The 57671-nt window shown below is 56.0% G+C and carries 44 protein-coding genes (1 of these 44 running past the window's edge); 28 read left to right on the top strand and 16 right to left on the bottom strand.

The genetic code is table 11. The features are described 5' to 3' along the window. The 8 genes from AC1DUO_RS10850 to AC1DUO_RS10885 form a co-directional block, all read left to right on the top strand. Positions 1-275 (top strand): enolase C-terminal domain-like protein (locus AC1DUO_RS10850; RefSeq protein WP_477987302.1); only part of this gene is annotated, 275 nt, incomplete at its 5' end. Between the two features lie 30 nt (positions 276-305). Then, on the top strand, positions 306-2174 hold the full coding sequence (locus AC1DUO_RS10855; RefSeq protein ID WP_015690022.1) for an ABC transporter ATP-binding protein: 1869 nt from the start codon (positions 306-308) through the stop codon (positions 2172-2174). Positions 2175-2210: 36 nt separating this feature from the next. Next, positions 2211-3755 carry a glutathione ABC transporter substrate-binding protein gene (locus AC1DUO_RS10860; protein ID WP_477987304.1) on the top strand — a complete coding sequence of 515 codons (1545 nt, stop codon included), beginning with the start codon at positions 2211-2213 and terminating at the stop codon, positions 3753-3755. A 143-nt stretch (positions 3756-3898) separates the two neighbouring features. Next, complete coding sequence (locus tag AC1DUO_RS10865) at positions 3899-4819, top strand: ABC transporter permease subunit (protein WP_013575734.1); 921 nt, start codon at positions 3899-3901, stop codon at positions 4817-4819. A 9-nt stretch (positions 4820-4828) separates the two neighbouring features. Then, positions 4829-5740 (top strand): ABC transporter permease subunit, encoded by a 912-nt coding sequence (locus tag AC1DUO_RS10870; protein ID WP_013575733.1) that lies wholly within the window; start codon positions 4829-4831, stop codon positions 5738-5740. A gap of 30 nt (positions 5741-5770) precedes the next feature. Then, the gene (locus tag AC1DUO_RS10875; RefSeq protein ID WP_119261709.1) at positions 5771-6835 is read left to right on the top strand and encodes a DmpA family aminopeptidase; all 1065 of its coding nucleotides are present in this window, start codon (positions 5771-5773) and stop codon (positions 6833-6835) included. Between the two features lie 90 nt (positions 6836-6925). Beyond that, positions 6926-7747, top strand: a complete 822-nt coding sequence (locus AC1DUO_RS10880; protein WP_013575731.1) for a M55 family metallopeptidase — start codon at positions 6926-6928, stop codon at positions 7745-7747. 7 nt (positions 7748-7754) lie between these two features. Beyond that, positions 7755-8654, top strand: coding sequence for a LysR family transcriptional regulator (locus AC1DUO_RS10885; RefSeq protein WP_013575730.1), 900 nt, complete (start codon positions 7755-7757; stop codon positions 8652-8654). Positions 8655-9260: 606 nt separating this feature from the next. On the opposite strand, the gene AC1DUO_RS10890 is transcribed toward AC1DUO_RS10885, so the two are convergent. After that, positions 9261-10034, bottom strand: a complete 774-nt coding sequence (locus tag AC1DUO_RS10890; protein WP_112152613.1) for a GntR family transcriptional regulator — start codon at positions 10032-10034, stop codon at positions 9261-9263. Positions 10035-10111: 77 nt separating this feature from the next. Between AC1DUO_RS10890 and AC1DUO_RS10895 the strand changes: the two genes are divergently transcribed. The 7 genes from AC1DUO_RS10895 to AC1DUO_RS10925 are packed head-to-tail and all read left to right on the top strand — an operon-like array spanning position 10112 to position 18817. Next, the gene (locus tag AC1DUO_RS10895; RefSeq protein ID WP_013575728.1) at positions 10112-11428 is read left to right on the top strand and encodes a M20 family metallopeptidase; all 1317 of its coding nucleotides are present in this window, start codon (positions 10112-10114) and stop codon (positions 11426-11428) included. A 2-nt stretch (positions 11429-11430) separates the two neighbouring features. Beyond that, complete coding sequence (locus tag AC1DUO_RS10900; RefSeq protein ID WP_013575727.1) at positions 11431-13026, top strand: ABC transporter substrate-binding protein; 1596 nt, start codon at positions 11431-11433, stop codon at positions 13024-13026. Between the two features lie 15 nt (positions 13027-13041). Beyond that, positions 13042-13989 (top strand): ABC transporter permease, encoded by a 948-nt coding sequence (locus tag AC1DUO_RS10905; RefSeq protein ID WP_013575726.1) that lies wholly within the window; start codon positions 13042-13044, stop codon positions 13987-13989. Continuing rightward, positions 13982-14809 carry an ABC transporter permease gene (locus AC1DUO_RS10910; RefSeq protein ID WP_013575725.1) on the top strand — a complete coding sequence of 276 codons (828 nt, stop codon included), beginning with the start codon at positions 13982-13984 and terminating at the stop codon, positions 14807-14809. The genes AC1DUO_RS10905 and AC1DUO_RS10910 overlap by 8 nt, the downstream gene beginning before the upstream one ends. Further along, positions 14809-16443 carry a dipeptide ABC transporter ATP-binding protein gene (locus AC1DUO_RS10915; RefSeq protein ID WP_015690014.1) on the top strand — a complete coding sequence of 545 codons (1635 nt, stop codon included), beginning with the start codon at positions 14809-14811 and terminating at the stop codon, positions 16441-16443. Before AC1DUO_RS10910 ends, AC1DUO_RS10915 begins: the two co-directional genes overlap by 1 nt. A gap of 17 nt (positions 16444-16460) precedes the next feature. After that, a complete protein-coding gene (locus tag AC1DUO_RS10920; RefSeq protein WP_013575723.1) occupies positions 16461-17684 on the top strand; it encodes a M20 family metallopeptidase in 1224 nt (407 codons plus the stop codon). Between the two features lie 17 nt (positions 17685-17701). Beyond that, positions 17702-18817 carry a M24 family metallopeptidase gene (locus AC1DUO_RS10925; protein ID WP_015690013.1) on the top strand — a complete coding sequence of 372 codons (1116 nt, stop codon included), beginning with the start codon at positions 17702-17704 and terminating at the stop codon, positions 18815-18817. 585 nt (positions 18818-19402) lie between these two features. On the opposite strand, the gene AC1DUO_RS10930 is transcribed toward AC1DUO_RS10925, so the two are convergent. The 15 genes from AC1DUO_RS10930 to AC1DUO_RS11000 form a co-directional block, all read right to left on the bottom strand. After that, positions 19403-20491, bottom strand: a complete 1089-nt coding sequence (locus tag AC1DUO_RS10930; RefSeq protein WP_477987308.1) for an iron-containing alcohol dehydrogenase family protein — start codon at positions 20489-20491, stop codon at positions 19403-19405. Between the two features lie 64 nt (positions 20492-20555). Then, on the bottom strand, positions 20556-21410 hold the full coding sequence (locus AC1DUO_RS10935) for a MurR/RpiR family transcriptional regulator (protein WP_013575720.1): 855 nt from the start codon (positions 21408-21410) through the stop codon (positions 20556-20558). Positions 21411-21412: 2 nt separating this feature from the next. Further along, positions 21413-22732 (bottom strand): MFS transporter, encoded by a 1320-nt coding sequence (locus tag AC1DUO_RS10940; protein ID WP_119262241.1) that lies wholly within the window; start codon positions 22730-22732, stop codon positions 21413-21415. Between the two features lie 192 nt (positions 22733-22924). Continuing rightward, complete coding sequence (locus AC1DUO_RS10945; RefSeq protein ID WP_013575718.1) at positions 22925-23263, bottom strand: hypothetical protein; 339 nt, start codon at positions 23261-23263, stop codon at positions 22925-22927. Between the two features lie 105 nt (positions 23264-23368). Beyond that, a complete protein-coding gene (gene fhuF, locus AC1DUO_RS10950; RefSeq protein ID WP_015690010.1) occupies positions 23369-24133 on the bottom strand; it encodes a siderophore-iron reductase FhuF in 765 nt (254 codons plus the stop codon). 132 nt (positions 24134-24265) lie between these two features. Next, a complete protein-coding gene (locus AC1DUO_RS10955) occupies positions 24266-25180 on the bottom strand; it encodes a dihydrodipicolinate synthase family protein (RefSeq protein WP_013575716.1) in 915 nt (304 codons plus the stop codon). Positions 25181-25483: 303 nt separating this feature from the next. Then, positions 25484-27091, bottom strand: coding sequence for a gamma-glutamyltransferase family protein (locus AC1DUO_RS10960; protein WP_015690009.1), 1608 nt, complete (start codon positions 27089-27091; stop codon positions 25484-25486). A 29-nt stretch (positions 27092-27120) separates the two neighbouring features. Then, on the bottom strand, positions 27121-27996 hold the full coding sequence (locus tag AC1DUO_RS10965; RefSeq protein WP_013575714.1) for an ABC transporter permease: 876 nt from the start codon (positions 27994-27996) through the stop codon (positions 27121-27123). 1 nt (position 27997) lies between these two features. After that, on the bottom strand, positions 27998-28942 hold the full coding sequence (locus AC1DUO_RS10970; protein ID WP_119261705.1) for an ABC transporter permease: 945 nt from the start codon (positions 28940-28942) through the stop codon (positions 27998-28000). Between the two features lie 17 nt (positions 28943-28959). After that, positions 28960-30477 carry an ABC transporter substrate-binding protein gene (locus AC1DUO_RS10975; RefSeq protein ID WP_013575712.1) on the bottom strand — a complete coding sequence of 506 codons (1518 nt, stop codon included), beginning with the start codon at positions 30475-30477 and terminating at the stop codon, positions 28960-28962. Further along, complete coding sequence (locus tag AC1DUO_RS10980) at positions 30474-31589, bottom strand: ABC transporter ATP-binding protein (RefSeq protein ID WP_013575711.1); 1116 nt, start codon at positions 31587-31589, stop codon at positions 30474-30476. Before AC1DUO_RS10980 ends, AC1DUO_RS10975 begins: the two co-directional genes overlap by 4 nt. Continuing rightward, positions 31586-32608, bottom strand: a complete 1023-nt coding sequence (locus AC1DUO_RS10985; protein ID WP_013575710.1) for an ABC transporter ATP-binding protein — start codon at positions 32606-32608, stop codon at positions 31586-31588. The genes AC1DUO_RS10980 and AC1DUO_RS10985 overlap by 4 nt, the downstream gene beginning before the upstream one ends. Then, on the bottom strand, positions 32601-33335 hold the full coding sequence (locus AC1DUO_RS10990; protein ID WP_013575709.1) for a FadR/GntR family transcriptional regulator: 735 nt from the start codon (positions 33333-33335) through the stop codon (positions 32601-32603). Before AC1DUO_RS10990 ends, AC1DUO_RS10985 begins: the two co-directional genes overlap by 8 nt. Positions 33336-33989: 654 nt before the next feature. Further along, positions 33990-36074 carry a putative bifunctional diguanylate cyclase/phosphodiesterase gene (locus AC1DUO_RS10995; RefSeq protein ID WP_013575708.1) on the bottom strand — a complete coding sequence of 695 codons (2085 nt, stop codon included), beginning with the start codon at positions 36072-36074 and terminating at the stop codon, positions 33990-33992. Positions 36075-36498: 424 nt separating this feature from the next. Continuing rightward, positions 36499-37527 (bottom strand): LacI family DNA-binding transcriptional regulator, encoded by a 1029-nt coding sequence (locus AC1DUO_RS11000; protein WP_013575707.1) that lies wholly within the window; start codon positions 37525-37527, stop codon positions 36499-36501. 289 nt (positions 37528-37816) lie between these two features. Here AC1DUO_RS11000 and ascF point away from each other — a divergent pair, with 289 nt between their 5' ends. The 13 genes from ascF to AC1DUO_RS11065 form a co-directional block, all read left to right on the top strand. Next, a complete protein-coding gene (ascF, locus tag AC1DUO_RS11005; RefSeq protein ID WP_119261704.1) occupies positions 37817-39289 on the top strand; it encodes a PTS cellobiose/arbutin/salicin transporter subunit IIBC in 1473 nt (490 codons plus the stop codon). A 20-nt stretch (positions 39290-39309) separates the two neighbouring features. Next, positions 39310-40740, top strand: coding sequence for a 6-phospho-beta-glucosidase (locus AC1DUO_RS11010; protein ID WP_126124188.1), 1431 nt, complete (start codon positions 39310-39312; stop codon positions 40738-40740). Positions 40741-41110: 370 nt separating this feature from the next. Continuing rightward, positions 41111-42199 (top strand): glycoside hydrolase 5 family protein, encoded by a 1089-nt coding sequence (locus AC1DUO_RS11015; protein ID WP_112198693.1) that lies wholly within the window; start codon positions 41111-41113, stop codon positions 42197-42199. Positions 42200-42495: 296 nt separating this feature from the next. Beyond that, on the top strand, positions 42496-43410 hold the full coding sequence (locus AC1DUO_RS11020; protein WP_013575703.1) for a helix-turn-helix transcriptional regulator: 915 nt from the start codon (positions 42496-42498) through the stop codon (positions 43408-43410). A 24-nt stretch (positions 43411-43434) separates the two neighbouring features. Further along, positions 43435-44529: a hypothetical protein gene (locus AC1DUO_RS11025; RefSeq protein WP_013575702.1), complete on the top strand. Its 1095-nt coding sequence runs from the start codon at positions 43435-43437 to the stop codon at positions 44527-44529. Between the two features lie 67 nt (positions 44530-44596). Next, complete coding sequence (locus AC1DUO_RS11030; protein ID WP_119261702.1) at positions 44597-46168, top strand: cobalamin adenosyltransferase; 1572 nt, start codon at positions 44597-44599, stop codon at positions 46166-46168. Next, positions 46165-46431, top strand: a complete 267-nt coding sequence (locus tag AC1DUO_RS11035) for a YkgJ family cysteine cluster protein (RefSeq protein WP_013575700.1) — start codon at positions 46165-46167, stop codon at positions 46429-46431. The genes AC1DUO_RS11030 and AC1DUO_RS11035 overlap by 4 nt, the downstream gene beginning before the upstream one ends. 100 nt (positions 46432-46531) lie before the next feature. Continuing rightward, on the top strand, positions 46532-47749 hold the full coding sequence (locus AC1DUO_RS11040; RefSeq protein WP_013575699.1) for a nitrate regulatory protein: 1218 nt from the start codon (positions 46532-46534) through the stop codon (positions 47747-47749). 281 nt (positions 47750-48030) lie between these two features. Continuing rightward, positions 48031-49293, top strand: a complete 1263-nt coding sequence (locus AC1DUO_RS11045) for a CmpA/NrtA family ABC transporter substrate-binding protein (RefSeq protein ID WP_112152399.1) — start codon at positions 48031-48033, stop codon at positions 49291-49293. Between the two features lie 12 nt (positions 49294-49305). After that, a complete protein-coding gene (gene ntrB, locus AC1DUO_RS11050; RefSeq protein WP_112152400.1) occupies positions 49306-50220 on the top strand; it encodes a nitrate ABC transporter permease in 915 nt (304 codons plus the stop codon). A 9-nt stretch (positions 50221-50229) separates the two neighbouring features. Then, positions 50230-51027 (top strand): ABC transporter ATP-binding protein, encoded by a 798-nt coding sequence (locus tag AC1DUO_RS11055; RefSeq protein ID WP_119261701.1) that lies wholly within the window; start codon positions 50230-50232, stop codon positions 51025-51027. Positions 51028-51049: 22 nt separating this feature from the next. Further along, positions 51050-55225: a nitrite reductase large subunit NirB gene (gene nirB / locus AC1DUO_RS11060; RefSeq protein ID WP_477987351.1), complete on the top strand. Its 4176-nt coding sequence runs from the start codon at positions 51050-51052 to the stop codon at positions 55223-55225. Next, on the top strand, positions 55222-57671 hold the 5' portion of the coding sequence (locus AC1DUO_RS11065; protein WP_119261700.1) for a nitrate reductase. Its footprint extends 223 nt past the window's final position; 2450 of the gene's 2673 nt are visible here — the first part of the coding sequence; its start codon is at positions 55222-55224; its stop codon lies off the right edge, out of view. The genes nirB and AC1DUO_RS11065 overlap by 4 nt, the downstream gene beginning before the upstream one ends.

The following is a 57671-nucleotide window of genomic DNA, read 5'->3' on the forward strand; positions in this document are numbered from 1 at the left end:
GTGCGGATATTGCAGGGCTGCGCGACCGTTACGAGATGATCAATATCAAGCTCGACAAATGTGGTGGCCTGACAGAAGCGCTGGCCATGACCGATGTGGCTCGGCAGTTCAATCTGCGCATTATGGTCGGTTGCATGCTGGGCTCATCCATTGCGATGGAGGCGGCGCTGCCGGTAGCGGTGCAGGCGGAACGTGTCGATCTTGATGGCCCGATCTGGCTGGCGCAGGACGCTGAACCGGCATTGCGCTATGAAAACGGTGAAGTCTGGCTTTAACAGTTCAACTTATAAAGGAGGCGTTTATTGATGACAGTGCCCATTTTGCAGATTAACGATTTGTCGGTGACATTTTCCGGCCGGCAAGGCAAAACGCAGGCGCTGAAAGGCGTTTCCTTCTCTATTAATAAAGGTGAAGTGGTGGCGGTGGTGGGCGAAAGCGGATCCGGTAAGTCCGTCACTTCACTGAGTGTCATGGGTTTGCTGCCGGATTCGGCGCACGTCGATGCGGGAAGTATCGAATTTTTTGGCCGTAACGGCAAACGTCATACCCTGACGTCGCTGTCGGCAGAATCGCGCCGCAAACTGCGCGGCCAGGAAATGTCGATGATTTTTCAGGAGCCGATGACCTCGCTCAATCCGGTGCTGCGTGTAGGCGATCAGCTTACCGAAGGGCTGCTGGATCACGGCATGGCGAATAAAGCCACGGCGCTGAACAAAGCCCGCGAGCTGCTGAAACAGGTTCGTATTCCTGACGTTGAACGTATCCTTAAATGTTACCCGCATGAACTTTCCGGCGGCATGCGTCAGCGCGTGATGATTGCGCAGGCGCTGGCCTGCGATCCGGCGCTGCTGATTGCCGACGAACCCACGACGGCGCTGGATGTCACGGTACAGGCGCGTATCCTGCAAATTCTGCGCGACCTGCAACAGGGCACCGATATGTCGGTTCTGTTTATCACCCATGACATGGGCGTGGTGGCGGAAATTGCCGATCGGGTGGTGGTGATGTATCAGGGCCAGGTGGTGGAGCAGGGCAGTGTGACGGAAATTTTCGCCAACGCACAGCATCCTTATACCCGCGCCTTGCTGGCCGCCGTACCGAAACTGGGCGACATGCAGGGGCTGAAATGGCCGCGCCGCTTCCCGCTGTTAAGAGATAAAACTGGCCAAAATATTTCGCCAGAAAAGCAATCGGTTGCAGGTGATCATCCTCACATTTCAGCGGGTGATGGCGATCAGAAAACCGCCAACTACGATGCGCCGCCGTTGCTCGATGTGCGCGGATTGCGTGTCTGTTACCCGATCCGCTCCGGCGTGTTGTCACGCGTGACCAAAGAAGTTCACGCCGTGGAACAAATCGACTTCTCTATCTGGCCGGGCGAAACGCTGGCACTGGTAGGCGAGAGCGGTTGCGGCAAATCCACTACCGGTCGCGCGATTTTGCGGCTGGTGGGCAGCGAATCCGAAAGCATTCACCTCGAAGGTAAAGAAATTACCCTGATGCGCGACACCCCGTTTCAGGCTGTCCGTCGTCAGATCCAGATGGTGTTTCAGGATCCCTACGCCTCGCTCAATCCGCGTCTGACCGTCGGGTTTTCCATTGCCGAACCTTTATTACTGCATGGCCTGAAAAAGTCTCTGGCTGATGCCACGCCGGTGGTCAATCAGCTGCTGAAAAGTGTCGGACTTGAACCTTTCCATGCGCGGCGCTATCCGCACGAATTCTCCGGCGGGCAACGTCAGCGTATTGCCATCGCGCGTGCCATGGCATTGCAGCCACAGGTGATTATTGCCGACGAGGCCGTGTCTGCGCTGGATGTATCGATTCAGGCGCAGGTGGTCAATCTGATGATGGATCTTCAGCGTGATACCGGTGTTGCCTGGCTGTTTATTTCACATGACATGGCGGTGGTGGAGCGGATCGCCAACCGGGTGGCGGTGATGTACAGCGGACAGATTGTCGAGATTGGCCCGCGTGATGCCGTGTTTAGCAACCCTAAACACCCATATACCCAACGCCTGCTCAGTTCGGTACCGGTGGCGGATCCGACGCAACGTGTTTTACGCAATTTTGATGATGTGGAAGTGAAATCGCCGGTGCATCCGGCGGGTGTACAGATAGAAAAACTCAAATATTCCCGCGTCAGTGAACATCACTGGGTTGCACAGGGATAACTCAACATTCTTTTTTGGGACACACAGGAGAACACCATGCATTCGACCTTAGTGCGTAAAAGCCTGCTTGCCGCCGGACTGGCGCTTTGTTTTGCGGCGTCGGCTCAGGCCAAAGATCTGCGTATTTCCATGTATGCCGACGTGACCGGTTTTGACCCGCACGACACCACAGATACGCTGAGCTATTCCATTCAGAGCGGTATTTTTGAACGCCTGTTCCAGTTCGACAGCAAAATGGCCGTTGTGCCGGTGCTGGCGACGGATTACACCAGTAACAGCGATGCGACCGAATTCACCGTTAATCTTCGCCACGATGTGACTTTCCAGGACGGCACGCCGTTCAATGCTGATGCGGTAAAAGCCAACCTGGATCGGCTGGCCAATCCGGCCAATCATCTGAAACGTAACTCGCTGTTCAGCATGATCAAATCCGTTGATGTGGTCAGTCCGTATCAGGTAAAAATCACCCTCAACAAACCGTTTGGCGCGATGATCAACACCCTGGCGCACCCGTCGGCGGTGATGCACAGCCCGGCTTCGTTAAAGCAATACCCGAACGAACAGGATCTGAGTGTGCATCCGGTCGGCACCGGTCCGTTTAAGTTTGTGGAATGGCAGCAGGGTAAAGACGTCAAACTGGTGAAATACGACAACTACTGGCAGAAAGGCTGGCCGAAAGTAGATTCCGTCACGCTTTACCCAACGCCGGAAGATTCCACGCAGGTGGCGAAACTGAAGTCCGGCGGCGTGGACGCGGTGTATCCGCTGCCGTCCGATCTGGTGGATACCGTGAAGAGCGATCCGAAGCTGGATATTGCGCAGGATCCGGGCATCTATCTGTATTACATCGCCTTCAATACGCAGAAAAAAGAGTTCTCTGACGTGCGTGTCCGTCAGGCGATTAACTACGCTATCGACCGTAATCTGTGGCTGAAAGTCGGTTTCGCCGGTCTGGGTTCGCCGTCCACCTCGCCGCTGCCGAAAAACGTTCAGTTCTAKCAGAAACAAACCACGCCGGATTACAGCTATAACATCGCTAAAGCCAAAGCGCTGATGAAAGAAGCCGGTTACGAGAAGGGCTTCGACGTTGAAATGTGGAGCTCGAACAAAACCGACCGTATCCGCAGTGCGCAGTTCCTGAAACAACAACTTTCACTGATCGGCGTGCGCGTGAAACTGGTGCCGATGGATTCCGGTTCGCTTAACCAGCGTCTGTGGAGCACACCGAAACCGGCGGATGCCAAAGTGGAAATGTACTACGGCGCATGGTCGGCCTCTACCGGCGATGCAGACTGGGCGTTGCGTCCGCTGTTTGCCACCGAATCCTGGATCCCTTCTGCCTATAACGTCTCTTATTACAGCAACAAGCAGGTTGATGCGGCGATCACCGCCGGTCTGCAAACGGCTGATGTGGAAAAACGTAAAGCCGCCTATGCCGATGCGCAAAAACTGCTGTGGGCAGATGCGCCGGTGGCCTATCTCGGCGTGCCGGACAACCTGGTCGGTAAGAGCAAAGACCTTTCCGGCGTCTACATGCTGGCCGACGGCTCACTGATTTTTAATCAGGCACAGTTTAAGTAATTTTTTTTGCTCCTCCCCCTGCGAAGGGGGAGGCTGGGAGGGGGTTTAGCAGGCAACTTCAGATTCAGAGTTGCCATTAATACCCCACCCCAACCCTCCCCTTCGCAGGGGAGGGAGTTTACGGAATTCAGGGAATCACTTTTATGCTGACCTATTTTATCCGCCGGATACTGGAAATGATCCCCGTTTTACTGGTGGTGTCATTACTGGTTTTCGGCTTTATCAAGCTGCTGCCGGGTGACCCTGCGCGTATTTACGCCGGTCAGGATGCGCCGGTTGAGGCGGTTGAGTCAGCACGGCAACTGCTTGGTCTGAATGATCCGCTGCCTGCGCAGTACTGGCACTGGCTGGACGGCATGATTCACGGCGATCTGGGCACCACTTACCGCACGCGTCAGCCGGTGTTAAGTGTGATTGAAAGCGGGTTTATGCCGACATTGCTGCTGGCGCTGGCGGGCTTTGCCTGGTCAGTGGTGCTGGGGCTGGTGATTGGCGTGGTGTCTGCGCTCAAACGTGGAAAATGGCAGGACTGGACGCTGATGAGCATGGCGGTCGGCGGCATTTCCATGCCGCCATTCTGGCTCGGATTGTTGCTTATCCAGTTTGTCGCCATGCCGTTCGGGATATTTGCCGTCAGCGGATTTAATCAGCCCGCTGACATTATCTTACCGGCGATCACTCTGGGTTCCTCGGTGGCGGCAGTCATGGCGCGTTTCACCCGCTCAGCATTTCTCGATGTGGCGCAGGAAGATTATGTGCGCACCGCCAACGCCAAAGGATTACGCGCGCGTCTGGTGACGTGGAAACACATCATGCGTAATGCGCTGATCCCGATTATCACCATGCTTGGCCTGCAATTTGGCTTCCTGCTCGGTGGCTCGATCATTGTCGAAAGCGTGTTCAGCTGGCCGGGGCTGGGCTGGTTACTGATCGAATCCATCAAAACGCAGGATCAGCCGGTGATTCAGGCACTGGTCATGCTGTTCGTGTTTGAATTTATTCTGATAAACCTGCTGGTTGATCTGCTGTACGCGGTGGTCAATCCTGCTATCCGTCTGCGTTAGGAGCTGCTCATGACCGATCCTGTCTCTCCTCCGGGAGAAATCCAAGCGGCTGCGGTAGCCTCGCAAAACGATGATATCCGCTCGCCGTGGTACGACTTTTTTCACACCTTTATCCGTCATCCGATGGCGCTGGTCTCCGGCGGATTTATCCTGCTGCTGGTGCTTGTTGCGGTGTTCGCGCCGTGGCTGGCACCTTTTGACCCGATGACACCAGACTGGATGGCACTCGGTGTCGGTCCGACGCCGGAACACTGGTTCGGCACCGACGACTTAGGTCGCGATGTCCTCAGCCGCATCATTTATGGTGCGCGTATCTCCCTTTATGTCGGTATTTTTTCGGTCACGCTCGGCATGATTGCCGGTGTGTTACTCGGGCTGCTGGCCGGATATTACGGCCGCTGGCTGGATATGCTGATCATGCGCGGTTCCGACGTGCTGTTCGCTTTTCCGGGCATGTTGCTGGCCATTGCAGTCGTGGCTATTCTCGGTCCGGGGCTGAACAACGTGATCATCGCGGTCGCGGTATTCAGCGTGCCGGTGTTTGCCCGCATCGTGCGCGCTGCTACGTTATCGATTAAACAAAGCGCCTATGTCGAAGCAGTTCGCTGCGTCGGCGCGCCGGACAGGGTGGTGATTTTGCGTCATATCCTGCCGGGCACGCTCTCAAACGTCATCGTCTATTTCACCATGCGTATTGGCACCAGTATCCTGACCGCAGCCAGCCTGAGTTTTATCGGTCTGGGGCCGGAACCGGATGTGCCGGAGTGGGGCAATATTCTGGCGATGAGCCGTAATATGATGATGGCGGGCAAATGGAACGTCAGCGTGTTCCCGGGGCTGGCGATATTCCTCACGGTTCTGGCATTTAATCTGCTCGGCGACGCGCTGCGTGACACGCTGGATCCTAAACTGAAAAAGTAATAGTCACCGAACAGCTGAAACGGAAAACTGATGCATCCGCAACAACATGAAGATGAATTTCAGCAGCAGGCGTTGTCCGCCTTGCTGCAACGCTGGCGCAGGTCGCGCCAGATTTTCCGCCCGCGCTTCCCGTGCGGTGCCACCAATTCACTGACTGATGTGACCGGCGTGACTGTCGGACACAGCACGCTGGCCGCCGGAGATGTGCAGACCGGCGTCACCGCCATCGTGCCGCCCGGCGACGATCTGTATGAAAAGCCGTTGCCCTGTGGCGTGGCGGTGTTAAACGGTTTCGGCAAACCGATGGGGCTGATTCAGGTGATGGAGTTGGGCGAGCTGCAAACGCCGGTACTGCTCAGCAATACCTTCGCCACCGGCACGTTATTTAATGCGCTGGTGAAACGCAGCTGTCAGCAATTTCCGCAGATTGGCCGTCCTGATGCCACCATCAATCCGGTTATCCTCGAGTGCAATGATTTCTATCTTAATGATATTCAGGCGATGGCAGTGAGTGAAGACGACGCGCTGACCGCACTCGACAGCGCGACAAAAACCTTCGCCCGTGGCAGCGTGGGTGCCGGACGTGGCATGAGCAGCTTTGGCTTAAAAGGCGGGATCGGCACCGCCTCGCGCTGGTGCGAAACGCTAAACGCGACATTAGGCGTACTGGTGCTGGCGAACTTCGGCAAACTCTCTGAGCTGACGCTTGACGGCGTGCGTGCCGGCGAAGCCATCGCCCAAATCCTGCCGCAACTGGCGCCGCAGGTGGACGCCGGTTCGGTGATTATTGTGATGGCCTGCGATTGCTATCTTGACAGCCGCCAGCTCGGACGCATTGCCAAACGCGCCGGTGCCGGGTTAGGGCGTCTGGGCAGTTACTGGGGGCATGGCTCAGGGGATATCGCGCTGGCATTTTCGACGAAACGTGACGGTGTCACATTACCGGATGCCGAACTTGAGCCTTTACTGGCACTGGCGGCAGACGCCACAGAACACGCTATTATTGATGCCTTACTGAGTGCTGAAACCGTTTGCGGATTCGACGGACATTACCGGCCGGGGTTGAGTGAAGTATTAGATAATCTGGCGAACTAGCCTGGCTCCTTCCCCTCTCACGAGGGGAAGGCTGGGATGGGGTGTGGGTTTAGCCTCCGTCTGGTAACCAAACCAAAAAGGGAACGACTGATGAAAGTGTTTATCTCTGCGGACATTGAAGGTATTGCGGGTGTCATGCGTCCTGAGCAGTGCAGCCCGGGGAATTCAGATTACGAGGCCGCCCGTGCACTGATGGAAGGCGAAGTTAACGCCGCCATCGACGGCGCTTTTGCTGGTGGCGCGATGGAAGTGACGGTGGCTGACAGCCACGCGATGATGCAAAACCTGCGCGCCGATAAAATCGACCCGCGAGCCAGGCTGGTACAGGGTAAACCGCGTGGTTTATCGATGGTCGAAGGGCTGCAACAACAGCAATACGACGGCCTGATGTTTGTCGGCTATCACACTGCCGCAGGCGAAAACGGTGTACTGGCGCACACCATCAATGGCCGCGCTTTTTACCGCGTTAAACTCAACGGCAACGTGGTCGGCGAAAGCGACTTATACGCCGCTGCCGGTGCGGAACTCAACGTGCCGTTATGGCTGGTGACCGGCGACGATCACCTCGAAACCTGGATCCGCCGCTATTACCCTGAATCGCAATATGTCTGCGTCAAACGGGCGATTTCCGCCAATGCCGCCGAATCCGACAGCCCGTCGATTGCCTGTGCCAAAATCCGTAAACAGGCGACCATTGCCGTCAGCAAACCTGCGCCGCTCACTGCCGGAAGATTCAGCGCGCCTTATCATCTTGAGCTGATGACCGCCAAACCGGTCCTGGCAGATTTATTTTGTCTGATCCCCGGCGTTGAACGTCTCGATGCCGTCACCGTCGGTTATCACAGCCCGACCGTTGCTAATATTATCAGCCTGTTAAGTGCTTTCTCGTACTTAGCCATCACGCAGAAATAGGGCAGCAATGCGCTTACGCCACATCGAAGTGTTTCAGGCCGTGTTACAGGCGGGCAGCGTCAGCGGCGCGGCGCGCCTGCTCAACGTGTCGCAGCCGAATGTCAGCCGCGTGCTGAATCACGCTGAGCAGCAACTGGGTTTCACGCTGTTTGACCGTACACCGCAGGGGCTGATTGTGACGCCGGAAGGGCGGCGGTTAATGCCGGAAGTCGAAGCGTTATTCAGCCATATTCAGGCCATCGGTGAGCTGGCGGAACAGTTACGTCAGGGCGAAGGCCAGCATGTGCGCATTGGTTCGGCACACGCCCTCGGACACAGCGTGATGGCGCCGGTACTGGTGGATTTCCGCCGTCAGACGCCCGGCGGCAGCGTCGAACTGGTGACCGGACATTTCAACACGCTGAGTCAGGACTTGCTGCAATACAAAATGGATTTCGCGCTGGCATTTGGCGAGCAGGCCACGCAGGAACTGGTTGCTGAGTCGATCTATCAGGCCAATATGGTCGCGCTCCTGCCCAAAGATTCCCCGGTCGAAGGGCCGGTAACGCTGGCGTGGCTGTGTGAAAACGATCTGCTGATGTTGCAGCAGCAGGATCCGCTGGGGCAGGTGCTCAACCGCGTCCTGCGCGAAAACGGTCTGATGCCGCATTCTGCGTTGTTCATCAAAACCTACTCGGTGATCGCCGACATGGTGCTGGCAGGCGGCGGTGTCGGCGTGGTCGATACGTTTACCGCCCGGCGGTATGTTGATCAACTGAAGATCGTGGCGGTAGTGGAACCCCTGCCGTTTGAGGTGATTTTGCTGAGCCGCCGGGATCAACCGGCGTCGCAGGCGGCGCTCAGGCTCAGACAACTGATTAAGCGGAAAGTGGGGGAGTTGAAAGGAGTGCCTTTCGATCCCGTTTAGTTTTTAATTTCAAATTCAAATTCAAATTCAAATTCAAATTCAAGGTCGTGGGCGTCGGCCCACACCGACTTGGGGGACGGCTTATCGCCGCCGCCCCCCAAGACCCCCCGGGCTCTTTCACTGCGCGCTCCGCTCGCTGACTATGTTCCATAAGCCGCAGCGATAGCCGCAAAATCCCGCCGCTGCGCGGTTCCCTCCCATCGGGTTACAACCCGCGCAAAAAGATGCGCGGTTTTCCACCTCTCGTCCGGCGGTATTTTGGAACCGGCCTCAGGCTCTTAATTCACAACCTGACTGATGTTGAAATCTTAAAACTGTCTGCCCTTGAATTTAAGATCGTACGGGCGATTCAGAAATCTTGCTGAACGGAGCGGCCTGGAGACCCAAGGCTCCAGGACCGAGAGAAGGTACCGCGCAGCGGCAAGATTTCCAGCCTGTCGCGGTGATACCTGAAACATAGCCAGCCAGCGAAGCGCGCAGTGAAAAAGCGCGGGAGTCCAGAGGGCGCGCGCTTACGCGTCCTCTGGGCCAGTGTGGGCGGCGAGCCCACGACCTTGAAGTTGAAGTTGATTTTAAAGCGCCCCCGTTGCCACCGCCCCCCTGCCACTACCGGATCTCATTCACATACATAAAGTGATCGGTGCTGAACCTGTGGTGCGCCATGATCACCGGCACGGCGCTTTGATCAAACGACACTTCGTCGATCACCATCACTGCGTGCGGGGCCTCGAGTTCCAGCCATTTCAGGTCGTCGGCATCGGCCATTTCGGCGATCAACTGCTCGCGCACGGCCGCCACGCGGACCCCGTATTTTTCCAGCAGAAAACGGTAAAGCAGCGGCGGTAAATCATCCGCTGCGGGGAAGTCCGGCAGGCGTTCGGCCGGTAATACCAGCCGTTCATGCATGGCGGGAATGCCTTTAACCCGGCGTAAACGGCGGATGCGGATAACCGGTGCGCCGTCGTCGATTTGCAGCTTTTCGGCTTCACGGGCGCTGGCCTGGCCGGTCTGATGATCGAGCAAAATCGTCTCGGAATTCAGTAACGCACCGTCGCGGCCATGCAGGCGGAAATACTGAAAGAAATAACTGAGATTGTGCAGCGGTGCCCAGCCAGTGACCACGGTGCCGGTCTTGCGACGCCGCATCAGCATGCCTTCTGTCGTTAGCGCCGAAAGCGCTTTGCGTACCGTTCCCACCGAAACCCCGAAGTCTGCCGCCAGCGCATTTTCGCTCGGCAAAACCGTACCCGGCGGCAGCTCGCCAATCAGAATGGATTCGCTGATGTGACGTTTCACCACTTCATATAACGGCGCGGATTCCCTTTCGCTTAACCGGCCAAAAGGGGAAGCGTCCTGCTCTGCTTTATTTTGTTGTGTCATGCCTGATTACCTATTGACCTGAACGGGCATCTGCTTTATCTATAAACTATATAGAAATAGAATAAAGCGAGTATAGCATGTCGTGCGAAGGAAGTTTGCAAATTGCGCTGGACTCCATCCGGCAGGACGAAACCGCCATTTTACAGGATCTCAGCCAGATGCTGGCAGTAGATACCTGCTTCCCGCCGGGCACCGGTTATCCGGCATTTGCCAGCCTGATGGAATCTCTGCTGGAGCCGATGGGGTTTGTCTGTGAGCGCGTCAGCGTGCCGGAAAACTTGTGGCAAACGCCGGACGGCAGTGCGCAGGGCGAACGGGTGAATGTGATTGCTACCTTGCCGGGCAGCGCCGCCGAAGCCTGTAATCTCTATTTTCACGTCGATACTGTTCCGGCGGGCGATGGCTGGAATTACCCGCCACTGACGCTGACGCAGGCTGATGGCAAACTGATCGGTCGCGGCGCGGCAGACATGAAAGGCACGATTGTGGCGGCGCTCGCGGCAATTCGCGCTGCGCAACGTCACGGGCTGGCGCTGAAATTCAATCCGGTTCTGCTGTTGTGTACCGATGAAGAAGGTGGTCTGTACCCCGGTGTGCGCTATCTGGCGGAGCAAAAATTATTCTCCGGCCACATGCTCAGCTTTAACGGCGGGGCGGTACCGCGTATCTGGGGCGGCTGTTTCGGCAGCATCGACCTCAAAATTTGTATCACCGGCCGGTCGGCGCACTCCGGCGATCCGGTCGGGGGCATCAATGCCATTGAAGAAAGCCTGCCGCTGATGAATGCGCTGCACACGCTCAAACGTGACGTTGAACAGCGCGCTTCCGCCATGCCTGCACCCCCTCATTTCGAAGGACGTCCGCTCACATCACGTCTCACGCTGGCTGCCGCGCAAGGGGGTGGCAAAGGTTCAACCCTGCCCGCACGCTTTGAACTGCTGGTTAACCGCCGCTATTCGCCGGAAGAACCGTTCGAAACCGTCTTTAAAGAACTCACGGATTGTATCGGGCAGGCGATGAAAGATTCTGCGGCGCTGGCGGTGGAATATCACCTGATCGGCCATCTGGCTCCGGTCAGCGATCCGACCGGTCCGCACTGGCCGCGCTGGCTTGCGGCGCTCAGTCAGGGTTTTGGCTTCCACGCAAACGATTTCGCTGTCTGGGGTTCTTCCACCAGTTCCGACATGGGCTGGGTTCAGCAGGCAGGCATTCAGGAAATTTTACTCGGCGGGCTCGCCCGGCCGGAAAACCGTATCCATGCATCGGACGAATACACAACGATGCAGGACGTCGTCGCGTTATCGCAGTCAATTCTTGCTTATTTAGCTTCTGATTTTACTCCGACAGAAAATTCGCCAACCCAGGGCTTTTCGAATTCAGCAGAGAGGGTTTAATAATGTGTGCAATGAAAGGCGTTAACCGCCGTCAGTTTATCGCAGGATCCACCATTCTCACCGGCGCGGCGATGTTGCCGTGGTCGGGCAATGTCGCCGCTGCCGTTTCCAGCGCCACGGACGCCAGCGGTTCACCGCGCAAGGGCGGGGTGCTGCGCATCAGCGTAGATCAGGCCGCCGGTATGCTTAATCCGCAGCAGGCGCGCGTCAATCCGGAATATCTGCTGGCTGAGTTGCTGTACAGCGGGCTGACCCGTCTGACGCAGGACATGAAAGCTGAAGCGGATCTGGCCGAATCCTGGAAAGCCAGCGACGACCTGACGCAGTGGACCTTTACCCTGCGTAAAAACCTCAGCTTTCACGACGGTTCTGCCTGTACCTCCGCCGATGTGGTGGCCAGCCTGAATGCCATTCTCGACCCGAAAAATGCTTCACCGGGGCAACACAATATTGGCCCGATCAAAACCGTCACCGCGCCGGATGCCGATACGGTAGTGATTGGCACCGACGGTCCGTACGCCGATCTGCCGGTGATGCTGGCGTATCCCGATGCCAAAATTATTCCCGCAGCGATTGCGGGCGGCCAGCCAGAACGCCTGAGCAAAGAGGCCATCGGCACCGGACCGTTTAAACTGGTGTCGTTTGAGCCTGAACGCCTGATTGTTGTTGAGCGCAATCCGCATTATTACGATCCGTCCCGTCCGCATCTGGACCGCGTTGAAGTGGTGGTCTATCCGGATGCCATTGCAGAAGGCTCGGCGCTGATTGCCGGTGACACCGATCTGATGCTTTCCGCCGCCTCTACTGAATTTGCCCGCCTGTCAAAATCCTCCGGCATCGTGCCGCTGCGCGTGTCGTCCGGTCAGTTCCTCAACGTGAATATGGGGTGTGACACCAAACCGTTTAACGATGTGCGCGTCCGTCAGGCGCTGGCGCTGTGTGTGGATCGCAAAGCTACTGTGGATTTTGTTGCCGAAGGCTACGGCACGGCAGGTAATGATACGCCGCTCAACACGGCCTATCCGTATTACCTGAACGAACCCCTCAAAGAACCGGATTACGCCAAAGCCAAAGCGTTGCTGAAAGATGCCGGTTATCCCGACGGATTAGATCTGACGCTGATCGCTTCCGACAAACCGTCCACCCGCACCCAGCTTGGAATTGCGTTGCGCGAAATGGCCAAACCGGGTGGTTTTCGCATTAATGTGCAGACGATGGCACACAGCACTTATCTCGATCAGGTGTGGAAAAAAGGCAATTTTTACGTCGGCTTCTACAACATGCAGCCAACGCCGGATGCCGTTTTCTCCCTGCTTTACACCTCGACGGCCTCCTGGAACGAAACCCGCTGGAATAACACTGAATTTGATACCGCAGTGAAAGCCGCGCGTGAAACAGCGGATCCGGCAAAACGCACCGAACTGTACGGCAAGGCGCAAAAACTGATGCACGATCAAGTGCCGTCACTCATTCCGGCGTTCTTCGATTTGCTGGCGGCAGGGCGCGATTATGTTGCCGGTTATCAGCTGCATCCGCGTGGTGCGGTGTTCCGTCTTGATCATGTGTGGCTGACGGCGAAAGCCCCGACCCGAAAATAACAGGGGGCATTGACAGTGACGGCGAGTTATTTGTTCAAACGTTTCATGCTGGTGATTTACACCCTGCTGGTGGTGTCGCTGCTGGTTTTTGGCATTACGCAATTGTTACCGGCGGATGCCGCCGTCACCCTGCTGGGGCAGAACGCCACGCCGCAAGCGCTGGCCGCCGTGCGTGCGCGTCTCGGGCTAAATGATCCGGCCTGGCTGCAATACTGGCACTGGCTGCGCGGCGTGCTGCACGGTGATTTCGGTGTGTCGATGCGTAACGGTTTGCCGGTGGCACCCACCATTATGGCGGCACTGGGGCGCTCCCTGCTGCTGGCAGTGTGCGCGCTGTTGCTGATGCTGGTTGTCGCGATTCCACTCGGGATCTGGGCGGCGGTCCGGCGCGGGAAACTGGCCGATATGCTGGTCAGCGTGCTGTCGTATGTCGGCATTTCATTTCCGGAATTTGTGACCGCCACACTGTTATTGCTGCTGTTTGCCGATGTCTGGCAAATCCTGCCCGCCACCGGTTATGTACCGCTGACGGAGGACTTCCGGGGAGGCATCAGCCATCTGATCCTGCCGTCGGTGACGGTGGCAATGATACTGGTGGCGCACGTTTCACGCATGGTGCGCTCGGAGATGGTCGATGTGTTGCAGACCGATTATATCCGCGCGGCACATCTCAAAGGGTTGTCGCGCCGCAGGATTTTGTGGCGGCACGCGTTGCGTAACGGCCTGCTGCCGACCATCACCATTGTGGCGCTTGATGTCGGTTATCTGCTCGGCGGTATCGTGGTGGTGGAAGAGATTTTCGCCATTCCGGGGATTGGCCGTGAACTGATCGTCGCTGTTCAGGCGCGGGATTTACCGACCATTCAGGCCGGGGTGCTGATCCTTGCCGCGACCTATTCCATCGTCAATTTCCTGGCCGATCTGGCCTATGTTTTCCTCGATAAACGGATCAGTTATGCGTGATGTGATGAAGCATTTAATCCGTTCGCCGCAGGGCGCTGTCGGGTTATTTATCTTAGTGGTGGCTGCGCTGATGGTGTGCGGCGGGGCGCATATCGCGCCTTATGATCCGGAATCGATTTCGATTCTGGCGCGGTACAAAGCCCCCTCGGCAGAACACTGGTTCGGTACCGATCAGCTCGGACGCGATATTTTCAGCCGCGTGATGGTCGGTGCGCGCGCCACGATAGTGCTGTCACTGCTGGCGACATTAATGTCGATGGTCACTGGCGCGGTGATTGGCACCGCCAGCGCCTATCTGGGCGGCAAAACGGACGAAGCGATTATGCGCACTATGGATGCGGTAATGTCGATCCCGAGCCTGTTGTTCGCGCTGCTGATTGTCAGCACTCTCGGTCAGAGCAGCTTCAATGCTGTACTGGCGATCACTATCGCATTTGTGCCCGGCATGGTGCGCATCGCCCGCAGCGTCTCGCTGGCAGCGCGTCAGCAGGATTACGTCAGCGCGGCGATTGCCCGTGGTGAAGCCACGCACTACATCATTTTGCGTGAAATGCTGCCCAATATTGTCGCGCCAATCATCGTGGAAGCCACTATCCGCGTGGCCTTCGCCATCATGTTATTTGCCACACTGAGTTTCCTCGGCCTCGGCGCACAACCGCCTGAGCCGGAATGGGGACTGATGGTGTCGGAAGCCCGTGCATATTTCTTTAACGCGCCATGGATGATGCTGATCCCGGGGGTGGCGATCGCGCTGGTGGCGATTGGTTTTAACCTGCTGGGCGATGGCCTGCGCGATGCGCTTAACCCGAGGAGCCACTGATGAGCGACGCCGTATTAGCCATAGAAAATTACAGCCTCGACTACCTGCTGCCTCAGTCAGAGCCGTTGCAGGTTTTGCAGGACATTTCACTCAGTGTGCAGCGCGGTGAAGTGGTCGGGCTGGTCGGGGAATCCGGTTCGGGTAAAACCACGCTGGGCTGGTCGGTTATGCGCTACATGGCTGCCAATGCGCGGGAACGCAGCGGGCGCATTCTGCTGGCGGGTGAGGATTTATGCCAGATGTCTGCGCCACAACTTGAAAACCTGCGCGGCGGCAAGCTGGGCATGATTTTTCAGGATCCGGGAGCTTCGCTGAATCCGACACTGACCCTCGGCGAACAGATCACCGAAGTGCTGATCCGCCATCGCGGGCTGGATGCCAGGCAGGCGCTGGAGCTGGGCATTCAGTTGCTCAGCCACGTCGAGCTGAAAAATCCGGCGGCAATGATGAAGCGTTATCCGCATCAGGTGTCCGGTGGTGAAAAACAACGTGTACTGATCGCCACGGCCTTTGCCTGCGAGCCGCAATGTCTGATTTTCGATGAACCGACCACGGCACTTGATGTCATCAGTTCGGCACAAATTCTGGCGTTGTTCGCCCGTCTGCGTGAGGAAACCGGCGTTGCCTCGCTGTACATCTCGCACGATCTGGCGCTGGTGTCAGCGGTGGCAGACCGCGTCTGTGTGCTGGAAAAAGGTCACATTGTTGAACAGGCCACCGCGCGCACGCTGTTCCTTTCGCCACAACATGCTTACACACAAAAGCTGGTAGCCGCAGTGCCGGATCCCGCGCATCGTCTGACAGATGCCACTCCGGTGTCAGCGCAGCCGCTGCTTAGCCTGCAAAACATCAATATTGATTATGGTCGTCACGGTTTGCTGGATCGACTTCTGCGCCGTGAAAACGGTAAAACCCGTGCTGCGTCGGATGTCAGCCTGACAGTGCATCGCGGGGAAATCGTCGGCGTGGTGGGGGAGTCCGGCTCCGGTAAATCGTCGCTGGCAAAAGCACTGACCGGTCTGGTGCCGTTCAGCGGCAAAGTGGATTTTAACGGTTACAACCTGTCTGGCCGCGCCGAAATGGATAAAGACTATCGCCGCCGTGTGCAGATGATTTTCCAGCATCCTGACGCCTCACTCAATCCGCGTCAGCGTATCGGTGAGATCATCGCCCGTCCGTTGCGGCTGTACGGTTTGCCAGAGGGTGAAAACGAAGCGCAGGCGGTAGCGCGCTTGCTGGAGGATGTCCGGTTGCCTGCCAGTTTCGCCCGGCGTTTTCCGCATGAACTTTCCGGTGGACAGAAGCAGCGCGTGGCGATTGCCCGTGCGTTTGCGCATCCGCCTGAACTGGTGATTTGCGATGAAATCACTGCCGCACTCGATGTCTCGGTGCAGGCGACGGTGATTGAGTTATTGCTGGAACTGCGCCGTCGCTACGGCACCGCTTATCTGTTTATTACCCACGATCTGAACCTGGTCCGCCAGATTGCACACCGCGTGGCGGTGATGTATCGCGGGGATTTGCTGGAAGTGCTGCCGGGCGAGGCTATGGCGCAACATGCCAGTCACGATTATACGAAGGCATTGCTGGCAGCGGTGCATACGCCTGAAAAGGCCATCACAGAACATCTTTGATACTGAAAGGGTTACACATGAATTCTCAACAATTACTGGCCGCAGTTGATGATGACTATTGCCTGAATTTTCTGGCGCGTATGGTGCAGCACAAAAGTTACAGCCAGACAGACGGCGAGCGCAAACTGGCAGAATATATGGCCAGCCAGATGCAGATGCTCGGGCTGGAAACGCAACTGCAACCGGTGCCGGGCGAGCGTCTGAACGCTATCGGCACGCTTCGCGGAGAGGGCGGCGGCCACAGTTTGCTGTTCAACGGTCATCTCGATACCAACCCGGTGACCGAAGGCTGGACGGTCGATCCGTGGGAAGGAAAAATCGATGATGAATTCATTTACGGCATCGGTGTTTCCAACATGAAAGCAGGTGACGCGGCCTATTTCTGTGCGCTGAAAACGCTGATCGACAACGGTGTGAAACTTAAAGGCGACGTTATCCTGACGTATGTGGTCGGTGAATTGCAGGGCGGGATCGGCACCATTGCGGCCATCGAACAGGGCATCAAAGCCGATTATTTTATCAACTCAGAACCGACCGATGTGCAGGCGATGACCATGCATGCCGGGTCGCTGATGTTCACCATCGAACTGACCGGCGATACGCGCCATCTTTCGAAGCGCGAAGAAGCGGTCGATGCGATTCAGGCGGCCATCAGGTTAATCCCGCAAATCAATAACATCACTTTTACCGGCGCGGAAACGGACGATCACCGCAAAATTAACCGTGGCCATATCGGCACCATCCACGGCGCGCTGGGACGTGATTTAGAGGAATGGCGTCCGCCACAGGTCGCTGACTTCGTGCGCCTCAGCGGATCTGCGCGTTTTGCGCCGGGGCAAACGGTTGATACCGTGCTGGCCGATTTACAGGCGCTGCTCGATGACCTGTGCAGCGAATTTCCCGGCTTGCAGGCAGAACTGTTTGATGACGGTAAACGCCATCGCCCGACCATGCTGCCGTTCGAAGTATCGCCGGAATCGCCCATCGTTAAAGCGGTGAACCGTGCCTATCAGACGGTACGCGGTGAACAACAGCCCACCGGCGTTATTACGCCACCGGCTTTTTATGGCACTGATGCCGCGCATTTCTACCAGATGCTGGGCATGGAAGGCGTGGTCTGCGGGCCGGGTGGCAAGTTCAACACCATGCCGGACGAGCGTGTTCACATTAAAGATTTCCTCGATACCGTGCGGGTTTACCTGCTGGCAATCCTCGAAATCTGTCAGCCGGTTGAAGCCTGATTGAAGAGGGGCAACAGATGTCGATGGCTGTGAATCTGGCGGCATTGAGCCGCCTGCGTGACGCCATGCGCATGGCGGATGCCGACGTTATGCTGGTCGACAGCGGTGAACTGCTGGCGTGGCTGACCGGTTTTACCGTATCGGAAACGATGTACCGCGCCTGTCTGGTGCCGCTGAGCGGCGAGCCGTGGATGGTGCTGCGCAAGCTTGATGAAGCGCCGTGTCGTCAGTTGAGCTGGCTGCGTGACATTGTCACTTATGATGACGCTGAGAACCCCTGGAAGTGTGTGGCGCAAAGCCTGATTTCACGCGGTTATCGCGACTGCCGTCTTGGCGCAGACACCCGTTCTTACGGCATGACGGCAGATACCTGGCAGCAGCTTTCCGAACATTTACCCGAAGCCGTCTGGCGGCCTGTGCCGGGTGTCAGCGACAGTCTGCGGCAGGTGAAATTTCCTTATGAGCTGGACATCCTTCAGCAGGCGGCGCATATCGCGGATACCGCGTTTCTGACGCTGAAAGAGCAGGTGAACGCGGGCTGGCGTGTGCGGGACGTTGCCGCGCTGGCGGCACAGATTTTTCTTTCTGAAGGTGCTGATACCGGTGAAACCGGTCCGGTTGTCCGTTCCGCCGGAGACAGCGGTTTTCTGCATGCGCAGACGCATGAGGATATTATCCAGAACGGCGACATTCTGCATGTGGAACTGATCCCCAAGGTAAAACACTACAGCGCCCGCCTGATGCGCCCGTTTATCCCCGGCGGAATCAGTCCGGAGCAACACCACATCGCCCGCCAGCTTATCGCCCTGCAGGATGCGCAGATCGCCGCCATGAAACCGGGCGCGAAAGCCCGTGACGTCGATGCGATTTTACGCAACGCCGTGCTCGCCGCCGGGTTACGCGCTGATTACGGTAACGTCACCGGTTACGCGCTCGGGCTTTACACCCGTACGCCACGCCCGAGTGATTTTTCGCATTGCTTTACGCCAGCAGCAGACTGGAGGCTGGAGGAAAACATGGTGTTCCATATGTACACTTCGGCAGCCGGACTGGCGTTCAGCGAGACAGTCGTGGTGAGGCCGGAAGGCGGAATGAGGATGAGTCGTTTACCGAGGGAGGTGATTTTGATTTAAAAAGGGAGGGGGCGACCTAATTGCAAATTCAAATTCAAAACCTTGGGTTGCCACCCAAACTGGCCCAGAGGACGCGTAAGCGCGCGCCCTCTGGACTCCCGCGCTTTTTCACTACGCGCTGTCGCTAGACACTATGTTTCAGTTACCACGGAGACCGGCTGGAAATCTTGCCGCTTCGCGGTGCCTTCTCTCGGTCCTGGAGCCTTTGGTCTCCAGGCCGCTCCGTTCAGCAAGATTTCTGAATCGCCCGCACGATCTTAAATTCAAAGGCAGGAGTTTTTAGATTTCAACATCAGTCAGGTTGTGAATTAAGAGCCTGAGGCCGGTTCCAAAATACCGCCGGACGAGAGGTGGAAAACCGCGCATCTTTTTGCGCGGGTTGTAACCCGATGGGAGGGAACCGCGCAGCGGCGGGATTTTGCGGCTATCACTGCGGCTTATGGAACATAGTCAGCGAGCGGAGCGCGCAGTGAAAGAGCCGGGGGGGGCTTGGGGGGCGGCGGCGATAAGCCGCCCCCCAAGTCGGTGTGGGCCGACGCCCACGACCTTGACCTGAAGGCCAGTTTGCACAGCATGCGCAAAAAACTAATTAATTTTTGCCCCAAGCCTCTCCACTCTTTCTACCGCACCCCTGACATCTTCAAAGGTAATATCCATTGGCATGTTCGCCATATCCGGCGTGCTCAGACTGCGGTCAATAATCACGGCCAGATCCTGCTCCGTCAGCCCTGTCGCGATATGCGCTAACTGTGTTGGTATGGCACTGTCGCGGGCCAGGGCGATGGCGGTCAGCAACTCATCGTCGCTGCGGTTTTCCAGTGCCAGCAGGCACAGGTTGCTGTAACCGACCAGTAAACCATGAGGGATATGTCGGGTTTTCGGGCAGGCGGTGAAACCTTCGTATAACGCATGGGAAGCGCCGGTGTGTGCGCCGTTGCTCATGACTGAGGTCAGTCCGGCGTAGAGGAAAATGGCATCGAGCACCTGTTCGAGGGCGTTGTTGGCTTTGCCGTCATGCACCGCAAAACAGGCGTCGGCGGCGAAATGTTCGATCAGGGTGTAACACAATTCACTGTTGGTTCTGGCGACACCTGCCAGGCCGGTAAGCTGATTCAGGTCGCTGATGGCACGATATTCATACCATTTTGCCAGCGTATCGCCGATGCCCGCTGAGAGCCATTGCAGCGGGGCGGTGGCCAGTAAATCAGCGTCGATCACCACCGCAGCGGGGCCACAGGGTAACGGCATCATGTCACGGAATTCACCATCCTGATGATAACGGAACGCCAGCGAGGTCACCGCCGAACAGGTGCCCGCAATGCCCGGCAGTGTCACCACCGGAATATTGCACGCCACGCCTGCCGCTTTGGCGGTATCCAGCGCTTTTCCGCCACCGGTGGCGATAATCACTTCCACCCCTTGCGTGCGGAACACGTCTGCCAGCCGGTTGATTTCCTCCTGACAACACACGCCGTTGAAGATTTCACTGCCAAGATAGCTGACCATCTGCTGCTCGAGCTGATCCGCGTCTTTCTCCTCGACGCTGGCAATGGCGCGTTTACCGCCCACTAACATTGCCCGCTGGCCTAAGCGTCCGCACATCGCGCCCAGATGCTTAATGGCGCCGCGCCCGCGCAGTACGCTGGCAGGAAATACCAAACGATGGGTGAACATGCATGCCCTCATAAACTCAGGTGTTTTATGAAGTATAGAAGGCGCGCAGCAGAGCGTAAGAATATCAGCGGCGGCGCTGACGCACGACGTCGTGGGTTTTGCGCAAGGCGTCGCGCGCACCCGGCAGACGCTGCGCGACACCGATAAACAGACAGTCGATGATCAACAACTGGCTGGTCCGGCTGGCCATCGCCGCGGCACGAAAACCCATTTCGCGGCTGCTGGTTCGTAACACGATATCGGCCTTGCGGGCGAGGGCGGCACGGCCATTGGCGGTGATCGCCAGCGTTGTTGCCCCCGCGGCTTTAGCCTGTGTAAGCGCTTCAATGACATCTGCCGTCTGGCCGGAGTGGGAAATCGCCAGCGCTGCATCTGCATTCGTTAACTGACAGGCGCTCACCAGACTTTCGTCTGTGCTGCCAAAAGTCTGGGCGACAACGCCGATGCGCCGCAGTTTCTGGCAGAAGTCCTGAGCAACCAGCGCTGAGGCACCGGTGCCGTAAATATCAATCCGGCGTGCCTGTGAAAGGATGCTGACCGCCTGTTCCAGCGTTGCTGCGCTGAGGAGCTGCGTGGTCTCGGTCGCGCCTTTGACCTCGAATTCCAGCAGCTTTTGCAGGATCTGCTTGGGCGAATCATTGTCGCCGATATCCGCCGCCAGGGGCATCTCGATGGGCATCGGACTGGAGGTTTCTGCGGCCAACGCCAGCCGCAGCGCCGGATAGCCGGTAAACCCCAGCCGTTTGCTGGTGCGTACCACCGTGGCGGTGCTGGTTTCAGCGTATTTTGCCAGTTCCGTCACGCCCATTTTCGCCACACCCAGCGGATTGAGCCTGATAATGGTGATGATGCGTTTTTCCGCCGGAGAAAAACTGCCCTGTAATGCGTTCAGACGTGACTGCAGGTCACTGCCATTCATGCTTATTCCTCCAGTTCACGTAAATGATCGTCTTTTCTTAACGTCATCAGCGCAAACAGGCTGACCACGCAGGTGGCGACCACGTAATACGCCGGAATATCCAGATTGCCGGTCTCTTTAATCAGACCGGTTATGATCAAACCGGCACAGCCGGAGAACACGGCGTTCGACAATGAATAGGATAATCCCAGACCGGTATAACGCACGTGGGTCGGGAACATTTCCGCCAGCATCGCCGGGCCGGGACCGGCAATCATGCCAATTGTTGCCCCGGCAATCAGCACTGCAATGCCTTTCACCAGCAGACTGCTTTCAGGGTTTTGCAGCAAATGCAGCAACGGAAAACTCAGCACGATGACGGCAAATACGGCAATCATCATGACCTTTTTACGGCCGATTTTATCGCTCAGCCAGCCGGAAGGCAGAATAGCCAGCGCGAAACCGACGTTCGCCAGCACGGTGGCCACCAGTGCCTGTAAAAACGTGGCGTGCAGGGAGGTTTGCAGATAAGACGGCATCACCACCAGGAAGGTATAACCGCCCGCCGACCAGCCCATCATGCGGCCAATCCCCAGCGCAATAGCTTTGGCAGTGGCGACAGCAGAGGCTTTTTCAGCGGCTGTTTTTTGCGCTTTCGGTTCGGCCTTTTTACTGGCAACAAAGTTGGGTGTTTCATCGAGTTTCAGGCGCAGATACAACGCCACCAGCCCCATCGGCAGCGCCAGCAGGAACGGAATACGCCATCCCCAGTCTTTCATTTGTGCTTCGGGAAGGGTCTGAACCAGCAACGCGACCAGCGCCACGCCGGTCAGCAAACCCAGCGAAACGGTAAACGACTGCCACGCGCCGTAAATACCGCGTTTGCCTTTCGGTGCGAATTCGGTCATCAGGGAGACCGCGCCACCGAATTCACCACCCGCAAACAAGCCCTGGAACATGCGCATCAGTGTCAGTAACAGCGGCGCGGCTACACCAATCTGCGCATACGTCGGCAGTAAACCAATGATCGCTGTGGCGAGTGTCATCAGCAGAACGACGGCGATCAGTGTCGGCTTGCGGCCAATGCGGTCGCCGATGCGACCAAAAATGATCGCACCAATGGGACGACAGAAAAACGCCAGCGCGAACGACGCATACGTCAGAAGTAACCCGGTCAGGCCGGTCTGGCCTTCCAGCGTGAAAAAGTTACCGGCGATCAGCGTCGCCAGATAACCGTAAACGCCGAATTCATACCATTCAATAAAATTACCGACCGAACCGGCGACGAGCGCGCGGCGTGACTGGCTGGCGGTAGCAGGGGAAATCTGTCCGGTGCGGGTCATCATTAACCTCTTCAGGAAAAGAACATTGTTATAAGAATAGGATGTAAATAATTTTCTAAATTCTGGTGATTATTATGTCAATAATTTTCATGTATTGAACAAAATTAAAGCGGGAAGTGTGGGGTCAGGCAGGTTTTTTGGCATAAAAAAGGCTGCGCCTCGAAAGGAGCAGCCTGTTTAAAAGCGGGGCAGTTACAGCGTGTGGATGTCGATACCGTCGCCGATATTGCTTTTCTGGTAGTAAGCCCGCGGGACTTCTACCTGATACTGTTTGTCAGCGTAAGCGACTTCCAGAATAAAACGTTCGTTTTCGTAAGATTCCACCGGAATAAACCCGAAGAATCCTTCCGTGACGCTGATCGTCCGGGAAGACGGAATAGCGTAACGATGAACAATCCTTGCTCTGAGCGGTTCTTGCTTGCCAGTTAACGTATTCCATACGCGGTTAACGGGTTGCGCCAGAGAATCAATCACCTCTGAGGCCAGCGAGTTAAGAGCGGAGGGCCAGCTCTTCGGTGTTTTCATAGTCATGATAAATACCTCGTTGGTCTATATAACCCAATTCTTATAATTATCCGCGGCTAAGATCCAATCATTTTTTACGCTAAGTTTATTCAGGTTTTGTAAGTGTTTGATTTATCCGGCGACGGTTTTGCGTCTTTTGCCGGATTTACGTTCTGCTAGCAATAACGGGCAGGAAGGGCACATGGCGTGATCGGCCAGATCGTAGCGCAGACAGCATTGCTTGCGGTATTGCGGACTGTCGGGGTCTGAGGGATCTTCCGCGCGCAGCGGCTGAAATAACGGGTTTTTGCCGCCATAACGCAGCTCGCGCGATTCCATCAGCCGCATACCGTCCGAGATATCGGCATTGACCAGCTCTGCCTGTTTGACGCCCCAGCCGACGCGGATTGCCGCGTTGCTCCAGTAAATGCCCGGCTTTAAACCGGAGAATTCTGCCAGCGCTTCGCAAACCGGACGCAATTGCTGTTCGATCATCACATCGAAACGCGCCATTGGTTCAGCGGATGTCAGCGCTCCGCCTTCGCCGTCGAGATAAATTTGCGCAGGTAAGCCTTCTTCCTGCATGCACAGATAGACATTTTCAGCGGCGATAGGCAGTTGCCAGCCGTGACGCAGAGAGACGATCACCCAGCTCGGCAGCAGGGTGGCGAAATACCATTGTGACCACATCGAGATCCGCGCACGGCGTGTGTCGCACTTTGCGGCATCGGCGGCATTGGCATCCAGATAGCGTTTGAGCACGCTGGCGCAACCTTCGGCAGTGGTCAGCAGTGACATCGGCACCGCATTGGTCACCAGCGGTGTCATCGGTTTGAAAGTCTCTGCAACCCAGCTGACCGGCGTTTCGCGGAAACTGTCGAGGAGTGTTTGCATCATCAGGTTATGAAAGTCATTCGGCTTGGTAAATCATGGGAATAGAGTAACGAATATTAAAGCGGAATAGTAATGATTTCGATTTAGATTGAGGGTTTTTGCCTCCCGCAGTGAAGGGGAGGCGCAGAGGAAACGTTAGCCGACGACACTGACGCCCGCTTGTTTCAAAATATCACGCACAATCTTTTGTTTGTCATTGCTCAGCGGCAGCGCCGGTTTGAGTGAATACACCGGCATTTCACTGATGACTTGTGAAATGGCGTATTTGATGACGTTGTAGATCGGCGTATCCAGCGTGTACAGCGGAGGCAGGAAGGATAACCGTTGTTGCAGTTCTACTGCAGTGGCGAAATCTTTCTCTTTAAAGGCGCGATAAATTCCGCAGGTGAGTTGCGGGGCGAAGTTGGCGCTGGCGGGGATCGCGCCGTCGCCGCCGAGGATCAGCGTGCCGAACAGATATTCGTCATAACCGGAGAACACGGCGAAATCAGGGCGCTCAGGTTTCACGGCCTGTATCGTTTCGCGAATGTGATTGAGGCTGTCCACGGTATCTTTCAGGCCGACAATGTTCGGGCATTCCAGCGCCAGACGTTTGATCAGGCTGACGGGCAACGGCTGACCCGTCAGTCCCGGATAGTTGTACATGATCACCGGCAAACCCGCGCCTTCAGCAATCGTGCGGTAATGCAGATACAGCGCTTCTTCAGTTATCGGGTTGTAATAAGGATTCACCACCACCACGCCGTCCGCTCCGATACTTTTAGCGTGTTGCGCGAAGGCCAGCGTTTCTGCCGTACCCGGATGCGCTGCGCCGATCAAAACGGGCACGCGCCCGGCAACATGCCTGGTGCAAAACTCAGCCACTTCATGACGCAGCGCCTGAGACATATGCGCGAATTCCCCTGCACTGCCGAGGAAAAACAGGCCGTTCACGCCGCCTTCAATCGTAAAATCAATCAGACGCGCCATCCCCTGACGGTCAAGCTGCTCATTCTCATTCAGGATCGTTGCGACAGGGGGGATCACGCCATGAAACAGTGGACGGCTCATACATTCGTTCTCCATATGAAAGTGGAAAGTACTCAACACCCCATTTATAGAACGCTGTTTCAAATTTTTATAGCGATGGGATCGAATTACATGGATTTAGCGAAGATTTGGAAGGGAAGTCACAAAGGCGGGGGTAACTCCCTCCCCTGCGAAGGGGAGGGTTGGGGTGGGGTATTAAGGTCAAAAACTGATGTTAAGGTTTGTTTAAACAGGGTGTTAGCCCTTAAAACCCCCTCCCGGCCTCCCCCTTCGCAGGGGGAGGAGCAGGGCAAAACCCGCTCGCGGTGCAGAGTGAAACCCGACCTACATCACCAGTGCCTGACCGTCTTTGCGGGATTCAGTACCCGCCAGATAACCGCCTGCCGGATTGGTGACAATCACCTGCGCGCCACCAAACGAGTGGCCGCCGAGCGGGTCTTCCACGATCAGTTCGTGGCCCATTGCGCGCAGCGCTGCCAGCGTGTTGTGATTGAAGGTGGATTCAATCGCCACCTGACGCCCGCCGTTGATCCGCCAGCGCGGCGCATCGATGGCGGCCTGCGGATTTTGTTTATACAGCATCACGCGCAACGCCAGTTGCAGATGTCCCTGTGCCTGCATCGGACCGCCCATCAGGCCGAACGACATCAGCGGTTTACCTGCGGCGTCCTGGGCAAAGGCCGGAATGATGGTATGCAGCGTGCGTTTGTTTGGCGCGACGCAGTTGGCGTGTGTCGGGTCGAGAGTAAATCCGCAGCCACGGTTTTGCATACTCAGACCGGTGCCAGGCACCACGACGCCGGAACCGAAGCCCATGTAATTCGACTGAATGAAAGAGACCATCATGCCGCTGGAATCTGCCGTCGTCAGATACACGGTGCCGCCCGGACGCGGTGCGCCGTAAGTCACGTCGCTGGCTTTGCTGCGGTCAATGAGTTTTGCCCGCTCTGCCAGATAATCATCGTTCAGGAACAGTTGCGGATCGAAGAACATATGGTCGCTGTCGGTGACGTGCTGGTCCAGATCCGCCAGTGCCAGTTTCATCGCTTCAATACACAAATGCGTGGTTTCCACCGAATCCACCGGCTGGCTGCCGATATTCAGCTTGTCGAGAATGCCCAGTGCAATCAGCGTGGCGATACCCTGACCGTTCGGCGGCAACTCATGAACCGAGCCACCGGCAAACGACTGCTGCAGGGTTTCCACCCAGTCGGCCTGGTGATTCGCCAGGTCATCCAGCGTCATTGCGCCGCCGTGGGCCTGACTGTGCGCCACTATTTTTTCCGCCAGTTCGCCGCGATAAAATGCTTCGCCTTCGGTTCTGGCGATCAGTTCAAGTGAGTCAGCCAGTGCCGGATTACGGAAGATTTCACCGATTTTCGGCGCACGACCTTCGGGTGCAAAACATTCCATGAAGCCCGGCTGGTTATGCAGTTTTTTCACCGCGATTTCCCACAGGCGGCCAATCAGCGGCGATACCGGAAATCCGTTGCGGGCATAATCAATCGCCGGTTGCGCCAGCGTGGTCAGCGGCAGGGTGCCGAAGCGTTTTGCCAGCGCCACCCAGCCGGAGACTGCACCCGGCACGGTGACGGCATCCCAGCCGTAGGTCGGTACGGCATCTAACCCTTTGTCCGCGAAATACTCCGGCGTCCACGCTGCCGGTGAACGGCCTGAAGCGTTGAGTCCGTGGGCTTTTTTGCCGTCCCAGACGATCGCGAATGCGTCACTGCCTGCGCCGTTGCCGCTCGGCTCAAGGACGGTGAGTGCGATGGCAGTGGCGATAGCGGCATCGGCAGCGTTTCCGCCCAGCATCAGCATTTTCATGCCTGCCTGAGCCGCCAGCGGCTGCGAGGCACACACCGCATTGGCACCCATCATGGTCGGACGCAGGGTCGGATAAGCCACATTAAAATCGTAATTCTCAGACATGTATTCTTCCTTAAAAAGCTGCAAACGGTTTATTCAGAACGCGGGTCGAGCGCATCACGCAGCCCGTCACCCAGCAAATTGAAACCCTGTACGGTGAGGAAAATCGCCAGACCGGGGAAAATTGACATCCACGGCGACTGCTCAAGGAAGCTGCGCGCAGTGTTAAGCATCGCGCCCCACGAGGCGTCCGGCGGTTGCTGGCCGAGGCCGAGAAACGACAGGCTGGCTTCGGTGATGATCGCCGAGGCAATCGCCAGCGTCGCCTGCACCAGAATGGGCGACAGCACATTCGGCAGCACATAACGCCAGAGGATCCAGCGGTCGGGCAGACCAATCGCCCGCGCCCCTTCAATGTATTCCTCGTTGCGGATACTCATCACCTGCGCACGCGTCAGGCGGGCGAAAATCGGCATGGCGGAAAGCCCGATGGCGATCATTGCATTACCCAGACTTGGGCCGAGAAAAGCACCCAGCGCAATCGCCAGCACCAGAAACGGACACGACAGCAGCGCTTCGACCACGCGGGAGATAATGCTGTCCATCCAGCCCTGCCAGAAACCGGCGATAAGCCCCAGCGGAACGCCGATCACAATGGCGATAATTACCGACACGCAACCGGCCATCAGCGAGGTACGTGCCCCCCAGAACAGGCGCGATAAAATGTCGCGGCCCAGTTCATCGGTGCCCAGCCAGTGCAGGGCGGAAGGCGCTTTGCGTACCGCCATGAAATCGGCTTTGATCGGATCAAACGGCGAAATCCACGGGGCGAGCAACGCCAGCAAGGCGAAGGTGATGACCAGCACCGCGCCAGTCACTGCGCTTTTATTGCGCAGAAATTTGCTGAGTACGCGGTTTGGCTCGCGGGCAGGGAGTGACGTTGTCACGGAAATCACAGAAACGCTCATCTCAGGCTCTCCGCATGCGTGGGTTGACCAGAACGTACAGCACGTCGGCCAGCAGGTTCATCAGCAGAAAACCGACGGCGACCACCATCACCACGCCCTGAACCACGGCGTAATCGCGGTTAAACACTGAATCGACAATCATTTTGCCAAAGCCCGGAATGGTGAAAACCTGCTCGCTGAGCACCGCGCCGCCCAGCAGTTCGCCGAACAGCAAGGTGGTCAGGGTGATAATCGGCACCAGCGCATTACGCAGCGCGTGTTTCATGATCACTTTTTTCGGCAGCAGCCCTTTGGCGCGGGCGGTACGGATGTAATCCGCCTTGAGAACCGCAATCATCGCCGCACGAGTATGGCGCATCAGCGTGGCAGAAAGGCCGGTACCGAGCACCGCCGCAGGCAGCAGCATGGTTTTCAGGTTTTGCAGCGGATCTTCTGAAAACGGCACGTAACCTGACGCAGGAAGCCAGTGGAGTTTCACGGAGAACAACATAATCAGCAGCACACCCAGCCAGAAATGGGGGATCGAAATCCCCGACAGCGCCAGAAAATTGGTGCCGTTATCTATCCAGGTGCCTTTGTTAACGGCCGCCAGCACGCCCATGGTGATGCCGATAATCAGCGCAACAATCATCGCCAGCAGCGACAGTTCCAGCGTCACCGGCAGTTTGCTGGCGATCAGTTGTAATACCGGTTCCTGCGTGCGCAGCGACGTACCGAAATCGCCGCGCAGCGCGTTGCCGACCCAGTGGAAATACTGGCTGTGGATCGGGTCATTCAGATGATATTGCTCGCGTAACTGCGCAATCACTGCCGGATCCCGCTCCTCGCCCGCCATCGCGGTGATCGGGTCGCCCGGCAGTAATTTCTGCAACGAGAACACCATCAGCGTGACCAGAAACAACGTCGGTATGGCTGAAATCAGCCGTTTCACCACCAGTTCTAACATTGTCTTTCCTCAGGCAATTACTTGTTCAGCGCCAGACCCTGCAGCCGGATCAGCCCGTCGGCGTAAGGTACGAAACCGGTCACTTTTTTACTCATGCCGAAAATGCGCGGTTCGAAGTACAGATACACCAGCGGATCGTCGAGGTTTTCCTGCACCACAATCTGCTTGTAGAGGGCTTTACGCTTCTCCACATCGCTGGTCAGACGCGCTTCCTGCAACCACTGATCGACCTGCGGATTGCTGTATTTGCCGTCGTTCAGGCCGCCTTTGGTATTGAGGAACGAGAAGATATTGCCGTCCGGATCCGGGCGCCCTGACCAGCCGGACATGCTCATTTTGAATTCGCCGCGTTGCTGGCGATCGAGCAGCGTGGCGTATTCGGTCATTTGCAGATTCAGGTTGATGCCCGCTTCGCTGACCATCGCCTGCAATACCTGCGCAACCTGCTGAGAAGTCGGGTTGTTGGCGACCAGGAAATCAATGGTCAGCGGTGTTTTCACCCCGGCGGCGGCCAGCAGCGCTTTGGCTTTTTCGATATCGCGTTTTGGCACCGGAATGTCGGCGTGATAAGGGCTGGCAGGCGAGAAGGCTTGATTCGCCGGCGTGTACTGCCCCTGGAACACCACCTGATTCAAAGCGTCGCGGTCAATCGCCAGCGACAGTGCCTGACGCACACGGGCATCTTTCGCCAGCGGCGTATTGGTATTGGCGGTGCCGTTGGCGATATTGATCGTCAGCCCCATGTAACCGAGGCCGGTGGTACTGGCCAGTTGCAGATTACTGTCGGCTTTCACCGTTGCGGTGTCGCTGGCGGCAATACCTTCGGTGATGTCTAGATCACCCGCACGCAGGTTAGCCAGGCGAACCGACGCATCCGGAATAGGCAGGAACACCACTTTATCGAAGTGATACGCGCCTTTGTTCCAGTAATTTTCAAAACGCTTAAGCACGATGCGGTCCTGCTGAACGCGGCTGACAAACTCGTACGGGCCGGAACAGACCGGATGCGCCGCCACATTGCCTTTGGCCGTCGCTTCCGGCGCCATCATGGTGCCCGCGCGGTCAGTCAGTTGCATCAGCAACGCGGCATCTGCGGTTTTCAGATGGAAAACCACGGTGTACGGCGCGGTGACTTCAACGGATTCAATGGAAGAAAGCTCACTTTTGCGCAAAGAACCCGGCAGCGTCAGGTAACGTTCGATATTGTATTTCACCGACTGCGCATCAAATTTCTCGCCATCATGGAAGGTCACGCCTTCGCGCAGATGGAGGGTCAGCGTTTTGCCGTCGTCGCTGTATACCCAGTCCTTCGCCAGACCCGGCACGATTTTAAGATGCTGATCGACATCCACCAGACGCTCACACATGGCGCTGAACACGAAACGCCCGTAATAGGTGCGCGCCGTGGCCGGATCCAGCATGTCAGGATCGCTGCCAAGGCCGATGCGCAGGGTGCTTTCCGCATGGGCGAGGCCCGCAGACGTCAGCAACATTAAGGCGGGAATGCAGGCAGTTAAGCGGGGTGCAAATCTCATGGTCGGGTTCCCTGGGTTGAGGTTGGAGTGGAAAGTGAAAGCCGGGACTGGCTCGCTTGTTCAAACAGCGCACGCCGTAAGGTAAAAGCGGCGGACGGCGGCGGAACCAGCACCGAGGTGCGGTCCCGTTGCAGTTCGCTCCAGCGGTGGCAGGCCACCATGCGGTTGTCACTGACGGTTTCGAGTGGCGGTTCCACCAGACGACATTCGTCGGTGGCGTACGCGCAGCGGGTATGGAAACGGCAGCCGGTGGGCATATTGGCCGGATTGGGCATATCACCCTGCAACAGGGGCACCGGACGTTTTACACCGGGTGTGAGCAGCGGCGCGGAGGCAATCAGCGCCTGGGTATAAGGATGCAGCGGCTGATCAAAAATGTCATCGGTGCGGGCCAGTTCCACGATTTGCCCGAGGTACATCACCGCCACACGGTCGCTCATATGGCGGATCACCGCCAGACCGTGCGCGACCACAATCATCGTCAGACCAAACTGTTGTTTCAGGCTTTCCAGCAGATTCACCACCTGCGCCTGCACTGACACATCCAGCGCCGACACCGGTTCATCCCCCAGCAGCAGTTTCGGCGAGGACGCCAGTGCGCGGGCGATACCGATGCGCTGGCGCTGACCGCCGGAAAACTCATGCGGATAGCGGTTGCTGAATGCGGCGGGCAGGCCGACCGTGGTCAGCAGTTCGCGCACTTTTTCCTGTCTGTCTGCTTTACCACTGACAATGTTGTGCAGCCACAGCGGTTCGCCGACGATTTCTTCCACGGTCATGCGCGGATTGAGTGAGGCAAACGGATCCTGAAAGATGATTTGCAGGTCGCGGCGCAGCTTTTTCATCTGTTCAGCCGAAAACTGTTTCAGGTTTTCGCCTTCATAAAACACATCACCGTCGGAGGCGCTGAGCAACTGCAATAACAGGCGACCCAGGGTTGACTTCCCTGAGCCGGATTCGCCGACAATCGCCAGCGTTTCGCCATGCCAGACGCGCAAAGACACACGATCTACCGCCTGCACGATTTTCGGTTTGCTGAATAGTGACGATGGCCCTTTAAAGACTTTGCTCAGCGCGGCGGCTTCCAGAATGGGGCGGGGAGTGAGGCTCATGCGCAGGCTCCTTCGGCGGATAACACGAAATAGTTTTCCAGCGGCGCAAAGAAACAGGCGACGTGGTGCGGCGACTGATTCAGGGCGCGCAATGGCGGACGCTCCTGGTGGCAGCGTTCGGTGGCGAACGGGCAGCGTGTCGAGAAGCGGCAGCCCTGCGGCATGTCTTTCGGTAACGGCACGGCACCGGGAATGGTGGACAGCGCGCCCTGACGCGGAGCCAGCGACGGCATCGACCCCATCAGCCCGATGGTGTAAGGATGCTGCGGATTATTGAAAATATCGGTCACCAGACCCTGTTCGACGATCTGCCCGGCGTACATCACTGCCACACTGTCGGCGACTTCCGCCACCACACCCAGGTCGTGGGTGATCAGCAACAATGCGCTGCCGGTTTCCTGCTGAATACGGTTGAGCAGGGCGAGGATTTGCGCCTGAATGGTGACGTCCAGCGCGGTGGTCGGTTCGTCGGCAATCAGCAACTGCGGACGGTTGATCAGCGCCATGGCAATCATCACCCGCTGGCGCATACCGCCGGAAAGCTGGTGCGGATAAGCCTCCATCCGCAATTCAGGAGCGGGGATCTGCACCTTTTTCAGGATTTCCAGCGCCTGTTCGCGGGCCGGTTTTTTGCCGACACCCTGATGACGCATGACCGCTTCGGCAAGCTGATCGCCCAGTGTCAGCGCCGGATTGAGCGACGTCATTGGCTCCTGAAAAATCATCGCCAGTTCCTGACCGCGCAGGTCGGCGTACTGACGCTCAGACAGCCCGAGCAGCGAGGTATCATTGAGCCGGATATCGCCCTGCAACACTTTAGCGCTGGCGGGCAATAACCCCATCAGCGCCAGCGACGTCACGCTTTTGCCGCAACCAGATTCGCCCACCAGCGCCAGCGTTTTTCCGGCTTCCAGTTGTAAGGAAATACCGTCGAGCACGGTCGCGGGAGAACCGGAAAATTGCACCCTCAGGTCGTTAATGTGTAACAGCGGCCTGACGGGTCCGGCGGGGTCAGTCATCAGTAAAATCCTCGTCATCATCATGCAGGGTGGAAAGAAATGCCTGTTGCAGCGCCAGAAGGTGCTCGCGCATGACTTTCGCGGCTTCTTTCGGCTGGCGTGCGGCGATGTGTTCTACGATACGTTCATGGTGATCGTCGTAACGGTTCAGGCGCTCCTGATTGCGTGCCGCGTTGCGCACCGCCAGCCAGCTCGGGTCACGGCGGATGGCGTCGACGGCATCAAACAATCCGAGCAACAACCGGTTACCCGCGGCATCGGCAATAGCGCGGTGAAAGGCGCTGTCCCACAGCTCAATCTGATCCGGATCACCGCGCGACATCGTTTTCACTTTGTCCAGTAAACGGCGCATCAGCTGGATTTGTTCCGGCGTAGCGCGCAGTGCGGCGTATTTCGCCAGCCCCGGTTCGATTTGCAGACGGGCTTCCATCACTTCCTGCAAGTTGGATTGTTTCGGTAACGCCTGCAGGCTCAGCGGCTGGGCAGGACCATTCGGCCCGATAAACGTGCCTTTCCCCTGCTTGCGCCACACGCGACCTTCTTCTTCCAGCACATCCAGCGCCCGGCGGATTTCACGGCGGCCGACATCAAACATTTGCATCAGATCACGCTCCGCAGGCAGTGGCTGCGTCTGATCCGGATGCTGTTGTATCAGCTGGCGTAGCTGTTCCAGCGCTGAATTCGATGTGCCGTTAGAAGGGGGTAGCGCCCCGGAGTGCGTTGTCATATGTCAGTTTCCCGCTGGGAATTAAATCGTTAATCAGTCCTTTGCATTTTCTGAACCAATTTTGTAATGGTTCGTGAAAAAGTTTTGCAAACAGGAGAATTTGTTTTTAATTTCAAAAGACTAAAATTTACGCACTTTAGTCAGAGGATCGTTTTAATTTTTTATAAGATATTGATATTCATCTTATATGCACAAGTGTAGTGCGTTAAATTAATGTTAACGGATCGTAATGGTGCGTGATTTTGCGGGATGAGAAGCCGATCAAATAAATGGTATAAGTTGGCTAATGGTTCGCTATTTCGTTGCTTTACCAAAGAAGGAAAGGGTCGGGCGGGGTATTAAGGAATAATTCGCAAGCCGGAGCGGACACGGGCAGTGGTTTCGTCTGCAAGTTTGTGAGTAATGGTGAAGTTTTCGCAGGGGAGCCAGAGAATTCAGTTCAGCCCCCTCCCCTGCGAAGGGGAGGGTTGGGGTGGGGTATTAATGCAAWATCAGATAGTTAAAGTGTACTTTGACCGGGTGTTAACCCTTAAAACCCCCTCTCAGCCTCCCCCTTCGCAGGGGGAGGAGCTAAAACAATCGTCAGAAATAACAGGCTTATATACCGCTGTTCCCCCGATCATCCCCGGCACAAACCGTGTTTAATACCTATCATCAGAGAGGTGCGAACCCGGTTAGTCGTGACTCTGAGGGTTGAGGGCGCCCAAAGAAATACCCCTGGAACAACGTACAACCTTCTTCTTTCAGACGCCGGAACTGCTCGTCGGTTTCCACACCTTCTGCCGTGGTCTGAATGTCCAGACTGCGGCTCATGCCGGTGATGGCACGGATAATTGCCAGCGCTTCGCGGCTGTCGTGCATGTCGTTAATGAATGACCGGTCTATTTTGATTTTGTCGAACGGGAAAGAGCGCAGATAACTCAGCGACGAATACCCGGTGCCGAAATCGTCCAGCGCAATCCGCACACCCAGCGATTTCAGTTTCCGCAATGTGCTGATATTGCCAAGCGTGTTATCGAGCAATACCGATTCCGTGATTTCCACTTCCAGACGTGACGGATCCAGCCCTGAGGCTTCCAGCGCTGATTCCACCACCGACAGCAGCCCGCTGTTTTTGAACTGAATCGGTGAAAGGTTAACGGCAACCGTCTGACTGCCTTTCCAGCTTGCGGCTTCGCGGCAGGCTTCGTGCAACGCAAATGAGCCAAGACTGTGGATCAGCCCCGTTTCTTCGGCAATCGGAATGAAATCGACCGGCATGATCAGCCCGTTTTCCGGATGATGCCAGCGCATGAGCGCCTCGTAACCCATTACGGCATCGTGACGGGCATCGGTGATCGGCTGGTAGTAAAGACGCAACTGATTACAGGTAATGGCGTCGCGTAAGTCCATTTCGACCACCCGGCGTTTGCGCGCGGCGGCATCCATCTCAAGGCGGAAATCTTCATAACGGTTGCGGCCGTTACGTTTGGCTTCATACAGCGCCATGTCCGCACAACGCAGCAATTGATCGGGGGTGTTTTCCGTCGAACCGGCGAGCGCAATACCGATGCTCAGGCCGACGGATAACGAATGGCCATCGATAATGACTGGCGGACGTACTGATTCAATCAGGCGTTTGGAAATCTGGTGCGCGGCAGAAATGTCTTTCAGCCCCGGCAGCACCACGGCAAATTCGTCACCGCCGATGCGTGCCAGCGTGTCGTCATCGCGCAGCGTCATGCGCAGACGTTTGGCTATCGCGCGCAGCAGTTCGTCACCAACCTGGTGGCCGAGCGCGTCATTGACGTTCTTGAAGTTATCGAGATCCAGACACAGCGTGGCGGTGTGGCTGTGAGTATAGCTGTCGCGCTGCAAGGCTTCACTGAGACGCTGGCTGAACAGAATGCGGTTCGGCAGACTGGTGAGATTGTCGTGATGCGCCATGTGGTGAATACGGGCGTGGGCGGCCTGTTGGTCCGTCACGTCATCAGCAATCATCATCACGTAGCTGGTCTGAGGATCGTGCCCGCGGATCACCGAACTGGTGGTCTGTAACGTCCGGTCGCCAATAGCCGTCAGTAATTGCTGCTCGCTGCGGTGCAGGCCTTCTGCGCGCAAACATTCATCCGATTGCTTATTAATAAAGGTGCTCAGTCCGATGCCCATACAATCCTGCGGGCGCTTACCGAGCATTTTGTCGCGGGGAATCCCCAGCAGACGCTCTGCCTGGCGGTTGACCAGCAGAATTTCGCGCGAGACGGCATTCTCGACAATCACCGAGGACGGGATATTGGCGATCACGGTATTGAGGAAATGTGACAGGGACGAGAGCTGCTCGCTGTTGGATTCGGCCAGTTCTTTGGCCTGCAACAGGGCCTTTTCCGTTTCACGACGCTCCGTGACATCACGGGTGATTTTGGCAAATCCGATGATTTCTCCGGCTTCGCGTAAGGCTTCAATAATAATGTGCGCCCAGAAGCGCGAGCCGTCTTTGCGCTGTCGCCAGCCTTCGGATTCGTAACGGCCAGTGGAACGCGCCGTTTCCAGCCCGCGTTGCGGCCAGCCGTTTTGTCTGTCTTCTTCGGTGTAAAAACAGGAAAAGTGCTTACCGACAACTTCTTCAGGCGTATAACCTTTCGCCCGCTGCGCACCGGCATTCCAGTTCGCAATATGGCCATCGGGAGTCAGCATATAAATCGCATAGTCTTCTACGCGCTGAACCAGCAATCGATAAAGTACATCAGAATCTTCACTCATATTTTTTGCCTGATAGCTGGCCGTCTCTGCACGGGGTCCGTCCAAATCAGAGTCCGGCTAAATAGTGCGCCTGTTCCCGACGCATTTTTGCTGTGATGTGCCCGTGAAACGTTAGCATAAGAAAATTCTTACTTCGCCAAATTTTGCTTCTAACGTGCTTAAATTTAAGCGTATTTAGCAAAAAGATCGGCCTTAAGTGAAATCTGTTATTTGGGTTTTAACTAACGGGAATGTTATCGGCAGGTAAGTTCGGGGCTTTAATAAAAAGGCACATAATGTTCATGCGTTACAAGCAGTTAATCAGCATGTAAAAAAGCCGCAACAATGTGCGGCTGAGTCTTTGGCGCTTAAAGGCACTCAGGATTGAAACAACAATCAGGATAAAGCTGAATCCGCTGTGTTTAACGGATAATTTAAACCGCGTTTAGGGAAAGCTGATGGAGGCGCAGGGCCCGTTAATCACCGAATCCCGCAAAATAAGTTCGGACACAAACTTATTCTGTTGGGATAAATAACCGCCATCGAGCATGGAAATAATCTGACTGATGACTTCACTGACCATATCGCTGACCGGATCTTTCACACTCGACAGTGCCGGAATAAGAAACGGCGCGGTCGGGATATTATCAAACCCGATCACCGAAACCTGTGCGGGTACGGCAATACCGGCTTCGTTCAGTTTTTTCATCGCGCCGATCGCCATTTCATCGTTACTGGCGAGAATTGCGCTGAAAGTCTGACCGGTCATCAGCAGGGTTTCCACGGCGGCAGCACCGCTGGCTGGCGACCATTTTCCCTGCGCAATCAGCGATTCCCTGACCGGCAATCCGGCTGCGGCGAGCGCCTCTTTATAACCCGAAAGACGTTCTATCGCCGTCGGGGAATCCAGGGAACCGGTGATAAACGCAATATTATGGTGACCGTGTTCAATCAGGGTCTGCGTGGCATTAAAACCGGAACCTTTGTGGTCGCAGTAAATACAATGGCTCTGGTGTTTGCGCAATTTACGGTTAACCACCATCACCGGTTTTTTATATTTATCGATGATCTCATCCATTTCATCAACGGATAAAAAGCGCGGATAAATAATAATGCCGTCGCAGCGTAAATCATGCAGAAACTGAATGGCTTCCCGTTCTTCTTCGGCGCTGTGTTTGCCATCGACCAGGATCAACTGACGGCCATTGGCGTCGAGTTTTTTTGCCGCCTGAGAAATTAACTCACTGAAATAATTGCCGTTGTACAGCGTGTTGGTCACCACCAGGCCAATGCACATCGACTTGCTGGTCGCCAGATTGCGCGCCAGTAAATTTGGCCGGTATCCCGCTTCCTCAATGGCTTTAAATACCTGATCTTTGGTTTCCTGGCTCACATAACCTTTACCGGAAAGTACACGGGAAACGGTGGCTTTGGAGACGCCCGCTTTATTAGCCACTTCCTGCATTGTCGACATCAGGGCTTCCTGAAAGTGAAAAATGATGCGTCATTCTACACATTTCAGCCGTTTTACGATGTTTTTGGCATAACAGAACGGCAGTGAGAGATCGTCATCACAAAAATAAAACAACGTTGCATTTTTTTATTGAAGTTACAGATGGAACTGAACATTCTCGTATGAAACCGGTTACCTATCGTTTCACAGCCTTTCATAAAAAAGCATAACGTTCATAAAAAGTGGTTTCACAGGAGCCAGGGCTTCTGAAAAACATTCATAACCCTATGAATCTGAGAGAGTTGTACACATGTCTAAAAATTTTGCAGCAATATCACAATCGATTGTGGATGCCATCGGCGGCGCACAGAACGTTGCGGCAGTGACACACTGCATGACGCGCCTGCGCTTTGTGCTGAATGACGAATCTGTTGTTGATGCCGCCACACTGAAAGCCATTACCGGCGTGATGGGCGTGGTGCGCAACGAAAAACAGTGCCAGGTGATCATCGGTAATAACGTTTCTCAGGCGTACGCTGAAGTGCTGAAACTGCTGCCGGAAGGCTTCTCAGCCAGTGACGACAGCGCTGCACCGGCGAAAAATAAAATCACCCTGAAACGTATCGGCTCCGGCATTCTTGATGCGCTGATCGGCACCATGTCGCCGCTGATCCCGGCCATTATCGGTGGTTCAATGGTGAAACTGCTGGCGATGATCCTGGATATGACCGGCGTGTTCGACAAGGGCGCTTCCACGCTGGTGATCCTCAATACCATCGGCGACGGTGCGTTCTTCTTCCTGCCGGTGATGGTGGCGGCGTCGGCAGCGGTGAAATTTAAAACCAATATGTCGCTGGCGATTGCGATTGCCGGGATCCTTGTCCATCCGGCGTTTATCGATTTAATGGCGAAAGCGGCACAGGGGCAGAAAGTCGAATTTATCGGCATTTCCGTCACGGCGGTGAAATACACCTACACCGTTATTCCGGCGCTGTGCATGACCTGGCTGCTGTCTTACATTGAAAAATGGGTCGATCGCATTACACCGGTTGTCACTAAAAACTTCCTCAAACCGATGCTGATTATGCTGATTGCCGCACCGATCGCCATCATGCTGATTGGTCCGCTGGGCATCTGGATCGGTACCGGGATTTCAGCGGTGGTGTACACCGTTCACAGTTATCTGGGCTGGCTTTCTGTCGCCATTATGGGTGCGGCCTGGCCGCTGCTGGTGATGACCGGCATGCACCGCGTATTCACGCCAACCATTATTCAGACCATCGCAGAAACCGGCAAAGAGGGCATGGTGATGCCGTCCGAAATTGGCGCGAACCTGTCACTGGGCGGTTCTTCACTGGCGGTCGCGTGGCGTACCAAAAACCCGGAACTGCGTCAGACTGCGCTGGCCGCAGCGGCTTCAGCGATTGTCGCCGGGATTTCCGAACCCGCCTTGTACGGCGTGGCGCTGCGGCTGAAACGTCCGCTGATCGCCTGCTTAATCAGCGGCTTTATTTGCGGTGGCGTGGCGGGATTAGGCGGACTCGCCAGCCATTCGATGGCGTCGCCGGGGCTGTTTACCAGCGTGCAGTTCTTCGACCCGTCGAATCCGATGAGCATTGTCTGGGTGGTGGGCGTGATGGTCCTCGCGGTGGTGATCTCCTTCTTCACTACCTTGCTGCTCGGATTTGAAGATATTCCGGTGGAAACCGTGGCGCCAAAAAATACAGTGCCGGAATCAACGGCTTCCGCCGCCTTTGCGGTTTCGCAAAGCGCAGTTAAATAAATTAAAGGAGAGGATTTTACATGTCAGCATCAGCATTTCCTGAAGGTTTTTTATGGGGCGGCGCGATTGCCGCAAACCAGGCCGAAGGCGGCAGTTTCGAAGGAGGCAAAGGGCTGACCACGGTAGATATGATCCCGCATGGCGCGCACCGTCTGGCGGTAAAAACCGGTCAGGAAAAACGTTTCTCCCTGAAAGACGACGAGTTTTATCCGGCGCATCAGGCGATTGATTTCTACCATCGGTACAAAGAAGACATCGCGCTGATGGCAGAAATGGGCTTTACCGTGTTCCGCACCTCGATTGCCTGGAGCCGTCTTTATCCCAATGGTGATGAGCAGGTGCCGAACGCAGAAGGTATCGCGTTTTACCGTGACGTATTTGCGGAATGCAAAAAGTACGGCATCGAACCGCTGGTGACGCTGTGCCATTTTGATGTGCCGATGCATCTGGTCATCGAATACGGCTCGTGGCGTAACCGCAAAATGGTGGAGTTTTTCGCCCGCTATGCGCGTACCTGTTTTGAAGCGTTCGACGGGCTGGTGAAATACTGGCTGACCTTCAACGAAATTAACATCCTGCTGCACAGCCCGTTCTCCGGTGCCGGTTTAGTCTTTGAAGAGGGCGAAAATCAGGAGCAGGTGAAATATCAGGCGGCGCACCATGAGCTGGTGGCCAGTGCTTTAGCGACAAAAATTGCCCATGAAGTGAACCCGGAGAATCAGGTCGGTTGTATGCTGGCTGGCGGAAATTTCTATCCGCAAACCTGTAAACCGGCTGATGTCTGGGCGGCCCTGCAAAAAGACCGCGAGAACCTGTTCTTCATCGATGTGCAGGCGCGTGGCGAATATCCGTCATATACCCGCCGCGTCTTTGCCGAAAAGGGCGTTAACGTCGTGACTGAGCCGGGCGATGACGGCATCCTGAAAAACACCGTCGATTTTGTCTCGTTCAGTTACTACGCGTCGCGTTGTGCGTCAGCAGACATGAACGACAACAACAGCAGCGCGGCGAATATTGTTAAATCGCTGAAAAATCCGTACATCGAGGCCAGCGAATGGGGCTGGGGCATCGATCCGCTCGGTCTGCGCATCACCATGAACATGATGTACGACCGCTATCAGAAGCCGTTATTCCTGGTCGAAAACGGCCTCGGCGCGAAAGATGAAATCAACGCGCAGGGCGAAATCAATGACGATTACCGCATCAGCTATCTGCGTGAGCACATCCGCGCGATGGGTGAAGCGATCACCGATGGCGTTCCGCTGATCGGCTACACCTCATGGGGGTGTATCGATCTTGTCTCCGCCTCGACCGGTGAAATGAGCAAGCGCTACGGCTTCGTTTATGTCGACCGCGACGATGCAGGTAATGGCACGCTGGAAAGAAAGAGAAAGAAATCGTTCTGGTGGTACAAGAAAGTGATTGCCAGTAACGGGGGGGATCTGGGCTAATGCCGTAACGGGGAATATCCGCAGACCGGGTATTCCCCGTTACCGGAAGGTATTAATTAATCATTTCATTTACTGAAGTTATTTTCGTCATTATTTATTATAGTTTTAACGTTATTATTTCCTGTAACAAACATGCAATATAATTATCCCATTGCATCCACTCTGCTATTCTTTTTCTCCTTCTCCATTAATTCTATTTTAATTTCACCCTCTGTCACGCGGGGAAATTTGCCTGTTGGCTCAGCAAATTAGGTAAAAAGAGTGTGATCTTAATTGCAGAACCTGAGCATGCAAATTGCAGCTATTGTTCGCAGGTAATAAAAAGCAGCGAATAATATGAGTTAATGCATTTTAACATCAGGAGTGATGAATGAAAAAGCAATGGAGCAGGGAACAGGCGGCTGCGTGGAGTGAGCAACAGGGCTGGATTTGCGGATTTAATTATCTGCCGCGCACGGCGGTTAACTGGACCGAACTGTGGCAGCGTGAAACTTTTGATGCGCCGGTGATTGATCAGGAACTCGGCTGGGCACAGGAAGCGGGTTATAACCAGTTGCGTATCAATCTGCCGTTTATCGTCTGGCAGGCCGATCGCGACGGTTTGCTGGCGCGCATCGATCAGTTTCTCAGTATTGCCCGTCGTCATGACATCAGGGTCATGCTCACGCTGATGGACGATTGCGGATTCTCCGGCGACGAGCCGTTCCTCGGGCCGCAAAAAGCACCGGAACCGGGCAAACATAACAGTCAGGCGGCTGCCAGTCCGGGGCGGGATGTGGTCTGCAACCGCGATATGTGGCCGGAGGTGGAGATTTATGTGCGCGACATCATCCGTCATTTCCGCACCGACGACCGTATTGCCATCTGGGATTTGTACAACGAACCGGGTAACCGTGGCACGTTCGCCACCGGACTGGAAGAAACGATGTATGACGAAAAACTGGAAGGGTTTGCGCTGGAACTGATGCATAAGGCATTTGTCTGGGCGCGCGGGGAAGATCCCGTCCAGCCGCTGACCGTCGGTGCCTGGCATTGTTCACAGGATCCGGACCAGCCGGAAAGCGAGTTTTTCACCCATCCTATTGATGTGGCGGCGGCTGAACTTTCTGACGTCATCAGTTTTCACGCGTATGTCGCGACGCCGAAACTTTTACAGACACTGCGTTTCTGGCAGAAATTCAACCGCCCGATGTTATGTACCGAATGGCTGGCGCGCCATGTCGGCAGCGTGTTTGAGGAGCAACTGCCGCTGTTCAGCGCGTTCAATGCGGGCTGTTATCAGTGGGGATTAGTGCGCGGTAAAACCCAGACCACGCTGCCGTGGCCCTCAGTGCGCAAGGGCAATCACGATTATGCCCATTTATGGTTTCACGATGTGCTCGACGAATACGGCATTCCGTTCCGTCGCGCCGAAATGGATCTGGTCCGCCGTTTAACGCGCATTAAAAGTACAGGTTGATTATTCAGGTTTTGACATGCTGAATTATTATGCTGCTGAAACAGCATTATGTTTCCATGTTACAGGCCGAAATTTGAAAGAAAAGGCGTCCGTTGGCATCCGGGAAACTGCGTGCTGACGGACTTTTTTTTACTTCATTAAGTTGTTCATATTTTTTCGTGATGAATTCCCCTAAAAATTTAAGTTTTGTCAAAAACGGGCGATAAAAGAGAAGTACCGAATGGGTGACTGACAAACCCTGTCAGTGAGTTATGGATAATCACCACATCACCTCACTGTAGCTTTAGGATTAAACGATGGCGCGTCGCGTAAAATGCCGCTCGGCGGAGCGGCTGGTTGATATATTAACGGAGCTACACCTGAATGGCGTTGTTAAACGCAATTCGCTGATGGAGAAATTCTCAATCACTGAACGGACGGTCTATCGTGATTTGAATGCACTGTCGACGGTCATTGAGCACTGTGGCGAAGGTGAATACCGGCTTTCATCCGCCCTGCAATCGACACAAACGGAAAATTTGCATCATTCGCTGGCAAAATTTTTGCAGGCTGACAGTTACTTCCCCGAACGTGGAAGTGATTTTTGGCAGTATCTCGATGCCCGATTGAACGAAAAACATATCAGCATTCAGAATGCCAGCCCTGAACATACGTTAAAGGCCGATCTTCGTCGTCATTTCCCGGCCATCGAGAAAGCCATCAGACAGCGGAATCTCTGTAAACTGACCTATAAAGGTAAAGACCGGGAACTCCACCCGTACCGGCTTATCAATCAGCACAATATCTGGTATTTACAGGCGACAGATAAAGGGAAGCTGAAATCTTTTTCACTGAGTCAGATCGAGTGGCTGGATATTAAAAAAGAAACCTTTATTCCCGATATTACGGTAATGGCTTTACTGGAAAGCAGTCAGGATCCCTGGATTAGCCGGGAAGGCTTTGACGTGAAACTTCATGTGAAAGGACGCCATGCTCATTATTTCAAAAGACGTGACTTACTGCCTGAACAGAAAATGCTTCAGGATGACGGAAATGGTGTTGTCGTGAGTTGCCGGGCTGCGCATGAAAATCAAATATTACCGCTGATACTTTTCTGGTTGCCTGAGATAGAAATTCTTGAACCTTTCTGGCTCAGGGATGCGCTTTTCCGTTTATTAAAAGGCTACCTGTCCTCAGCTGAAAAATCCTTACTGCCCGCAGAGGCAAAATAATTTAAATAACAATGGAGATGTATTATGGCAATTCCTCTAATCATTTTAGGTGCCGCAGCAATTGCAACTGCCGTCGGCGGTAAAAAAGCGTACAAAGGCTATCAGGACAAATCTGAAGCCAATGAGATCCTTGAGGGGGCTAAAAATCGCTATGACAGTCGCAAGAAAGCCTTCGATATCGTCAATGATGACGCTTCCCGCAAACTTGAACGCCTGGGTAAAAAAGAATTAAGAATTGGCGAGGAATTCCGCGAGTTTGACACCATAGCTAAAGAACTTTTGGCAAAAATGGAGCAAGACGGCCATACCCAGTTGCGTCTGGAAATACCACAGCATCGTTTAAACAAGATTGAGAAGCTGGCTATTTCGGCGACCGAATATCTCGGAACTGTTGTGGGGGCCGGAACATCAGGTGCAGCGGCCGGATTCGCTGTTTACAGTGGTGTCGTGGCGTTTGCGGCGGCCTCCACCGGCACACCTATCGCAGCACTCTCAGGTGCAGCAGCCTATAATGCCACGATGGCTGCCATTGGCGGAGGCTCGCTGGCGGCAGGCGGTTGGGGTATGGCCGGTGGGGCGATGGTATTGGGCGGCGCGGTGGTTGCACCCATCCTGATGATCGCCGGCTGGGCTTATGCGGCACATGCGGAGAAAGCACTGGAAAATGCACAGGATGTCGCCCGTCAGGTGAGATCTGCCGTAGATAAAATGAATCTGGCCGAGTCGCATCTTAAAGTGGTGAATAAATATGTTGATTCTATTTATACTTCCTTGTCTCAGCTTCACACCCTTTTTGCGACCTATTTCACCCCGCTGAAAGAAATGCATCAGAAAATTCTCGAGCGTCGTAATAACAATATTCAGGATGCTATTGAAGACTCTGAAGAATGTCTGCGTATGATTGAGAATGGTTACATGCTGGCGGCTATTATGACCGATGTCATTACCACGCCGTTATTTAAACCAGTGACCAATGAAAAAAATGAAGCTGTTATTGAGAACGGTGTCGTGCAATTGCAGACCGATACGGATGGGATCAACGTGCTGAATAAACACGCACTGGATAAGGCGTTGGCTAAATCCGAAGTGGATAGCGCGAAATATACCTTAAAAGCTTAAAACTGACCGGGCCTGCGTGCCCGGTATTTTTCAGAGTGGCTATTTATACAACAGGTGGCATTATCCTATGGCGACGCAGGAAATAGATTGGGGAAAGGAATTACATGAGACTGTGGTGAAAAGTCTCGCAACATCATTTGGCCTTGATTTTCTGCTGCTTAAAGATCAGGACGGCGGTGATGTTAATACGATTCAAAATGTCCGAAAGGGGATTTACGCTACTGAAGAAGAACGCACGCGGTATGAAAACCGTGCAGCCTATGATCCTGATGTCTACCATCAACATGCAAACTATAAAAAAAACAACGCCAGCGTCAGTGCGCAGCGCAAAGCCGGGACATTAACGGACAGCTACACGGGCGAAACGCTAAAGCCCAATGACAAGGTGCATCTTGACCATATTATTGCCGCCAACGAAATTCATCATGATGCGGGTCGGATCTTGTCAGAACTGAACGGAGCCGATCTGGCCAATGATGACAGCAATCTGACGCCGACCGGAGCAACGCTAAACACCTCTAAAAAAGCACTGCCGATGTCGGATTTCGTGGAAAAATTGCAAAAGGAATATCAGGTTAATCAGCAGGAAATCGCGACCTTAAAAAGTCAGCCGGTGCTGACGGAGAAACAGCAGAAGCGCCTGCAAAGTCTGGAAAACAAGTCTAAAGCAGATTTTGAACGGATGCAGAAAGCAGATGAAAAAGCACGGGGGCGTTATGAATCAGAAGTCAACCTCAGCTATTACACCAGCAGCAAATTTGCCCTGAATGTCGCCAGTGCGTCGTTATCAACCGGATTGCGGATGGGAAGCCGTCAGATGCTGGGGCTTATCCTCGCAGAGGTCTGGTTTGAAGTTCACGAACGCATCCCTTCCCTCTATGCCCGCCAGCGTAAACGCTTTGATGCCAGAGAATTCCTGGGTGATATCGGTGAAACATTGGTCGCCGCATGGGAACGGGTAAAAGCAAAATTTCGTGATTTTCTCACGGCCTTTAAAGACGGCGTATTGGGTGGCGTGCTGTCGGCTATCACCACGACGTTGTTTAACATTGTTTTCACTACGAAAAAGATGCTGGTCAGATTGATCCGCGAGATGTGGAATAATCTGGTTCAGGCATTCAAAATCATGGTGTTCAATCCGGATAATCTGCCGCCAGGCCAGCAGGCCAAAGCGGCGAGTCGCGTGATAGCCGCGGGAATTGCCGTCGTAACGGGTGCGCTGATTAATGAATATCTGGCGAGCGTATTTCTGTTCCCGTTCGGCCCTGAACTTGCTGCATTTTGCAGCGCACTGGCGACGGGGATCCTCACGCTGACCATGAATTATTTTCTGGAAAGCAGTGCTCTGATGCAAAAACTATGGGCATTCCTCGACAGATTCAAGGATAAATATCAGAAAGCGGTAGACTATTTCCAGAATGTGAATGCGGAGCTTGATCGTTATATTCTGGAATTAACCCGGATTGAGTTTGCTATGGATGCGGATGAACTTGCCGCATTTACCGGACATTTAGGGTTGATCAATGATGAAATTTGCCGCGGATTGCTGCTGAAAGCAGAGGCGGAGAAACGCAATATCAGCCTGCCTTTTGAGGCCGGAAATGCACAATCCACCCGAAGCTGGCTGAGTTCTTTATGAGTCTGACGCCATCTTTTCCCTGTAATCAGTGCGGTGCCTGTTGCCGCCATGTTCATCGGGCAGAGGAAACGCGCTATCTCGATCGCGGTGACGGTGCCTGCCGTCACTACGATGATACCCGCCGCCAATGTAAGGTTTATGACCAGCGCCCGCTGATATGTCAGGTCGAAAAACAGTTTTTACTGAATTATCAGCAGCAATATAGCTGGCCTGAATTTATAGAACTCAACCAGATAGCCTGCCGCGTACTTGAGACGTTGTAATCATCAATACGCGCGGGGACAGGCTACCTGCACCGGTATTTCATCTCCGGCACACTTCTTGCTTAACCTGATCAACCTCTGTCTGATATCAGGTTCCTCTATGTCCCTTTCTGCCCTTAGTTTCGTACTGGCATCGAAAAAAAGTGAAATCATCTGCCTGCAACAACTGCTGGAGATGGGCAAGCTGGTCGGCGCGGTCAGCCAGCTGATCCATGTGCTGCAACGTGAGCGGGGCACGGCGAACATCTATTTATGTTCGCACGGCGAACTGTGGGCGGAACAACTGAGTGAGCGGGCGTTACAGGTCCAGATGGCGGAACAGGCGGTGGACCAGCAGTTGCTTGCGCGGGATCTTAACGGACAGAGCATGGGCAATGCGCCGCGTCTGTTCAGCCGTATCGCTGCCGTCTTACACAGCCTCAGCACATTGCCGGTGCTGCGCCGTCAGGTGCGGGCGCTGGATATCAGCCAGCCGGAAGCCATGCGTCAGTACAGCGAGGTTATCCGCACGCACCTGGCGCTGGTATTTGAAGCCGCCGATATTTCGGGTGACCCGTCCATTTCACGGGCGTTACTGGCGATGTTTAGCTTTATGCAGGGTAAGGAACTGGCCGGGCAGGAGCGTGCATCAGGCGCTGCAGGGTTTGCCGCGCGGCACTTCGATGACGTGACGCATCAGTTGCTTTTAGATCTGATCGAAGGTCAGGAGCGGTGTTTTCAAACCTTCAGGGAATTTGCCGATGTCCGCTGTCTGGCGCTGTGGCAACAACAACTGAGCGCCGACAGCAGCGAGTTCGAGCGCCTGCGCAGGATTGCCTGCACCCGAACCACCCCGGCAGATGACGGCCCGGATGCTGCGCTGCGCTGGTTTGAGGTGACCACCGTGCGTATTGACGGCATGAAAGTGGTGGAAGATTTACTGGAAGACATTCTGATGGAGTGCTGCCGTGAGCGGATCCGCGAAGCGCAGGCGTCGCTTGCCCTTCAGCAGCAAGATATCGGAGAAATGCCGCAGCAGGAGTCGCATTATTCGGCGCTGATGCCGCCGCAGCTCAGCCGTTGCGTACTGGAGCTGGTCGAGCAGCAATCCCGTCAGTTACAGGCGCTCGATGCCGAACTGGCCGGGCTTCGCGCCACGCTGGCTGAGCGAAAACTGGTGGAACGCGCCAAAGGGTTGCTCATGCAACACCACGGCCTGACCGAACCGCAGGCGCATAAAACTCTGCGTGATATGGCGATGAACCAGAACAAGAAGCTGTCGGAGATTGCCGAAGCGATGCTTGCGGTATCGGCTGTATTAGGGAAGAAAGGCGACTAATCCCTAAGGAGTATCTGCACTGTCCGTGTGCCATTGTGATGTGCACTGCGTGCTGTGGCGGTGCACCAGGCGGTCAGGCGAGTGCGGGAAATGCGCTAACCGGCTGATTTTATTGCGATGCACGAAGTTGGCATACAAGCTGCATTGTTTTACAACATAAGGACTAAACCAATGGCGGTTTAGTCAGGATTACGGATAAAGGCGTCCGTCAGCGTTCAGGAAACTGAGCGCTGACAGGACGCTTTTTTTTTGCTCATTTTTCAACATTACAGGAAGCCGCAATGACGCAAGACGATAAAAAAACTCCGGGGCAATTCTCCCGCCGCCGCTTTATTGCCGGCAGTGCGGTGCTGGGCGGCAGCATGATGATGCCGGGCTTTATGAACAGCGTCTGGGCGGCCGGTTCAGATGCGCCCGAGAAAAAAGAAATCCGCGTCGGGTTTATTCCGCTGACCGATTGTTCGTCCGTGGTGATGGCGGCAGTGAAAAAGTTTGATGAGAAGTACGGCATCAAAATTATCCCCAGCAAGGAATCAAGCTGGGCGTCGGTACGCGACAAACTGGTGTCCGGTGAACTCGATGCCGCGCATGTGCTTTACGGGCTGGTGTATGGCCTGCAACTGGGTGTGTCCGGCCCGCAGCATGACATGGCGATGTTGATGTCGCTCAACAATAACGGGCAGGCGATCACGCTTTCAAATCAGCTGAAACAGGCCGGTGTCACCGATGCGGCTTCGCTGAAAAAAATGGTCGATGCCAGCGCCAAAGGCACCTACACCTTTGCGCAGACATTCCCCACCGGCACGCATGCCATGTGGCTGTATTACTGGCTGGCGAACGCCGGTATTCACCCGTTTAACGATGTGCGCAACGTGGTCGTACCGCCGCCGCAAATGGTGGTGAACATGAAGATCGGCAACATGAGCGGTTACTGCGTCGGTGAACCCTGGAACCAGCGCGCCATACAGGACGATATCGGTTTCACCGCCGCCACGTCACAGGAGATCTGGCCGGATCATCCGGAAAAAATTCTCGGAACGACGTCAGCCTGGGTCGCGGCCAATCCGAATGCCGCCCGTGCGCTGACCGCTGCCGTGCTTGATGCCTCACGCTGGATTGACACCTCCGATGCCAACCGTACCGAAACCGCGCAGGTCGTCGCCGCACGCGCCTACATCAATACGCCGGTGGCAACGATTCAGGGGCGGATGCTCGGTGATTACGAAAACGGACTGGGCAAAAAGTGGAAAGACGCCCACAGCATGCGCTTCTTCAACGACGGCGCAGTCAACTACCCGTATCTCTCCGACGGCATGTGGTTCCTGACCCAGCACAAACGCTGGGGATTGCTGGACAAAGATCCGGACTATCTGGCGGTCGCCAAAAAAATCAACCGCATTGACGTCTACAAACAGGCGGCGACGGCGGTCGGCGGCATCAACCTGCCGTCCGGGGATATGCGCAGCAGCACGCTGATGGACGGGAAAGTCTGGGACGGCAGTAATCCTGCTGAATACGCCAACAGTTTTGCCATGAAACGCTAAGTGAGGTCGCCGATGTCCATGAATTCAAAACCTAATGTTATCGCGCTGACCGAGCCGGTGAGTGCAGAAATTGTACCGATCGCCCCGGTAACGCAGAACGCCGCGCTGCCGGTCCGCGCCGCCAAAACGGCTTATCTCGCCCGGTTGCGCGTGGTGATGCACCGCGTGTTGCAAAAAGCCATTCCGGCATTGCTGGGCGCCATCGTCGTGATCGCACTGTGGCAGATTGCCGCGCTCAGCAGTAAAGGGTTTCCGACGCCGCTGAAAACCTGGGAAGCGGCCAAAGTGATTTTCGCCGATCCGTTTTACATCGCCGGACCGAACGACATGGGCATTGGCTGGAACGTACTGGCATCGCTCAAACGTGTGGCGATGGGCTTCGGGCTGGCGGCACTGATCGGCATTCCTGCCGGATTCCTGATCGGGCGTTTCAGTTTTATCGCCAGCATGCTCAATCCGATCATTTCATTGCTGCGGCCGGTCAGTCCGCTGGCGTGGTTACCCATCGGTTTACTGCTGTTCCAGCGCGCGGAACCCGCCTCGGCGTGGACCATTTTTATCTGCTCGATCTGGCCGATGATCCTCAATACGGCTGAGGGCGTAATGCGTATTCCGCAGGACTATCTCAACGTCGCGCGGGTGCTGAAACTCAGCGAATTCACTGTAATGCGTAAGATCCTGTTTCCGGCGGTACTGCCTTACATCCTCACCGGTGTGCGTCTGTCGATTGGTATCGCCTGGCTGGTGATTGTTGCCGCCGAAATGCTCACCGGCGGTGTCGGGATTGGTTTCTGGATCTGGAACGAATGGAACAACCTCAACGTGGAAAACATCATTATCGCCATCCTGCTGATTGGCGTGGTGGGCATGGTGCTGGAGCAGGGGCTGATGGCCATTGCCCGCCGATTCAGTTACGACAACCGTTAGGAGCCTGAGATGAAAAACGACAAAGCCATTATCCGCGTGCAGAACGTCAGCCAGAGTTTCCCGACCGCGAAAGGGCAGTTTCTGGCGCTCGACAACGTCAGCTTTGATATTGCGCAGGGCGAAACGGTCAGCCTGATTGGTCATTCAGGTTGCGGAAAATCCACCTTACTGAATCTGATTGCCGGGCTGAGTCGCCCGACGGAAGGCGTGTTGCTGTGTGATAACCAGGAAATCACCGGCCCCGGCCCGGAACGCGGCGTGGTGTTTCAGAACCATTCACTGCTGCCGTGGCTGACCACTTTTGAGAACGTGGCGCTGGCGGTGAATCAGGTATTTAAAGGGGTGATGAGTAAAAGTGAAATGCGTGACTGGATTTCGCACAACCTCGATCTGGTGCACATGGGGCATGCGGCTGACAAACGTCCGGGTGAGATTTCCGGCGGTATGAAACAGCGGGTGGGTATCGCCCGTGCGCTGGCGATGAAACCGAAAGTGTTGCTGATGGATGAACCTTTCGGCGCGCTCGATGCGTTAACCCGTGCACATTTGCAGGATGCGGTGATGGAGATTCAGTCGCGCCTGAAAACCACGATTTTGCTGATCACACACGACGTGGACGAAGCGGTATTGCTTTCAGATCGCGTAATGATGATGACCAACGGCCCGGCAGCGAAAGTCGGCGACGTGCTGCAGGTAGAACTGGCGCGCCCGCGCTCACGGCTGGCGCTGGCGAACGATCACCAGTTCCACCAGTACCGTCAGCAGGTGCTGCAGTTCCTGTATGAAAAACACCGGTCAGTTGCCTGATTCAGCAGGCGGGATAAGCGCAATGGATAAACCCACCCTGATAGTGATTGGTAACGGAATGGCGGGCGTGCGGCTGGTGGAACGGCTGTGCGAGCGTGCGCCGGAGCGTTACCGCATTGTGATCATCGGCGAAGAAAAACAGCCTGCGTATAACCGCATTCTGCTCACGCCGGTGCTCGCCGGTGAAAAACAGTTTGATGACATCGTGACTCATGATGCGCAGTGGTACAAACGTCACAACGTCACGTTTATCGCCGGTGCGGCGGCAACAGAAATTGACCGCACTGCCCGCAGGGTGCGGGCTGGCGGGCAGATGTTTGACTATCACCATCTGGTGCTCGCCACCGGTTCGCGGCCTTTTATGCTGCCGGTGCCGGGCGCACAACTGCGCGGTATTCACGGTTTCCGTCAGCAGCAGGATGTGGAAAACATCCTCAGCGGAGATTACGCCGGACAACCGGTCGTGGTGGTGGGCGGCGGTGTATTAGGCGTGGAAGCCGCTGCCGCACTGGCGCTGCGGGGCATGCAGGTCAGCCTGTTGCATCGCGGCAACCATCTGATGGACAGCCAGCTCGATGAACATAGTGCAGAACTGCTTCGCGCCAGCCTCGCCACGCGCGGCATTACGACCCTTTTACAGGCGCAGACCGTGGCCTATGCCGGTGACCCCGCCGGGAATGTACGGGCGGTGAGGCTCAGCGACGGGCGTGAAATTCCCGCGCAACGCGTGGTGGTAGCCGCCGGTGTCCGGCCCGAGATTGCCCTGGCGCAGTCCGCCGGACTGGACTGTGATCGCGGCATTCTGGTCAGCGACACGCTGCAAACCTCCGACCCGGCTATTTCGGCCATCGGCGAATGTTGTCAGCAGGGGGAACTGACCGCCGGTCTGGTCGCGCCGTGCTGGCAACAGGCTGAGGCGCTGGCGGCCCGTCTGGCCGGTGCACCAGTGGTTTCTCCGGTGATGCACAGGGTGCCGCTGCGCCTGAAAGTGACCGGCATTGACGTGTTCTGTGCCGGTGAACTGCACGGCGACGACGGCGCACAAATTCACACGGTATCTGACCCGGTTGACGGTCATTACCGCCGCCTGTTGCTGCGTGATAACCGGCTCACCGGCGTGTTGCTGTGGGGTGATATCAGCGACGGACCGGAATATTTCGCCCGCATCAGCCATCCCGCCAACTGCCAGACGCCATTGAGCATATTCAGCCCCGGCGATGAACCGGCCATTAAATCAGAACAGTTACCCGCCGAGGTAACGAGGAGCACTGCAATGTCGAAACCCGTATTAGTCATGGCCGGACACGGCATGGTTGGCCACCATTTTCTGCAACAACTGGTCGAGCGTGAACTGCATCTGCAATATCAGGTAATTGTGTTTGCAGAAGAAAAATCACCGGCCTACGACCGGGTGCATTTGTCCGAGTTTTTCTCCGGTCGCAGCGCGGAGTCGCTGTCGGTCGTAGAAGAGGGTTTCTTTGCGTCGACCGGCATTGAACTGCGCCTCGGGCACAGCATCGGTCATATCGATACCCGTCACCGTTTTGTGGTCGATCATCAGGGGCGGCAGACGGCTTACGATTTGCTGGTGCTGGCGACCGGTTCTTATCCGTTTGTCCCGCCAATTCCGGGCAACGATGCGCCGGGCTGCCTGGTTTACCGCACGCTGGACGATCTGGCGGCGATTCAGGCCTGCGCTGCCACCGGCAAAACCGGTGTGGTGGTGGGGGGCGGTTTGCTGGGGCTGGAAGCCGCAAACGCGCTGAAACATCTCGGGCTGCAAACGCATGTGGTGGAATTCGCTCCACGGCTGATGGGCGTTCAGCTTGATGAAGGCGGTGCGGCGATGCTGCGCCGTAAAATTGAAGCGCTGGATGTGCAGGTCCATACCGGCAAAGAAACCCGCGCTATCGTGGCCGGAGAAGCCAGTCGTTATCGCATGGAGTTTGCCGACGGCGGTCATCTCGAGACCGATCTGGTGCTGTTCTCCGCCGGTATCCGTCCGCGGGATCAGCTGGCAAAAGAGTGCGGGCTGGAGGTCGGGCCGCGTGGCGGTATCGTGATTAACGATCAGTGTCGTACCTCTGATCCGGCCATTTTTGCTATCGGTGAATGTGCCTTGTGGAACGGGCAGATTTTCGGTCTGGTCGCCCCCGGCTATCAGATGGCGCGCACGCTGGCCGATACGGTTTCCGGCAGCGAGGTGGCGTTTAAAGGCGCGGACATGAGCACCAAACTGAAACTGCTGGGCGTAGAAGTGGCCTCAGTCGGCGATGCACATGGCCGCACGCCGGGCAGTCAGAGTTATAGCTGGGTCGACGGTCCGGCGGAAGTGTACAAAAAAATCGTGGTCTCGCAGGACGGCAAACGCCTGCTCGGCGCGGTGCTGGTCGGCGACAGCAACGAATACAGCACGCTTTTGCAGATGATGCTTAACGATATGCCGCTGCCCGCCAGTCCGGAAAACCTGATCCTGCCCGCCAGCGCCGGTGCAGCGCCACAAACGCTGGGCGTCGCGGCATTGCCGGACGGTGCGCAAATCTGTTCCTGCCATAACGTCAGCAAATCAGATATCTGTGACGCGGTGAAGGGCGGTTGCGGCGATATGGCGGCGGTCAAAGCCTGCACTAAGGCGGCGACAGGCTGCGGCGGCTGTGCAGCGCTGACCAAACAGGTGATGGAATTCGCACTCACCGAAATGGGCGTTGAAGTGAAAAAAGACGTGTGCGAGCACTTTGCTTATTCCCGTCAGGAAATTTATCACCTGGTGCGCATGGGCAATATCCGCAGCTTTGCCGAACTGATTCAGAAACACGGTCACGGCAGCGGCTGTGAAATCTGCAAGCCGCTGGCGGGATCCATTCTGGCATCCTGCTGGAACGATTACCTGCTCAAACCGCAGCATTTGCCGTTGCAGGACACCAACGATCGTTATTTCGCCAATATTCAAAAAGACGGTACCTATTCCGTGGTGCCGCGCATTCCGGCCGGTGAAATCACGCCTGACGGGCTGATCGCCATCGGTCTGGTCGCCAAACGCTACAACCTCTACACCAAAATTACCGGCGGGCAGCGGGTGGATTTATTCGGCGCCCGCCTCGAACACCTGCCGGAAATCTGGCAGCAACTGGTGGACGCCGGTTTTGAAACCGGTCACGCCTACGGCAAATCGCTGCGCACGGTGAAATCCTGTGTCGGCTCAAGCTGGTGCCGCTACGGTGTACAGGATTCCACCGGCCTGGCGCTGCAACTGGAGAACCGCTACAAGGGGCTGCGCTCCCCGCACAAAATCAAAATGGCGGTCTCGGGTTGTACCCGTGAATGCGCCGAAGCACAAAGCAAAGACGTGGGCGTGATTGCCACCGAAAAGGGCTGGAACCTGTACGTGTGCGGCAACGGCGGCATGAAACCGCGCCACGCTGATTTACTGGCGCAGGACATGAGCACGGAAGATCTGATCCGCACCGTAGACCGCTTTCTGATGTTTTACATCCGTACCGCTGACCGCCTGCAACGTACCAGCACCTGGATGGATAATCTCGAGGGCGGCATGGATTACCTGCGTCAGGTGGTGCTGGAAGACAGTCTGCACATCGGCGCAGAACTGGAAAGTGAGATGAACGCGGTGGTCGGCACGTACCAGTGCGAATGGCAAACCACGCTGGCAGATCCGGACCGGCTGGCGCTGTTCCGTCCGTTCGTCAACAGCAGCGAGCCGGATGAAGCGGTGGTGATGGTGACGGAGCGACAGCAGGTTCGCCCCGCGACGTCGCAGGAACGCGCCGGTCTTTCCTTCAGCGCCGTTTCTCAGCCGGTGATGGCGGTGCAGGGCTGGGTGGAGCTGTGCGATCTCAGCGCCATTCCGGCCAATGCCGGTATGGCGGCGCGGCTGGCTAACCGGCAGATTGCGCTGTTCCATTTGCCGGAGCATCCGCAGCAGGTTTTCGCGCTGAGTAACCATGAGCCGGACAGCGATGCCAATGTGCTGGCACGCGGGCTGGTGGGCGATGTGAAAGGCGAGCCGGTGGTGATTTCGCCGCTGTACAAACAGCGTTTCCGTTTACACGACGGGCGCAGCGTGGACGACGCGCAACTGGCGCTGAGCGTCTGGCCGGTGAAAGTCGAAAATGGCCGTGTCTGGGTGCAGGAACAGCCGGGGGTGAAAACCGCTGAAACCATTGCGACGGTCAGCGTATGAAAAGACCTCCGGCAACAGCACCGGCGCTGACCACCTGCGCTTACTGCGGCGTGGGATGTGGCGTCAGCATGGAACCGCAGACCGGGGGTTTCAGCGCCAGTGGTGATAAAACGCATCCGGCTAATCACGGACGACTGTGCGTAAAAGGCAGCGCGCTGGGAGAAACGCTGGGGTTGCAGGGGCGGTTGTTACAGCCGGAAATCGACCGCCAGCCGGTAAGCTGGACGCGGGCGCTTGATACGGTCGCGCAGCGGTTACAGGCGGTGATCGACGAACAGGGTCCGCAGGCTGTGGCGTTTTACGGTTCCGGCCAGTTGCTGACTGAAGATTATTATGTCGCCAATAAACTGATGAAAGGCTTTATCGGCGCGGGAAATATGGATACCAATTCGCGGCTGTGCATGGCCTCTGCCGTGGTGGGTTACAAACGCGCGTTCGGGGCCGACGCGGTGCCGTGCAGTTATCAGGATCTGGAACGGGCCGACTGCGTCTTGCTGACCGGTTCGAATACGGCATGGGCACATCCGGTGGTGTATCAGCGGCTGGCGCAGGCCAAAAAGGACCGGCCGGAGATGCGCATTATTGTTATCGATCCGCGCCAGACCGCCACCTGTGATATCGCCGATTTGCACCTGGCGTTACGCCCCGGCAGTGATGCGGCGCTGTTCTGCGGTGCGCTGAACGCGATGGCGGAGAGCGGAAAACTCGACACCGCTTTCCTGCAACGCCATACACAGGGTGCTGAAGACGCATTGCGGGCGGCACGGGACTGGACAGTGGCGCGTACCGCCGCGTATTGCGGATTGCCTGTGGATCAGTTGCTGGCGTTTTATCAGATGTTGGGCGACAGCCAGCGGCTGGTGACGCTGTATTCGATGGGGATCAATCAGTCCGGTTCCGGCGTGGATAAATGCAACGCCATTATTAACCTGCATCTGGCGACCGGCCATATCGGGCGCGAGGGGTGCGGACCGTTTTCAATCACCGGTCAGCCGAACGCGATGGGCGGACGGGAAGTCGGCGGACTGGCGAATCAGCTGGCGTCGCACATGGGCTTTACGCCGGAAGATATCAGCCGCGTGGGGCGGTTCTGGCAGAGTGACAACGTCACACAATCAGCCGGGCTGAACGCCGTGGAGTTGTTCCGCGCGGTGGAAGAAGGCCGGATAAAAGCGGTGTGGATCATGGGCACCAATCCGCTGGTGTCGCTGCCGGATGCCGACCGGGTACGGGCCGGACTGGCGCGCTGCCCGCTGGTGATCGTCTCCGACATTATACGCGACACCGATACCACCCGTGCCGCGCATATCTGCCTGCCCGCGCTGGGCTGGGGCGAGAAAAACGGTACCGTGACCAATTCTGAACGTTGTATTTCACGCCAGCGGGCGTTTCTGCCTGCACCGGGTGAGGCGAAACCGGACTGGTGGATCCTCAGTCAGGTCGCGCAGCGTTTAGGGTTTGCAGAGGCATTTTCGTATCAGCATCCGGCAGAGATTTTCCGCGAACATGCTGCGCTTTCCGGTTTTGAAAATCACGGTTCGCGGGCGTTTGATATCAGCGGGCTGGCGCAGCTTTCGGATGAGGAGTGGGACACCCTGCAGCCTGTGCAGTGGCCGGTGAATGCCGCCAATCCGCAGGGCACGGCGCGGCTGTTTACGGATAACCGGTTCTTTCACCCTGACGGCAAAGCGAAACTGATCGCCATCACGCCAAGGCTGCCGGTAAATTCGCCGAATGCGGCGTATCCGCTGATCATGAATACCGGCAGGGTCCGCGACCAGTGGCACACGATGACGCGCACCGGTAAGTCAGCGCGTCTGATGCAGCACATCAGCGAGCCGTTTTGTCAGTTTCATCCCGATGACGGGCCGCAGATCCAGCCCGGTGATCTGGTACGCGTTGCCTCCTCGCACGGCTGGTTGTTGCTGCGCGCCCAACCCGACAATCTGCAACCGCGCGGCAGCGTGTTTGTGCCGATGCACTGGAACAGCCGGTTCAGCCAGCAGGCGCGGGTCGATGCACTGATTGAAGCGCATGTTGATCCGCTGTCGGGACAGCCGGAAAGCAAACATATGCCGGTCAGCCTGAGCCGCTGGCCTGCCGCGTGGCAGGCCGAACTGTTTGTGCGTGGTGAAAATATTACGCCACCGGTGACCACTTACTGGAGCCTGATCACCCAGCCGGGTGTGACCCACTTTACGCTGGCCGACTCTTCGCTACCGGCAGACTGGATGGCGTGGCTGAAGGAATCTTACGCCACGGACAACCTGCTCTGCCAGACCGCGCAACTGGGCGATGACGGTTTCAGCCTGCTGGCCTGGTCTGACGGCGCGTTACAACTGGCGTTCTATGCCCGCCGCAGGCCGCCGTCACCCGACCGGCAGGCGGTGCTGGCGGCATTCACCACACCGCCGCACACGGCGCAACAGCGTCTGGCGTTGCTGGC

This window comes from Rahnella sp. P4_A8, from assembly GCF_056402435.1.

Bases quoted from the DNA above. Each gene is read 5' to 3' on its own strand.
- AC1DUO_RS10855 (WP_015690022.1), top strand. From the start codon at position 306: ATGACAGTGCCCATTTTGCAGATTAACGATTTGTCGGTGACATTTTCC.
- AC1DUO_RS10865 (WP_013575734.1), top strand. From the start codon at position 3,899: ATGCTGACCTATTTTATCCGCCGGATACTGGAAATGATCCCCGTTTTA.
- AC1DUO_RS10870 (WP_013575733.1), top strand. From the start codon at position 4,829: ATGACCGATCCTGTCTCTCCTCCGGGAGAAATCCAAGCGGCTGCGGTA.
- AC1DUO_RS10875 (WP_119261709.1), top strand. From the start codon at position 5,771: ATGCATCCGCAACAACATGAAGATGAATTTCAGCAGCAGGCGTTGTCC.
- AC1DUO_RS10880 (WP_013575731.1), top strand. From the start codon at position 6,926: ATGAAAGTGTTTATCTCTGCGGACATTGAAGGTATTGCGGGTGTCATG.
- AC1DUO_RS10885 (WP_013575730.1), top strand. From the start codon at position 7,755: ATGCGCTTACGCCACATCGAAGTGTTTCAGGCCGTGTTACAGGCGGGC.
- AC1DUO_RS10890 (WP_112152613.1), bottom strand. From the start codon at position 10,034: ATGACACAACAAAATAAAGCAGAGCAGGACGCTTCCCCTTTTGGCCGG.
- AC1DUO_RS10895 (WP_013575728.1), top strand. From the start codon at position 10,112: ATGTCGTGCGAAGGAAGTTTGCAAATTGCGCTGGACTCCATCCGGCAG.
- AC1DUO_RS10900 (WP_013575727.1), top strand. From the start codon at position 11,431: ATGTGTGCAATGAAAGGCGTTAACCGCCGTCAGTTTATCGCAGGATCC.
- AC1DUO_RS10910 (WP_013575725.1), top strand. From the start codon at position 13,982: ATGCGTGATGTGATGAAGCATTTAATCCGTTCGCCGCAGGGCGCTGTC.
- AC1DUO_RS10915 (WP_015690014.1), top strand. From the start codon at position 14,809: ATGAGCGACGCCGTATTAGCCATAGAAAATTACAGCCTCGACTACCTG.
- AC1DUO_RS10920 (WP_013575723.1), top strand. From the start codon at position 16,461: ATGAATTCTCAACAATTACTGGCCGCAGTTGATGATGACTATTGCCTG.
- AC1DUO_RS10925 (WP_015690013.1), top strand. From the start codon at position 17,702: ATGTCGATGGCTGTGAATCTGGCGGCATTGAGCCGCCTGCGTGACGCC.
- AC1DUO_RS10930 (WP_477987308.1), bottom strand. From the start codon at position 20,491: ATGTTCACCCATCGTTTGGTATTTCCTGCCAGCGTACTGCGCGGGCGC.
- AC1DUO_RS10935 (WP_013575720.1), bottom strand. From the start codon at position 21,410: ATGAATGGCAGTGACCTGCAGTCACGTCTGAACGCATTACAGGGCAGT.
- AC1DUO_RS10940 (WP_119262241.1), bottom strand. From the start codon at position 22,732: ATGACCCGCACCGGACAGATTTCCCCTGCTACCGCCAGCCAGTCACGC.
- AC1DUO_RS10945 (WP_013575718.1), bottom strand. From the start codon at position 23,263: ATGACTATGAAAACACCGAAGAGCTGGCCCTCCGCTCTTAACTCGCTG.
- fhuF (WP_015690010.1), bottom strand. From the start codon at position 24,133: ATGATGCAAACACTCCTCGACAGTTTCCGCGAAACGCCGGTCAGCTGG.
- AC1DUO_RS10955 (WP_013575716.1), bottom strand. From the start codon at position 25,180: ATGAGCCGTCCACTGTTTCATGGCGTGATCCCCCCTGTCGCAACGATC.
- AC1DUO_RS10960 (WP_015690009.1), bottom strand. From the start codon at position 27,091: ATGTCTGAGAATTACGATTTTAATGTGGCTTATCCGACCCTGCGTCCG.
- AC1DUO_RS10965 (WP_013575714.1), bottom strand. From the start codon at position 27,996: ATGAGCGTTTCTGTGATTTCCGTGACAACGTCACTCCCTGCCCGCGAG.
- AC1DUO_RS10970 (WP_119261705.1), bottom strand. From the start codon at position 28,942: ATGTTAGAACTGGTGGTGAAACGGCTGATTTCAGCCATACCGACGTTG.
- AC1DUO_RS10975 (WP_013575712.1), bottom strand. From the start codon at position 30,477: ATGAGATTTGCACCCCGCTTAACTGCCTGCATTCCCGCCTTAATGTTG.
- AC1DUO_RS10980 (WP_013575711.1), bottom strand. From the start codon at position 31,589: ATGAGCCTCACTCCCCGCCCCATTCTGGAAGCCGCCGCGCTGAGCAAA.
- AC1DUO_RS10985 (WP_013575710.1), bottom strand. From the start codon at position 32,608: ATGACTGACCCCGCCGGACCCGTCAGGCCGCTGTTACACATTAACGAC.
- AC1DUO_RS10990 (WP_013575709.1), bottom strand. From the start codon at position 33,335: ATGACAACGCACTCCGGGGCGCTACCCCCTTCTAACGGCACATCGAAT.
- AC1DUO_RS10995 (WP_013575708.1), bottom strand. From the start codon at position 36,074: ATGAGTGAAGATTCTGATGTACTTTATCGATTGCTGGTTCAGCGCGTA.
- AC1DUO_RS11000 (WP_013575707.1), bottom strand. From the start codon at position 37,527: ATGTCGACAATGCAGGAAGTGGCTAATAAAGCGGGCGTCTCCAAAGCC.
- ascF (WP_119261704.1), top strand. From the start codon at position 37,817: ATGTCTAAAAATTTTGCAGCAATATCACAATCGATTGTGGATGCCATC.
- AC1DUO_RS11010 (WP_126124188.1), top strand. From the start codon at position 39,310: ATGTCAGCATCAGCATTTCCTGAAGGTTTTTTATGGGGCGGCGCGATT.
- AC1DUO_RS11015 (WP_112198693.1), top strand. From the start codon at position 41,111: ATGAAAAAGCAATGGAGCAGGGAACAGGCGGCTGCGTGGAGTGAGCAA.
- AC1DUO_RS11020 (WP_013575703.1), top strand. From the start codon at position 42,496: ATGGCGCGTCGCGTAAAATGCCGCTCGGCGGAGCGGCTGGTTGATATA.
- AC1DUO_RS11025 (WP_013575702.1), top strand. From the start codon at position 43,435: ATGGCAATTCCTCTAATCATTTTAGGTGCCGCAGCAATTGCAACTGCC.
- AC1DUO_RS11030 (WP_119261702.1), top strand. From the start codon at position 44,597: ATGGCGACGCAGGAAATAGATTGGGGAAAGGAATTACATGAGACTGTG.
- AC1DUO_RS11035 (WP_013575700.1), top strand. From the start codon at position 46,165: ATGAGTCTGACGCCATCTTTTCCCTGTAATCAGTGCGGTGCCTGTTGC.
- AC1DUO_RS11040 (WP_013575699.1), top strand. From the start codon at position 46,532: ATGTCCCTTTCTGCCCTTAGTTTCGTACTGGCATCGAAAAAAAGTGAA.
- AC1DUO_RS11045 (WP_112152399.1), top strand. From the start codon at position 48,031: ATGACGCAAGACGATAAAAAAACTCCGGGGCAATTCTCCCGCCGCCGC.
- ntrB (WP_112152400.1), top strand. From the start codon at position 49,306: ATGTCCATGAATTCAAAACCTAATGTTATCGCGCTGACCGAGCCGGTG.
- AC1DUO_RS11055 (WP_119261701.1), top strand. From the start codon at position 50,230: ATGAAAAACGACAAAGCCATTATCCGCGTGCAGAACGTCAGCCAGAGT.
- nirB (WP_477987351.1), top strand. From the start codon at position 51,050: ATGGATAAACCCACCCTGATAGTGATTGGTAACGGAATGGCGGGCGTG.